Origin of the sequence: Pseudomonas sp. NBRC 111119, from assembly GCF_001320125.1 — a bacterium.
Taxonomy (GTDB): Bacteria; Pseudomonadota; Gammaproteobacteria; order Pseudomonadales; family Pseudomonadaceae; genus Aquipseudomonas; species Aquipseudomonas parafulva.
In genome coordinates, this window is record NZ_BCAV01000005.1 from 57,672 (window position 1) to 113,905 (window position 56,234).

56 protein-coding genes (2 of these 56 cut by a window edge) are annotated in these 56,234 nt (G+C 64.3%); 33 read left to right on the forward strand and 23 right to left on the reverse strand.

Annotated features, from left to right (window positions below; all coding sequences use genetic code 11):
• The 16 genes in view from APH25_RS01110 to APH25_RS01185 are tightly spaced (at most 22 nt apart) and all read left to right on the forward strand, a layout consistent with a single transcriptional unit that may run on beyond the window.
• Window positions 1-537 carry the 3' portion of a glycosyltransferase family 2 protein gene (locus tag APH25_RS01110; RefSeq protein WP_060480788.1) on the forward strand. It extends 198 nt beyond the left edge of the window, so only the last 537 of its 735 coding nucleotides appear in the window; its start codon lies beyond the left edge, outside the window; the stop codon is at window positions 535-537.
• Window positions 534-1,472, forward strand: coding sequence for a glycosyl transferase (locus APH25_RS01115; RefSeq protein WP_060480789.1), 939 nt, complete (start codon window positions 534-536; stop codon window positions 1,470-1,472). Before APH25_RS01110 ends, APH25_RS01115 begins: the two co-directional genes overlap by 4 nt.
• A complete protein-coding gene (gene hutH, locus APH25_RS01120; protein ID WP_060480790.1) occupies window positions 1,453-2,997 on the forward strand; it encodes a histidine ammonia-lyase in 1,545 nt (514 codons plus the stop codon). The genes APH25_RS01115 and hutH overlap by 20 nt, the downstream gene beginning before the upstream one ends.
• Window positions 2,990-3,415 carry a thioesterase family protein gene (locus tag APH25_RS01125; protein WP_060480791.1) on the forward strand — a complete coding sequence of 142 codons (426 nt, stop codon included), beginning with the start codon at window positions 2,990-2,992 and terminating at the stop codon, window positions 3,413-3,415. The genes hutH and APH25_RS01125 overlap by 8 nt, the downstream gene beginning before the upstream one ends.
• Window positions 3,412-4,074 (forward strand): outer membrane lipoprotein carrier protein LolA, encoded by a 663-nt coding sequence (locus APH25_RS01130; protein WP_082428189.1) that lies wholly within the window; start codon window positions 3,412-3,414, stop codon window positions 4,072-4,074. The genes APH25_RS01125 and APH25_RS01130 overlap by 4 nt, the downstream gene beginning before the upstream one ends.
• The gene (locus APH25_RS01135; protein ID WP_060480792.1) at window positions 4,064-6,385 is read left to right on the forward strand and encodes an MMPL family transporter; all 2,322 of its coding nucleotides are present in this window, start codon (window positions 4,064-4,066) and stop codon (window positions 6,383-6,385) included. Before APH25_RS01130 ends, APH25_RS01135 begins: the two co-directional genes overlap by 11 nt.
• Window positions 6,382-7,539, forward strand: coding sequence for a hypothetical protein (locus tag APH25_RS01140; RefSeq protein WP_060480793.1), 1,158 nt, complete (start codon window positions 6,382-6,384; stop codon window positions 7,537-7,539). The genes APH25_RS01135 and APH25_RS01140 overlap by 4 nt, the downstream gene beginning before the upstream one ends.
• Window positions 7,526-8,773 carry an NAD(P)/FAD-dependent oxidoreductase gene (locus APH25_RS01145; protein ID WP_060480794.1) on the forward strand — a complete coding sequence of 416 codons (1,248 nt, stop codon included), beginning with the start codon at window positions 7,526-7,528 and terminating at the stop codon, window positions 8,771-8,773. Before APH25_RS01140 ends, APH25_RS01145 begins: the two co-directional genes overlap by 14 nt.
• Window positions 8,770-9,501, forward strand: coding sequence for a class I SAM-dependent methyltransferase (locus tag APH25_RS01150; protein ID WP_028632013.1), 732 nt, complete (start codon window positions 8,770-8,772; stop codon window positions 9,499-9,501). The genes APH25_RS01145 and APH25_RS01150 overlap by 4 nt, the downstream gene beginning before the upstream one ends.
• Window positions 9,498-9,983: a hypothetical protein gene (locus tag APH25_RS01155; protein ID WP_060480795.1), complete on the forward strand. Its 486-nt coding sequence runs from the start codon at window positions 9,498-9,500 to the stop codon at window positions 9,981-9,983. Before APH25_RS01150 ends, APH25_RS01155 begins: the two co-directional genes overlap by 4 nt.
• Window positions 9,980-11,173, forward strand: coding sequence for a beta-ketoacyl-[acyl-carrier-protein] synthase family protein (locus APH25_RS01160; RefSeq protein ID WP_060480796.1), 1,194 nt, complete (start codon window positions 9,980-9,982; stop codon window positions 11,171-11,173). Before APH25_RS01155 ends, APH25_RS01160 begins: the two co-directional genes overlap by 4 nt.
• The gene (locus APH25_RS01165) at window positions 11,170-11,640 is read left to right on the forward strand and encodes a hotdog family protein (RefSeq protein WP_028632016.1); all 471 of its coding nucleotides are present in this window, start codon (window positions 11,170-11,172) and stop codon (window positions 11,638-11,640) included. Before APH25_RS01160 ends, APH25_RS01165 begins: the two co-directional genes overlap by 4 nt.
• Window positions 11,633-12,361: a 3-oxoacyl-ACP reductase FabG gene (gene fabG, locus APH25_RS01170; RefSeq protein ID WP_028632017.1), complete on the forward strand. Its 729-nt coding sequence runs from the start codon at window positions 11,633-11,635 to the stop codon at window positions 12,359-12,361. Before APH25_RS01165 ends, fabG begins: the two co-directional genes overlap by 8 nt.
• Window positions 12,361-13,587, forward strand: a complete 1,227-nt coding sequence (locus APH25_RS01175) for a beta-ketoacyl-ACP synthase (protein WP_060480797.1) — start codon at window positions 12,361-12,363, stop codon at window positions 13,585-13,587. The genes fabG and APH25_RS01175 overlap by 1 nt, the downstream gene beginning before the upstream one ends.
• A gap of 22 nt (window positions 13,588-13,609) precedes the next feature.
• Window positions 13,610-14,035, forward strand: a complete 426-nt coding sequence (locus tag APH25_RS01180; protein ID WP_060480798.1) for a hypothetical protein — start codon at window positions 13,610-13,612, stop codon at window positions 14,033-14,035.
• 21 nt (window positions 14,036-14,056) lie between these two features.
• Window positions 14,057-14,503: a hypothetical protein gene (locus tag APH25_RS01185; RefSeq protein ID WP_028632020.1), complete on the forward strand. Its 447-nt coding sequence runs from the start codon at window positions 14,057-14,059 to the stop codon at window positions 14,501-14,503.
• A gap of 29 nt (window positions 14,504-14,532) precedes the next feature.
• Here APH25_RS01185 and APH25_RS01190 read toward each other — a convergent pair whose 3' ends face one another.
• Window positions 14,533-15,426 carry a LysR family transcriptional regulator gene (locus APH25_RS01190; RefSeq protein WP_028632021.1) on the reverse strand — a complete coding sequence of 298 codons (894 nt, stop codon included), beginning with the start codon at window positions 15,424-15,426 and terminating at the stop codon, window positions 14,533-14,535.
• A 109-nt stretch (window positions 15,427-15,535) separates the two neighbouring features.
• Here APH25_RS01190 and APH25_RS01195 point away from each other — a divergent pair, with 109 nt between their 5' ends.
• Window positions 15,536-16,780, forward strand: a complete 1,245-nt coding sequence (locus tag APH25_RS01195) for an MFS transporter (protein WP_060480799.1) — start codon at window positions 15,536-15,538, stop codon at window positions 16,778-16,780.
• 30 nt (window positions 16,781-16,810) lie between these two features.
• Here APH25_RS01195 and hemE read toward each other — a convergent pair whose 3' ends face one another.
• From hemE to pilM, 10 genes are all read right to left on the reverse strand, one after another.
• On the reverse strand, window positions 16,811-17,875 hold the full coding sequence (gene hemE / locus APH25_RS01200; RefSeq protein WP_060480800.1) for a uroporphyrinogen decarboxylase: 1,065 nt from the start codon (window positions 17,873-17,875) through the stop codon (window positions 16,811-16,813).
• Window positions 17,876-18,038: 163 nt separating this feature from the next.
• Window positions 18,039-19,457 carry an FAD-dependent oxidoreductase gene (locus tag APH25_RS01205; protein ID WP_028632024.1) on the reverse strand — a complete coding sequence of 473 codons (1,419 nt, stop codon included), beginning with the start codon at window positions 19,455-19,457 and terminating at the stop codon, window positions 18,039-18,041.
• Window positions 19,458-19,580: 123 nt separating this feature from the next.
• Window positions 19,581-24,026, reverse strand: a complete 4,446-nt coding sequence (gene gltB / locus APH25_RS01210; protein WP_060480801.1) for a glutamate synthase large subunit — start codon at window positions 24,024-24,026, stop codon at window positions 19,581-19,583.
• Window positions 24,027-24,397: 371 nt separating this feature from the next.
• Window positions 24,398-25,981: an SPOR domain-containing protein gene (locus APH25_RS01215; RefSeq protein ID WP_060480802.1), complete on the reverse strand. Its 1,584-nt coding sequence runs from the start codon at window positions 25,979-25,981 to the stop codon at window positions 24,398-24,400.
• Window positions 25,982-25,996: 15 nt separating this feature from the next.
• Window positions 25,997-27,094, reverse strand: coding sequence for a 3-dehydroquinate synthase (aroB, locus tag APH25_RS01220; RefSeq protein WP_060480803.1), 1,098 nt, complete (start codon window positions 27,092-27,094; stop codon window positions 25,997-25,999).
• A gap of 96 nt (window positions 27,095-27,190) precedes the next feature.
• Window positions 27,191-27,709: a shikimate kinase AroK gene (gene aroK, locus APH25_RS01225; protein WP_028632028.1), complete on the reverse strand. Its 519-nt coding sequence runs from the start codon at window positions 27,707-27,709 to the stop codon at window positions 27,191-27,193.
• Window positions 27,710-27,713: 4 nt separating this feature from the next.
• Entirely contained in the window at window positions 27,714-28,982 is a 1,269-nt protein-coding gene (locus tag APH25_RS01230) for a type IV pilus secretin PilQ (RefSeq protein ID WP_060480804.1), read from the reverse strand.
• On the reverse strand, window positions 28,906-29,922 hold the full coding sequence (locus APH25_RS01235) for a pilus assembly protein PilP (protein ID WP_060480805.1): 1,017 nt from the start codon (window positions 29,920-29,922) through the stop codon (window positions 28,906-28,908). Before APH25_RS01235 ends, APH25_RS01230 begins: the two co-directional genes overlap by 77 nt.
• On the reverse strand, window positions 29,919-30,455 hold the full coding sequence (locus APH25_RS01240; protein WP_060480956.1) for a PilN domain-containing protein: 537 nt from the start codon (window positions 30,453-30,455) through the stop codon (window positions 29,919-29,921). The genes APH25_RS01235 and APH25_RS01240 overlap by 4 nt, the downstream gene beginning before the upstream one ends.
• Window positions 30,452-31,315, reverse strand: a complete 864-nt coding sequence (gene pilM, locus APH25_RS01245) for a type IV pilus biogenesis protein PilM (RefSeq protein WP_060480806.1) — start codon at window positions 31,313-31,315, stop codon at window positions 30,452-30,454. Before pilM ends, APH25_RS01240 begins: the two co-directional genes overlap by 4 nt.
• A gap of 175 nt (window positions 31,316-31,490) precedes the next feature.
• On the opposite strand from pilM, the gene APH25_RS01250 reads away from it, so the two are divergent.
• Complete coding sequence (locus APH25_RS01250) at window positions 31,491-33,932, forward strand: penicillin-binding protein 1A (protein WP_060480807.1); 2,442 nt, start codon at window positions 31,491-31,493, stop codon at window positions 33,930-33,932.
• A gap of 128 nt (window positions 33,933-34,060) precedes the next feature.
• On the opposite strand, the gene APH25_RS01255 is transcribed toward APH25_RS01250, so the two are convergent.
• The 3 genes from APH25_RS01255 to rpmE form a co-directional block, all read right to left on the reverse strand.
• Entirely contained in the window at window positions 34,061-35,329 is a 1,269-nt protein-coding gene (locus tag APH25_RS01255; protein ID WP_028632034.1) for a malic enzyme-like NAD(P)-binding protein, read from the reverse strand.
• Window positions 35,330-35,497: 168 nt separating this feature from the next.
• Entirely contained in the window at window positions 35,498-36,328 is an 831-nt protein-coding gene (locus APH25_RS01260) for a thermonuclease family protein (protein ID WP_060480808.1), read from the reverse strand.
• Window positions 36,329-36,330: 2 nt separating this feature from the next.
• On the reverse strand, window positions 36,331-36,546 hold the full coding sequence (gene rpmE / locus APH25_RS01265) for a 50S ribosomal protein L31 (protein ID WP_028632036.1): 216 nt from the start codon (window positions 36,544-36,546) through the stop codon (window positions 36,331-36,333).
• A 167-nt stretch (window positions 36,547-36,713) separates the two neighbouring features.
• Between rpmE and APH25_RS01270 the strand changes: the two genes are divergently transcribed.
• From APH25_RS01270 to APH25_RS01280, 4 genes are read left to right on the forward strand one after another with little or no spacing between them, the layout of a single operon-like run.
• Entirely contained in the window at window positions 36,714-38,933 is a 2,220-nt protein-coding gene (locus tag APH25_RS01270) for a primosomal protein N' (protein ID WP_028632037.1), read from the forward strand.
• Window positions 38,934-38,978: 45 nt separating this feature from the next.
• Window positions 38,979-39,299 (forward strand): hypothetical protein, encoded by a 321-nt coding sequence (locus tag APH25_RS25410; RefSeq protein ID WP_156333124.1) that lies wholly within the window; start codon window positions 38,979-38,981, stop codon window positions 39,297-39,299.
• Window positions 39,296-41,032, forward strand: a complete 1,737-nt coding sequence (gene argS / locus APH25_RS01275; protein WP_060480809.1) for an arginine--tRNA ligase — start codon at window positions 39,296-39,298, stop codon at window positions 41,030-41,032. Before APH25_RS25410 ends, argS begins: the two co-directional genes overlap by 4 nt.
• A 1-nt stretch (window position 41,033) precedes the next feature.
• Window positions 41,034-41,735 carry an SPOR domain-containing protein gene (locus APH25_RS01280; protein WP_028632039.1) on the forward strand — a complete coding sequence of 234 codons (702 nt, stop codon included), beginning with the start codon at window positions 41,034-41,036 and terminating at the stop codon, window positions 41,733-41,735.
• Window positions 41,736-41,795: 60 nt separating this feature from the next.
• Here the strand turns inward: APH25_RS01280 and APH25_RS01285 are convergent, their stop codons facing one another.
• Window positions 41,796-42,215, reverse strand: a complete 420-nt coding sequence (locus APH25_RS01285) for a TM2 domain-containing protein (protein WP_028632040.1) — start codon at window positions 42,213-42,215, stop codon at window positions 41,796-41,798.
• Between the two features lie 168 nt (window positions 42,216-42,383).
• Here APH25_RS01285 and APH25_RS01290 point away from each other — a divergent pair, with 168 nt between their 5' ends.
• Window positions 42,384-43,013, forward strand: a complete 630-nt coding sequence (locus APH25_RS01290; RefSeq protein WP_060480810.1) for a C40 family peptidase — start codon at window positions 42,384-42,386, stop codon at window positions 43,011-43,013.
• 78 nt (window positions 43,014-43,091) lie between these two features.
• Here APH25_RS01290 and APH25_RS01295 read toward each other — a convergent pair whose 3' ends face one another.
• On the reverse strand, window positions 43,092-44,090 hold the full coding sequence (locus tag APH25_RS01295; RefSeq protein ID WP_060480811.1) for a type IV pilus twitching motility protein PilT: 999 nt from the start codon (window positions 44,088-44,090) through the stop codon (window positions 43,092-43,094).
• A gap of 64 nt (window positions 44,091-44,154) precedes the next feature.
• On the opposite strand from APH25_RS01295, the gene APH25_RS01300 reads away from it, so the two are divergent.
• The 9 genes from APH25_RS01300 (at window position 44,155) to APH25_RS01340 (ending at window position 50,711) form a co-directional block, all read left to right on the forward strand.
• Window positions 44,155-44,841, forward strand: coding sequence for a YggS family pyridoxal phosphate-dependent enzyme (locus APH25_RS01300; RefSeq protein ID WP_060480812.1), 687 nt, complete (start codon window positions 44,155-44,157; stop codon window positions 44,839-44,841).
• Between the two features lie 38 nt (window positions 44,842-44,879).
• Window positions 44,880-45,698, forward strand: a complete 819-nt coding sequence (proC, locus tag APH25_RS01305; protein WP_060480813.1) for a pyrroline-5-carboxylate reductase — start codon at window positions 44,880-44,882, stop codon at window positions 45,696-45,698.
• Window positions 45,699-45,708: 10 nt separating this feature from the next.
• Window positions 45,709-46,299, forward strand: coding sequence for a YggT family protein (locus APH25_RS01310; RefSeq protein WP_060480814.1), 591 nt, complete (start codon window positions 45,709-45,711; stop codon window positions 46,297-46,299).
• Between the two features lie 88 nt (window positions 46,300-46,387).
• Window positions 46,388-47,527, forward strand: a complete 1,140-nt coding sequence (locus tag APH25_RS01315) for a homoserine O-acetyltransferase (RefSeq protein WP_060480815.1) — start codon at window positions 46,388-46,390, stop codon at window positions 47,525-47,527.
• A 7-nt stretch (window positions 47,528-47,534) separates the two neighbouring features.
• Window positions 47,535-48,155, forward strand: coding sequence for a methionine biosynthesis protein MetW (gene metW, locus APH25_RS01320; protein WP_028632047.1), 621 nt, complete (start codon window positions 47,535-47,537; stop codon window positions 48,153-48,155).
• 20 nt (window positions 48,156-48,175) lie between these two features.
• Window positions 48,176-48,610 (forward strand): DUF4426 domain-containing protein, encoded by a 435-nt coding sequence (locus APH25_RS01325; RefSeq protein WP_028632048.1) that lies wholly within the window; start codon window positions 48,176-48,178, stop codon window positions 48,608-48,610.
• Complete coding sequence (gene rdgB / locus APH25_RS01330) at window positions 48,607-49,203, forward strand: RdgB/HAM1 family non-canonical purine NTP pyrophosphatase (RefSeq protein ID WP_028632049.1); 597 nt, start codon at window positions 48,607-48,609, stop codon at window positions 49,201-49,203. Before APH25_RS01325 ends, rdgB begins: the two co-directional genes overlap by 4 nt.
• Window positions 49,200-50,375: a radical SAM family heme chaperone HemW gene (hemW, locus tag APH25_RS01335; RefSeq protein ID WP_060480816.1), complete on the forward strand. Its 1,176-nt coding sequence runs from the start codon at window positions 49,200-49,202 to the stop codon at window positions 50,373-50,375. Before rdgB ends, hemW begins: the two co-directional genes overlap by 4 nt.
• A 9-nt stretch (window positions 50,376-50,384) precedes the next feature.
• Window positions 50,385-50,711: a DUF3392 family protein gene (locus APH25_RS01340; RefSeq protein ID WP_060480817.1), complete on the forward strand. Its 327-nt coding sequence runs from the start codon at window positions 50,385-50,387 to the stop codon at window positions 50,709-50,711.
• A 28-nt stretch (window positions 50,712-50,739) separates the two neighbouring features.
• Here the strand turns inward: APH25_RS01340 and trmB are convergent, their stop codons facing one another.
• The 4 genes from trmB to APH25_RS01360 all read right to left on the reverse strand — a co-directional run bounded on the left by trmB (window position 50,740) and on the right by APH25_RS01360 (window position 52,994).
• Window positions 50,740-51,462: a tRNA (guanosine(46)-N7)-methyltransferase TrmB gene (gene trmB, locus APH25_RS01345; protein ID WP_060480818.1), complete on the reverse strand. Its 723-nt coding sequence runs from the start codon at window positions 51,460-51,462 to the stop codon at window positions 50,740-50,742.
• 9 nt (window positions 51,463-51,471) lie between these two features.
• On the reverse strand, window positions 51,472-52,266 hold the full coding sequence (locus tag APH25_RS01350; RefSeq protein WP_028632053.1) for a thiazole synthase: 795 nt from the start codon (window positions 52,264-52,266) through the stop codon (window positions 51,472-51,474).
• Between the two features lie 53 nt (window positions 52,267-52,319).
• A complete protein-coding gene (gene thiS, locus APH25_RS01355) occupies window positions 52,320-52,520 on the reverse strand; it encodes a sulfur carrier protein ThiS (protein ID WP_028632054.1) in 201 nt (66 codons plus the stop codon).
• Window positions 52,521-52,622: 102 nt separating this feature from the next.
• Window positions 52,623-52,994, reverse strand: a complete 372-nt coding sequence (locus APH25_RS01360) for a DUF423 domain-containing protein (protein WP_060480819.1) — start codon at window positions 52,992-52,994, stop codon at window positions 52,623-52,625.
• Window positions 52,995-53,058: 64 nt separating this feature from the next.
• Between APH25_RS01360 and mtgA the strand changes: the two genes are divergently transcribed.
• The gene (gene mtgA / locus APH25_RS01365; protein WP_060480820.1) at window positions 53,059-53,769 is read left to right on the forward strand and encodes a monofunctional biosynthetic peptidoglycan transglycosylase; all 711 of its coding nucleotides are present in this window, start codon (window positions 53,059-53,061) and stop codon (window positions 53,767-53,769) included.
• Between the two features lie 66 nt (window positions 53,770-53,835).
• On the opposite strand, the gene rpoH is transcribed toward mtgA, so the two are convergent.
• From rpoH to ftsE, 3 genes are all read right to left on the reverse strand, one after another.
• Entirely contained in the window at window positions 53,836-54,690 is an 855-nt protein-coding gene (rpoH, locus tag APH25_RS01370) for an RNA polymerase sigma factor RpoH (RefSeq protein ID WP_028632057.1), read from the reverse strand.
• Window positions 54,691-54,799: 109 nt separating this feature from the next.
• The gene (gene ftsX, locus APH25_RS01375) at window positions 54,800-55,822 is read right to left on the reverse strand and encodes a permease-like cell division protein FtsX (protein WP_028632058.1); all 1,023 of its coding nucleotides are present in this window, start codon (window positions 55,820-55,822) and stop codon (window positions 54,800-54,802) included.
• Window positions 55,819-56,234: the 3' portion of a cell division ATP-binding protein FtsE gene (gene ftsE / locus APH25_RS01380; protein ID WP_028632059.1), read on the reverse strand. Its footprint extends 256 nt past the window's final position; only the last 416 of its 672 coding nucleotides appear in the window; its start codon lies off the right edge, out of view; its stop codon occupies window positions 55,819-55,821. Before ftsE ends, ftsX begins: the two co-directional genes overlap by 4 nt.

The window sequence follows — 56,234 nt, forward strand, 5'->3', positions numbered from 1 at the left end:
GGTGGCGCGGTAATGGCTGGCCTGCGAGAGGCTGCACGCCTTGGCTTCAGCCATGCGCTGCAGGTAGACGCCGATGGCCAGCACAACCTGCTCGATGTGGGGCTGTTCCTCGACCAGTCGCGCAACCACCCACAGGCACTGGTGTGCGGTTACCCCCAGTACGATGCCAGTGTGCCCAAGGGCAGGCTGTATGCCCGCTACCTCACCCACGTGTGGGTGTGGATCAACAGCTTGTCGCTGCAGATCCCCGACTCCATGTGCGGTTTTCGCGTGTATCCCCTGCCTGCCACCCTGGCAATGATCGACAGCGTCAAACTGGGCAAGCGCATGGACTTCGACCCTGAAATCCTGGTGCGCCTGGCCTGGCGCAACCAGCCGATGCGCTGGCTGCCCACCCGGGTGCACTACCCCCAGGACGGCCTGTCCCATTTCCGGCTGTTCCATGACAACGCGCTGATCTCGAAAATGCACGCCAAGCTGTTCTTCGGCATGCTGCTGCGGGCACCGGCAATACTCTGGCGCAGGTGGCGGGCATGAGCGAACCGTCGCAGCACTGGGCCGAACATCAGGAACGCGGCAGCTTCTGGCTGATGAAACTCACAGCCACCCTGGTGCGCCTGCTGGGCCGGCGCATGCTCAGCCCGTTGATCCACCTCATCGTCGCCTACTTCTTCCTGTTTGGCCGCCGCGCCCGGCGCAGCGCCTGGCAGTACCAGCAGCGGCTGCGCCAATGGAGCGGCGGGCAGACCACCGCCCCCAGCCAATGGCAGGTGTTCCGCCAGTTCATGGCCTTCGCCGAGGCCCTGCTGGACAAGCTGGACGTGTGGAACGGCAAGCTGCGTATCGAAGACATCGAGATCCACGACCCGGCCCAACTGCGCCGGCAACTGCGCGGCAGCCGTGGGCAAATGCTGGTAGGGGCGCACCTGGGCAACCTTGAAGTGTGCCGCGCCCTGGCCGAAATCGGCGAGCAGGTCACCATGAACGTGCTGGTGCACACCCGCCATGCCGAGCGCTTCAACCGCCTGTTGGGTGAAGCGGGGGCTACCAACCTGAGGCTGATCCAGGTCAGCGAACTGGACCCAGCTGTCATGCTGCAATTGTCCGAACGGCTGGAGCGTGGCGAATGGCTGGCGATTGCCGGTGACCGTGTGCCCCTGCACGGCGGGCGCACGGTAGAAGTGGATTTCCTCGGCCACCGGGCAGCCTTTCCGCAAGGCCCGTGGCTGCTGGCGGGCATGCTCGAATGCCCGCTCAACCTGCTGTTCTGCCTCAAGCACCAGGGGCGCTACCACGTCACCCTCGAACCCTTTGCCGAGCGCCTGCAATGGCGACGCGGCCAGCGCGATCAGGTAATCGCCGAGTGGGCCACACGCTACGCCGACCGCCTGGGCCACTACTGCACCCAGGCGCCCCTGCAGTGGTTCAATTTCTACCCTTTCTGGAAGACCGATGACGATGCATCCGCATGAAGCTGTCACGTTCGGCGAAGCGCCGCTGGCAATCGAACAGGTGGTGGCCCTGGCAGAACGCCGTGCCCAGGTGCACCTGCAGGACGACGCCACCTACCGAGCGCGTATCGCCCGGGGTGCAAGGTTTCTCGACACCCTGCTCGACAAGGAAGGGGTGATCTACGGCGTCACCACCGGCTACGGTGATTCCTGCGTGGTGGCTGTACCGCTGGAACATGTGGAGGCGCTGCCACAGCACCTGTACACCTTCCACGGCTGCGGCCTCGGCAAGCTGCTGGATGCCCCTGCCACCCGCGCGGTGCTGGCCGCCCGCCTGCGCTCGCTCAGCCATGGTGTTTCCGGCGTGCGCCTTGAGCTGCTGGAGCGCCTGCGCGACTTCATCGCCCACGACATCCTGCCGCTGATCCCCGAAGAAGGCTCGGTGGGCGCCAGCGGTGACCTCACGCCGCTGTCTTATGTGGCCGCGACGCTGTCGGGCGAGCGCGATGTGATGTACCAGGGCATGCGCCGCAGCAGCGCCGACGTGCACCGGGAGCTGGGCTGGCAACCGCTGGTGCTCCGGCCCAAGGAAGCCCTGGCGCTGATGAACGGCACTGCAGTGATGACCGGGTTGGCGTGCCTGGCCTACAGCCGCGCCGACTACCTGCTGCAGTTGGCCACCCGCATCACCGCCCTGAACGTGATCGCCCTGCAGGGCAACCCGGAACACTTCGATGAACGGCTGTTCGCCGCCAAGCCGCACCCCGGCCAGGCGCAAGTCGCCGCCTGGCTGCGCCAGGACCTTGCCATCGACGCCCCGCTGCCGACCCTGCACCGCCTGCAGGACCGCTACTCGCTGCGCTGCGCGCCGCATGTGCTGGGGGTGCTGGCCGACAGCCTGGGCTGGCTGCGCGGTTTCATCGAAACCGAACTGAACAGTGCCAACGACAACCCGATCATCGACGGTGACGCTGAACGTGTGCTGCACGGCGGGCATTTCTACGGCGGGCATATCGCCTTTGCCATGGACAGCCTGAAAACCTTGGTGGCCAACGTCGCCGACCTGCTCGACCGGCAGCTCGCACTGCTGGTGGACGTGCGCTACAACCATGGCCTGCCGAGCAACCTGTCCGGCGCGCCGGCCGACCGGGCGATGATCAACCACGGCTTCAAGGCCGTGCAGATTGGCACCAGCGCCTGGACCGCCGAAGCCCTCAAGCAGACCATGCCCGCCAGCGTGTTCTCGCGCTCCACCGAGTGCCACAACCAGGACAAGGTGAGCATGGGCACAATCGCTGCCCGCGATGCCCTGCGCGTGCTGGAACTGACCGAACAGGTGGCTGCCGCCGCGCTGCTGGCCGCCAACCAGGGTGTGTGGCTGCGCAGCCGCCATGCCGATGCACGCCCATTGCCGCCTGCGCTGGCGCACATGCACGAAGCGCTGCTGGGTGAGTTTGCCCCGGTGATCGAAGATAGGGCCCTGGAGCAAGACCTGCGCCACTGCCTGCAGCGGATCGGCCAGCGCCACTGGAGGCTGCATGCGTAGCGCCGGGGTATTCCACGTCGACAGCGAGGTGGTCGTGCCATTCTTCGACGTCGACAGCATGCACGTGGTGTGGCATGGCCATTACGTGAAGTACCTGGAGGTGGCCCGCTGCGCCCTGCTCGACCGCCTCTCGCACAACTACGTGCAGATGCAGGCCAGCGGCTACGCATGGCCGGTGATCGACCTGCAGTTGCGCTACATGCGCGGCGCCACCTTCGGCCAGCGCCTGAATGTGCGGGCCAGCCTGGTGGAGTGGGAAAACCGCCTGAAAATCCATTACCTGATCAGCGATGCCGAAACCGGTGAGCGCATGACCCGGGCCAGCACCGTGCAGGTCGCCGTGCACATTGCCAGTGGCGAAATGCAGCTGGCCTCGCCCCAGGTAATGCTCGATGCCGTCCAGCAGGTGCTTGCATGAACCCCCTCGATAACCGCGCCCTCCGGTGTACTGCAGGCGTCGGCTTGCCGGCGATAGCCTGCAAAGCAGGCCCGCTCGTCCTGGCCTTGCTGTTGTGGCTTATCAGCCCGCTCACCTTCGCCTTCACCCTCGACGACCTGCAAAAGCAGCTCAGCGCCCCCGCCGTGGTCAAAGGCCCGTTCGTGCAGGAAAAGCACCTGCGTGCCCTGCCCCAGCCGCTGCTGAGCCAGGGGCAGTTCGTGCTGGCCCGCGACCACGGGCTGCTGTGGCTGCTGCAAACCCCACTGCGCCAGGACTACCGCATCGATGCCCATGGCATCGCCCGGCGCGACCCGAGTGGCTGGCAGGCCCTGCCCAACCGTAGCGCCGGTGCCGAGCAGAACCGCCTGTTCTTCGCCGTGCTGCAAGGCGACAGCACCGGCCTGCAACGTGACTTCGAGCTGGCCCTCACCGGGGACGCCGCCCACTGGCAGTTGCAGCTCACCCCCCGTTCGCTGCTGCTCAAGCAGGTGTTCAAGCGCATCGACATCACCGGTGGGCGCTATGTACAACGCATCGAATTGAGCGAAACCCAGGGTGACAGCACGGTGCTGCGCATGCCCGAAAGCAGCGGCGCTGCTGACCTGAGCGACGCGGAGCGCAGCGACTTTGCCAACTGAACGCCTACTGCCGCGCCTGTTCGTCTGCCTGCTGCTGGCCATGCTTGCCGTAGCCGGCTGGCAGTGGCACCGGGGCGCGCCGCTGTCGGCCGACCTGATGTCGCTGGTGCCTGGCGCCACCCAGGACCCACTGGTGCAGCGTGCCGAGCAGCGCATGCAGGAGCCGCTGAACCGCGAACTGCTGGTACTGGTAGGGCACCCGCAACGCCAGAAGGCGCTGGCCCTGGCCGAGAAGCTGGCCGGGCAGTGGCAGGCCAGCGGCTTGTTCGAAAAGGTCCAGTGGAGCCTGCAGACCGACCTGCAGGCTGTGCGCACGCAGTTGTTGCAGGGCCGGCTGGCCATGCTGGCGCCCGCAGACCGGCAACAGCTGGAAGCGCAACCCGATGCGTTCGTGGCGCAACGGGTGCAAAGCCTGTTCGACCCGTTTGCCGGGTTCAGCCTGGTGCCCAACCAGGACGACTGGCTGGGGCTCACGGGGCGTGTCCAGAACAGCCAGCCCAAGCCCGCCAATGTTGAACTGGATACGGCCAGCGGCGCGCTGATTGCCCAAGCGGATGACCACTATTGGGTGCTGCTGCGTGCCCGTACCCTGGGCAACGCATTCGACATGCAGCTGCCATTGCAGGTGGCCGACCTTCTGGCCAACGCCCGCCAGCAGGCCGAACCGCTCGGTGCCCAACTGCTGGCGGCCAGCGGCCTGCTGCACGCTGCTGCCGGCCAGCAGCAGGCCAGCCGCGAAATCAGCTGGGTAGGCGGTGGCGCCACGCTGGGTATTCTGCTGCTGCTGTGGCTGGCCTTCCGTAACTGGCGGGCACTGCTGGCGTTCGTTCCGGTGCTGGTGGGCATGCTGTTCGGCTCGGTGGTGTGCGTGGCCCTGTTCGGCCAGATGCACGTCATGACCTTGGTGCTCGGTTCCAGCCTGATCGGTGTGGCAGTGGACTACCCGCTGCACTACCTGTCCAAGAGCTGGAGCCTGAAACCCTGGCAAAGCTGGCCGGCGGTGCGCCTCACCCTGCCAGGCATGAGCCTGAGCCTGGCTACCAGCTGCATTGGCTACCTGGCCCTGGCCTTCACACCCTTCCCGGCCCTGACCCAGATCGCCGCGTTTTCCGCCGCCGGCCTGCTGGGCGCCTACCTGAGCGCGGTGTGCCTGCTACCCGCGTTGCTGGCGTCGGCGCAGCTCAGACCGGCGCTATGGCCGCTGCGCATTGCCCAGGCCCTGACACAGTGGCGTGAAGCGCTGCTGCGCAGGGTGCCCAGTGGCGCCTTGCTGGCCTTGGTGCTGATGTTCTGCGCCGGCGGCCTCTGGCACTTGCAGACGCGCAACGACATTCGCCAGTGGGTCGGTACGCCGCCGCAACTGTTGCAGCAAGCCCAGGCCGTGGCGCGCATCACTGGCTACCAACCTACCAGCCAGTTCTACCTGGTGCGCGCTGCCGACCAGCAACAACTGCTGGCGCGCACCCAGGCGCTGGGGGCCAAACTCACGGAACTGGTGGAACTGGGCAAGCTCAAGGGCTTCATGAGCCTCAGCCAGCTGGTTGCCAGCCCCGCCGAGCAACAGCAGGCGCGCAAGGCGCTGGAGGTGCTGCCCGAGCACTGGCAGCCGCTGGTGGCGCTTGGCGTACCCGAAGCGGCCTTGCAGGCCGAGATCCAGCAGTTGCAGGCATTACCTGTGCAGGCCATCGAACACGTGTTGGCAGGCCCCCTGGGCGAAGCATGGCGGCCCTTGTGGCTAGGCGCCGATGCACAGGGCGTAGCTGCCATCGTCAGCCTTCAGGGGTTGTCGGATACAGCGTTGCTGCAGTTGCAGACCCAGGACCTGGACGGCGTGCAACTGGTAGACCGCTTGGGGGAACTCAACCAGCTGTTTGCGGCGACCCAGGTGAGCGCAGCGGAACTCAAGCTGCTGTCCTGCGTGCTGATCCTGGTGCTGCTGGTGATGCCCTTCGGCCTGCGTGGTTCGCTGCGCATCGTTGCACTGCCGCTGCTGGCCGCGCTGTGCAGCCTGGCGAGCCTGGGCTGGCTGGGCCAACCCCTGACGCTGTTCAGCCTGTTCGGGCTGTTGCTGGTGACTGCCATCAGCGTCGACTACGCCATCCTCATGCATGAGCGCATAGGCGGGGCGGCCGTGAGCCTGCTGGGTACCCTGCTGGCCGCGCTCACCACCTGGCTGTCGTTCGGGCTGCTGGCCCTGTCCAGCACCCCGGCGGTGAGCAACTTCGGCGCAGCGGTAAGCCTGGGCCTGGTCTTCAGCTTCCTGCTGGCGCCCTGGGCCGCCCCTCGCGACGGAGCGCCAACGCCACCATGACGATCATTCTGTTCTGGGGCCTGGCGTTGGCAGCATTTGCCCTGGCCAGCCTGCTGGGCAAACGACTGGGCCTGATCCCCATCGTCAGCCAGCTGCTGCTGGCCACCCTGGCGCTGCCTGCGGTGATGGGGCTGTGGATAACCCCGCACTGGCAGCTGGACGGCCCCGCACTGATCGCACCGGCCTGGGTCAAGACCCTGTACGGCGCCAGCTTTGCCCTGCTGCTCGGGCACATCCTCACCGATGTGCTGGCCCTGCGGCCAGACCGCCAGGCTGTGAAACTGGCGGTACCCAGCTTTCTGCTGCCGTTTGCCTGCGGTCTGGCCTGCGCAACAGGGCTGATGGGTTTGAGCGGCGTTGCTGCCCTGGCCCTGGGCCTGGTCTTCGCCATTACCGCAATCCCTGTGTTGTACCTGTACCTGCGGGCTATCGATTACCCCGCTGCCGCCAGCCGGCGGTTGCTGCAAGCGGCCATCCTGATCGACGTGGCCTGCTGGCTGCTGCTGGGCCTGGGCCAAGGGAGCCTGCACCCGGGCACACTGGCGTTGCCGTTGCTGGCAGCCTTGCTGCCGCTGCCGCTTCACGCACTGGGCCTGCGCGCACCCAAGGTTTATGGGGCGCTGTTTCTGGTGCTGCTGTTCGTTGCCGAGCACTACAAGCTCAATGCCCTGGTCTTCGGCATGGGCTACCTGGCCTGCCTTGCCTGGCGCAGGATACCGGCCACGCTGCCATTGCCCGATACCTGCAACCGGCGAGTGCAACACAGCCTCGCCGTGCCGTTGATACTGACCTACGGCGTGATACAGATCGATGCACACCACGCCCTCGACAGCCTGGACGGCTGGCAACTGTGCGCGCTGGTCGCGCTGCCGATCGCCAGCAAGCTGCTGGGTAACTGGCTTGGCCTGTGCTGGGCCGCCCCGTCATTCCCCGGGGCCAGCAGATGGCGCGAGAGCCTGCTGCTGAACATTCGTGGCCTCAGCGAAATCGTTTTCCTCAACCTGTTGCTGTCCCAGCAGCTGATCAGCCCTGCCGTGTATTTCGCGCTGATGCTGATGAGCCTGGTTGCCACCCTGATGCCGGCGCTGGCCGGCCTGCACCGTCTTCCACTTAACGCCCCATCCATGGCAAGGAGCCCGCATGCCAAACGCTGACCTACAACAACGCCAAGTCCTGGTGATCGGTGCCGGGCCTTCCGGCGCCATCGCATCGGCCCTGCTCAAGCGCCAGGGGCACGATGTGCTGGTCATCGAACGCCAGCGTTTTCCGCGTTTTTCAATCGGCGAAAGTCTGCTGTCCCACTGCCTGGATTTCGTCGAGGAGGCCGGCATGCTCGAGGCCCTGCAAGCCGCAGGCTTCCAGCACAAGAATGGCGCCGCCTTCGCCTGGGGCGACGAGTACACGGCGTTCGACTTCGGCCAGACCTTCACCCAGGGTAAACCCAGCACCTTCCAGGTGCAGCGGGCCCGCTTCGACCAGTTGCTGGCCGACCAGGCCGAAGCCCAGGGCGTGGAGATACGCTACGAACACGAGATCGTCAGCGCCGACATGAATGGCGAGCAGCCCCAGGTGCGCGTGCGCCGCCCGGACGGCAGCGAGTACACCGTGCAGGCCGGCTTCGTGCTGGACGCCAGCGGCTACGGCCGGGTACTGCCAAGAATGCTGGACCTCGAAGCACCGTCGGCCTTCCCGGTGCGCCGGGCCGTGTTCACGCACATCGAAGACCGTATCGACCACCCAGGCTTCGACCGCGACAAGATCCTCATCACCACCCACCCCGAGCACCGTGACATCTGGTTCTGGACCATCCCATTCAGCGACGGCCGCACCTCACTGGGCGTGGTGGCGGCCGCAGAACACTATGCCAACGCCCCCGAGGACCTCGACGCCTGCCTCAAGCACTTCGTGGCACAAGCGCCGAGCCTGTCCAAGGTGCTGGCCAATGCAGTGTGGGACACCCCGGCGCGCACCATCGGGGGCTATTCGGCCAACGTCAAGGCGCTGCACGGCAAGGGCTATGCCCTGCTCGGCAACGCCGCCGAATTCCTCGACCCGGTGTTCTCCTCCGGCGTCACCATCGCCATGCGCTCGGCGAGCATGGCCGCCGGCCTGCTGCACCGCCAACTGCAAGGTGAAACGGTGAACTGGCAGACCGAGTTTGCCGAACCCCTTCAGCAGGGCGTCGACACCTTCCGTGTCTATGTCGAAGGCTGGTACGACGGCAGTTTCCAGGACGTGATCTACCACCCAGGCAGCTCGCCGGAAATCCGCGCCATGATCAGCTCCATCCTGGCTGGCTATGCCTGGGACACGCGCAACCCGTTCGTGGCCGAACCCCGGCGCCGCCTGCGCACCCTGGCCGAACTGTGCGCGAGGGCGCCGGCATGAGTGAGCGCCCGTTCCTGAGCGACACCTATGTCGAGGAAACGCGCATAGGCTTTCGTTTTCTCGCCAGTCACACCTGGCAGCACCACGTGCTGCGGGTGGCCATCGAAGACCTGCGCCGGCTGTTCGACGGTGCACCGCCCCAGGGCGCAGTGCTGCTGGATGCTGGCTGCGGGCAGGGCAGGTCGTTCAAGCACCTGCAGCGGGTATTTGCGCCCGCTCGCCTGCTGGGCACCGATGCCGACCCGCACAGCCTCGACCTGAGCGCAGCCGAAGCCCAGCGCCTGGGCATCGATGTGGAGCTGTGCGGCAGCGACTGTGCCAAGCTGCCCTACCCTGACGCCAGCATCGACCTGCTGTTCTGTCACCAGACCTTTCACCACCTGGTGGAACAGGAAAAAGCCCTGGCCGAGTTTTACCGAGTACTCAAGCCGGGTGGCTACCTGCTGTTCGCCGAATCTACCGAGGCGTACATCGATACCTGGGTGATCCGCTGGTTCTTCCGCCACCCCATGCACGTGCAGAAGAGTGCCGAGGGCTACCTGCAGATGCTGCGCAGCCAGGGCTTCGAGTTTGGCCCTGCCAATGTCTCCTACCCCTACCTGTGGTGGAGCCGGGCCAAGGACTTCGGCCTGCTCGAGCGCCTGGGCCTGCGCAAGCCGCCACCGGTGGGCGAGCGCGAGGAAACGCTGGTCAACGTGGTTGCGCGCAAGCCGCTGGAGCCCGCATGAAAGCCTTCCTGGCATGCGCGCTGTGCCTGCTGCTGAGCGCCTGCGCGGCGCGCCCGCCCCTGCCTGAGCGGCTGCCGGGGCTGACCCTGCCGCAGCAGTTGCATGTGCAGCGCGAACAGGCCGGCCAGCGCCAGGACTGGTTGCTGGTGATCCAGGACGAGCACCAGCGCTTGCGCTGGTCGCTGCTCGACCTGCTGGGCATCCCCCAGGCCCGGCAGCTGCTGGACGGCCAGCAATGGCAGGCCGATGGGCTGCTACCGCCCAACCCGGCAGCCCGGGAGCTGTTCGCTGCCGTATTGTTCGCCCTCACCCCGCCCGCGCAACTGGCCCAGCTGTATCCACAGGCCCGCGAGCAAGCGGGGCAGCGTTGGCTGGGTGACCGCTGGCACGTCACCTATCGGGGCGAGGATGCCTTCGACTTGAACCTCGGTGAAGGCCTGCGTTATGTAATCGACCCCCTGCCTCGCGAGAACCGACCATGACCGCCTACCTCAATGCCCTAGGCCTGATCTGCGCCCTTGGCCAGGGCCAGGCCGAAGTGGCGGCCGGCCTGTTCGCCGGCGATTGTTCCGGCATGCAGCCCGCGTCAGGCTGGATCCCAGACCGCTGCCCGCCCGTGGGTGCGGTCGCCTCGGCATTGCCCGCAGTACCGCTGCCCGAGCAGCACAGCCGCAACAACCAGCTGCTGTACGCGGCCGCCCTGCAGATCGAGCCGGCCATCCGCCAGGCGATCGCCCAGTATGGTGGGCATCGTGTTGCCGTCATTCTCGGGACCAGTACGTCCGGCATTGCCGAAGGCAGTGCCGCCATCGGCCAGTTCATCAACAGCGGGCAGTTCCCTGCCGACTATCACTACGCACAGCAGGCACTGAGCGCGCCGGCCGACTTCCTCGCCGACTGGCTGCAACTCAGCGGCCCGGCCTACGTCATCTCCACGGCCTGCACCTCCAGTGCCCGCGCCTTGCTCAGCGCCCGGCGCCTGCTGCAGCTGGGCGTGTGCGACGCCGTGCTGTGCGGCGGCGTCGACAGCCTGTGCAGCCTCACCCTCAATGGCTTCAGCGCCCTGGAAGCGATCAGTGAGCAGCGCTGCAACCCGTTCTCGGCCAACCGCGATGGCATCAACATTGGCGAGGCGGCGGCCCTGTTCCTGATGACGCGCCAGCGCAACGCGCAAGGCCGCACCCTGGCACTGCTGGGTGCCGGTGCCAGCTCGGACGCCCACCACATATCCGCGCCCGACCCGACCGGTGCCGGCGCCTTGCGGTGCATGGGCAAAGCACTGGACAATGCCGGCCTCGCGCCCGCGCAAATCAACTACCTGAACCTGCATGGCACCGCCACTGCGCACAATGACGCCATGGAAAGCCTGGCCGTGCATGCCCTGTTCGGTGCCACGGTGCCGTGTTCGTCGAGCAAGCCCATGACCGGCCACACGTTGGGTGCGGCCGGCGCGCTGGAAGCAGCGTTCTGCTGGCTGAGCCTGAGCGAGCACAACCCGTTGGGCCTGCTGCCACCGCATGTGTGGGACCAGCAGCGCGACCCTGCGCTGCCGGGCCTGGCCCTGGTGGATGGCCGCCAGCGCCTGGGTACTGATGGCCCACGCCGTTTAATGAGCAACTCGTTCGCCTTCGGCGGCAATAATGTCAGCCTGATTCTCGGAGACACCGCATGAACCCCTGGCCACTGGCCGAGCTGCTGCCCCACGCCGGCGACATGATCCTGATCGACCAGATCGAGCGCTGCGATGAGGAGCAGATCTTCACCCGCACCACCGTGCAGCCTGGCGGCCTGTTCAACCGCGCCGACGGCAGCCTGCCGGCGTGGCTGGGCATCGAGCTGATGGCCCAGAGCGTCGCGGCCTATGCCGGCTGCCGCGCCCGGCGCAATGGCCAGGCAGTCGAACTGGGTTTCCTGCTGGGTGCGCGCAAATACGAATGCGATGTCGAGCACTTCCCCGCCGGCGCCGAACTGCACATCCACGCCCAGCGTTCGCTCGAAGACGACAACGGCATGGGCGTGTTCGAATGCCACCTGCGCGGCCCCGGCATCCATGCCAGTGCCCGCCTGAACGTGTACCGCCCGCCGCAAGCGGCCAGCTACCTGGCCGAAGCGGGCCCTGAGGAGTCCCCCCATGACTGACACCATTCTGGTCACCGGTTCGAGCCGCGGCATTGGCCGCGCCATCGCCCTGCGCCTGGCCCGGTCCGGTTACGACCTGGTCCTGCATTGCCGCAGCGGCCGCGCCGAGGCCGACGCCGTGGCCGAAAACGTGCGGGCCCTGGGCCAACAGGCACGGGTGCTGCAGTTCGACATTGCCGACCGTGCCGCCTGCCGCGCCGCCCTGGAGAGCGATGTGGAGCAGCATGGGGCGTATTACGGCGTGGTGTGCAACGCCGGGCTGACCCGCGATGGCGCCTTCCCGGCGCTTACCGACGAAGACTGGGACCAGGTGCTGCGTACCAACCTGGACGGTTTCTACAACGTTCTGCAGCCACTGACCATGCCAATGATCCGCCGTCGGGCACCCGGGCGCATCGTCTGCATCACCTCGGTGTCGGGGTTGATCGGTAACCGTGGCCAGGTCAACTACAGCGCCTCCAAGGCGGGGCTGATCGGCGCGGCAAAGGCGCTGGCGATCGAGCTGGGCAAACGCCGCATCACCGTCAATTGCGTGGCCCCTGGGCTGATCGACACGGCCATGCTCGACGAGCACGTGCCTGTGGACGAGCTGATGAAGATGATCCCTGCCGGGCGCATGGGCACCGCTGAAGAAGTGGCCGGTGCAGTCAACTTCCTGATGTCGGCGGAGGCTGCCTACATCACCCGCCAGGTGCTGGCCGTGAACGGGGGGTTGTGCTGATGCGCCGGGTTGTCGTCACCGGCATGGCCGGCATCACCTCGCTGGGCAGCGACTGGGCGACCATCGCCGGGCATTTCGCCAGCCAGCGCAGTGGCATCCGGCGCATGGACGAATGGGACCGCTTCGAAGAAATGAACACGCGGCTGGCCGGCCCCGTCGATGATTTCAAGGTGCCCGCCCACTGGACCCGCAAGCAACTGCGCAGCATGGGCCGGGTATCACGCCTGGCGGTGGCCGCGGCCGAGCGGGCACTGGCCGATGCAGGCCTGCTGGATGACCCGAGCATCCGCGATGGGCGCATGGGGGTGGCCTGCGGCTCGTCCACCGGCAGCACGGACGAGATCAAGGCGTTCGGCAACATGCTGCTCAACTCGGTGGCCGACGGCCTCAATGCCAATTCCTACGTGCGCATGATGCCGCACACCACCGCCGCCAATATCAGCATCTTCTTCGGCCTCACCGGGCGCCTGATCCCCACCTCCAGTGCCTGCACCAGCGGCAGCCAGGGCATCGGCTACGCCTATGAGGCGATCAAGTACGGGCGCCTGCCGATGATGCTGGCGGGGGGCGCCGAAGAGCTGTGCCCCACCGAGGCGATGGTGTTCGATGCGCTGTACGCCACCAGCCTGATGAACGACACCCCGCACCTTAGCCCACGCCCCTACGACTGCCGCCGTGATGGCCTGGTGATTGGCGAGGGCGGCGGCATGCTGGTGCTTGAAGAACTTGAACACGCCCGCGCCCGCGGGGCCAGGATACACGCCGAAATCGTCGGCTTTGGCAGCAACGCCGATGGCCAGCACACCACCCGCCCCGAGCAGACGACCATGCGCCGCGCCATGGAGCTGGCGCTGGAGGATGCCGGCCTGGCACCCGCAGCAATCGGCTATGTGAATGGCCACGGTACCGCCACCGAGCAGGGCGACATCGCCGAGACCCTGGCGACCAGCAGCCTGTTCGGCACCCACATGCCCATCAGTTCGCAGAAGAGCTTTCTTGGCCACACGCTCGGGGCGTGCGGGGCACTGGAGTCGTGGTTCAGCATCGAAATGATGAACAGTGACCGCTACGTGCACACCCTGAACCTGGACGAAGTAGACCCGCGCTGTGGCGAACTGGACTACCTGCGTGGCGAGTTCCGCACCATGAACCACCAGTTCGTGATGAACAACAACTTTGCTTTCGGTGGGGTCAACACGTCGTTGATCTTCCGCCGCTGGCCGTAATCCCCAACCTGGAGAGCATGGAATGTCCCCTCTGATCCGCGCAGCGGCCCTGGGCCTTGTACTCACCGGCCTGGCCGGCTGTACGTCGAAGCCGGTGCTGAACCCGGCTGAACAGCTGGCCTCCGCGACACCCTACACCCAACAGCAGGTGCAACAGGCCATTCTGAAGGCCATTGCCGACCGCGGCTGGACGGCACGCTCGGTAAACCCGAGCGTGATCCAGGCCGACATCACCGTGCGCAACACCTTCTTCGCTGCCGTGGATATCCACTACAGCGCCAGCCAGTTCCGCATCGCCTACCGCGACAGCCGCGAACTGGGGTACAAGGACGGCAAGATCCACCGCAACTACAACCGCTGGGTCTACAACCTGGACCGCAGCATCGTGCGTCAGCTCAACACAGTGAGCAGCCAGAGCCTGTTGCAACAAAGCAGCGTTACCCCCTAACCACCGACCAAGGAAGAACCGATGCGCTTGAAGACCCTTACCGCCGCCACTGCCCTGCTGCTGGCTGCACTGCCAGGCCTGAGCCAGGCCCGTGATACCGCGCTGTTCCTGCCCTTCGACAAGGTAGTGCAGCAAATGCTTGCCGAGAAAAAGCTCGATGGCTCGGTCAAGTTCTACTTGGCGGGCGTACAGCCACGCGGCAAGGTCAAGGTGGTCAGCCCCAACGCCGTGACCAACAAGAAGACCAACGCCTTCAACAAGAGTGACGAAGTGGCCTGCGAATGGGCCCTGCAGTCGGCCCTGCTGACCATGCAGGACGCTGCGCGCAAGGCCAACGCCAATGCCGTGACCAACATCGTCAGCTACTACAAGCGCAACGAGCGCAAAGACCCGGCCACCTACGAGTGCCATGCCGGCGCGGTCATCGCCGGTGTTGCCATCAAGGGCGACCTGGCCCGCGTAGACTGATACCCAGGCGCAACCGGGGCAGGCTGGTGTCAGGCCTGAACCTGCCCGGTCAGCAGTTCGGCGAAGGCTGTGGCCATCGCCGACTGCTGGCACTGGCGCTGTACCAGCCACACGGCAGACGTGGCTTCGGTATCCAGTAACGTGCGGTACACCACGCCCTCGATGCGCATACGCTGGTAAGAAGCCGGCAGCACCGACACCCCAAGCCCCGCCGACACCAGCCCGATGATCGTCATCGCCTCCCCTGCCTCCTGGGCAAAGTGCGGGCTGAAGCCTGCCTGACGCGCCAGGCTGAGCAGCTGGGCATACAAACCACTGCCATAGCTGCGCGGGAAGAACACAAAAGGTTCCTGGGCCAGCGCTGCCAGATGCACGCCTTGCTCCGTGGCCTGAGCCAGCGCATGCGAGGCATTGATCACCGCCACCAGTGGCTCGCGGAACAGCTCCGTGGCAACCAACCCTTGGGGCAGCGGCATCGGCCGCATCAGGCCCACTTCGATGGACTCATCGAACACCCCTTCGGCGACTTCGCGGCTGCTCATTTCCTTGAGGTTCAGGTGCACTGCCGGAAAGCGCTGGCGGAAGGCATGGATCGCCTGGGGGATCTTCGACGTGAACGGCGCAGAGGACGTAAAGCCGATCTTCATCTCGCCCAGCTCCCCCAACTGGGCACGCCTGGCCACATCGGCCGCCTTCTCGACCTGGGCCAGTACCAGCCGGGCCTCCTCCAGAAACAGCCGCCCGGCCTCGCTGAGTTCCACCCGACGGTTGGTACGCTCGAATAACCTGGCGCCCAGCTCGTGCTCCAGCGCCTGGATCTGCTGGCTCAGGGGCGGCTGTGAAATGCCGAGCTGCTGGGCGGCGCGGCCAAAGTGCAATTCTTCGGCAACGGCAACGAAATAGCGCAGGTGACGCAGCTCCATGGGTAGCCTCCAACAGGTCGTGAAACGTCTTAAATAGGTCGAACAATATATTGGATCTAATCATTAGGCAGCTATATGCTTTTTTCCATTGCGCCTGAGGTACCCGCCAGTGAAAAACGCCGCTGTTCCCTTGCCTGCCGAACCCGAGACTGCCTCGCTCAACGACCTGTGGATCGAGAAAGGCACGCCAGCCTTCATGAAAACCGTGCTGGCGCTGTTCAGTGGCGGCTTTGCCACCTTTGCCCTGCTGTACTGCGTGCAGCCGATGATGCCGCTGCTGTCGAAGGAATTTGCCATCAATGCCGCGCAGAGCAGCCTGGTGCTGTCGGTCGCAACCGGCATGCTGGCGTTCGGGTTGTTGATAACCGGCCCGGTCTCCGACCGCATTGGACGCAAGCCGGTGATGGTGTTCGCCTTGGTGTGCGCGGCGCTGTGCACCATCGCCAGCGCCGTGATGCCGAGCTGGGAGCTGGTGCTGGCCACCCGCGCACTGGTCGGGCTGTCCCTGAGCGGCCTGGCAGCGGTGGCAATGACCTACCTGAGCGAGGAGATTCACCCACAGCACATCGGCCTGGCCATGGGCCTGTACATCGGCGGCAATGCCATTGGTGGCATGAGCGGCCGGCTGATTACCGGCGTGCTGATCGACTTCGTCAGCTGGCACACGGCGATGCTCACGGTGGGGGGCCTGGCATTGCTGGCGGCGGTGGTGTTCTGGAAAGTGCTGCCCGAGTCGCGCAACTTCCGCCCCCAGGCCATGAACCCGCGCAGCCTGCTGGACGGCTTCGTGGTGCACTTCAAGGATGCCGGGCTGCCTTGGCTGTTCCTCGAAGCGTTCCTGCTGATGGGCGCCTTCGTCACCCTGTTCAACTACATTGGCTATCGCCTGCTGGCGGAGCCTTACCACATGAACCAGGCGCTGGTGGGGCTGCTGTCGGTGGTGTACCTGTCGGGTATCTACAGCTCGGCGCAGGTGGGCGCACTGGCCGACAAGCTGGGCCGGCGCAAGGTGTTCTGGGCGAGTATCGTGGTCATGGCGGGGGGCATGCTGATAACCCTGGCCAGCCCATTGTTCATGGTGATCATGGGCATGCTGGTGTTCACCTTCGGCTTCTTCGGGGCACACTCGGTGGCCAGCAGCTGGATCGGCCGCCGCGCCTTGCGGGCCAAGGGGCAGGCGTCATCGCTGTATCTGTTCTGCTACTACGCGGGGTCGAGCGTGGCCGGGACGGCAGGCGGGGTGTTCTGGCACCAGTGGGGGTGGAACGGCATCGGGTTGTTCATCGGCAGCCTGCTGGCGGTAGCGCTGCTGGTGGCGTTGCACCTGAGCAAGCTACCGCCAAAGGCGGCGTAGGGGCTCGCGGGCATGCCCGCGAGCTGGTCTTTACTGGTGGTACAGCGCTGACAGTTCGTGCACGGCGTTGATGAACACACCGGCATGCTCCGGGTCGACTTCCGGGGTGATGCCATGGCCCAGGTTGAACACGTGGCCACTGCCCTGGCCGTAGCTGGCCAGAATACGCGCGACTTCCTTGCGGATGGCTTCGGGCCGGGCGTACAGCACGGTCGGGTCCATGTTGCCTTGCAGGGCCACCTGGTTACCCACACGGCGGCGGGCATCGCCGATATCGCAGGTCCAGTCCAGGCCCAGTGCATCGGCACCCGCCTCGGCAATGCTTTCGAGCCACAGGCCGCCGTTCTTGGTGAACAGGATGACCGGCACCTTGCGCCCTTCGTGCTCGCGAATCAGGCCACTGACGATCTTGCGCATGTAGGCCAGGGAAAACTCCTGGTACGCCGCAGCCGACAGGTTGCCACCCCAGGTGTCAAAGATCTGCACCGCCTGTGCGCCGGCCAGGATCTGGCCATTGAGGTACGTTGTGACCGACTGGGCCAGCTTGTCCAGCAACAGGTGCAGCGCCTGGGGGTTGTCGTAGGCCATGGCCTTGGTCTTGCGGAAGTCCTTGGACGAGCCGCCTTCGACCATGTACGTGGCCAGCGTCCACGGGCTGCCTGAGAAGCCGATCAGCGGTACCCGGCCATTGAGCTCGCGGCGGATGGTGCTGACGGCGTCCATCACGTAGCCCAAGTCTTTCTGGGCATCGGGCACGGGCAGTGCTTCGATGTCGGCCGGGGTGCTGACCACCTTTCTGAAACGCGGGCCTTCGCCGGTTTCGAAGTACAGGCCAAGGCCCATGGCATCAGGGATGGTGAGGATGTCCGAGAACAGGATCGCGGCGTCCAGCGGGTAGCGGTCGAGTGGCTGCAGGGTGACCTCGCAGGCGAACTGCGGGTTTTTGCACAGGCTCATGAAGTCACCGGCCTTGGCACGGCTGGCGCGATATTCCGGGAGGTAGCGGCCGGCCTGGCGCATCATCCACACCGGGGTGACGTCTACGGGTTGCTTGAGCAGTGCACGCAGGAAACGATCGTTCTTCAGGGCAGTCATGTCGGCATCCGGAAAAAAAGTGGGGGCATTTTCTCAGACACCAGCACAAAAGGCACGGCTGAGACCATGCGTTTTGTCTATTGGGTGCGTTGGGTCAAGCTGTGTCGCGTACAAAGCCGGCCCCTGCAGATAACGCGTACCTTGCAGGAGCCGGCAGCCGACCTCACACTTCCAGGAAGTCCAGGATGCCTTCGGCAGCGGTGCGCCCTTCGAAAATGGCGGTCACTACCAGGTCGGACCCGCGCACCATGTCGCCGCCGGCAAACACCTTCGGGTTGCTGGTCTGGTGCTTGAACTTGCCCTGCTCCGGCGCTACCACACGGCCCTGGCTGTCCAGTTGGATGCCGTGCTGCTCGAACCAGGGGGCCGGGCTTGGGCGGAAGCCGAAGGCGATGACCACCGCATCGGCCGGCAGGATCTCTTCAGACCCCGGGATTGGCTCCGGGCTGCGGCGGCCACGGGCGTCGGGCTCACCCAGGCGGGTTTCCACCACTTTCACGCCTTCGACCTTGTCCTCACCCACGATCGCAATGGGCTGGCGGTTGTACAGGAACTTCACGCCCTCTTCCTTGGCGTTCTTAACTTCCTTGCGCGAACCGGGCATGTTGGCTTCGTCACGGCGATAGGCACAGGTCACGGCCTTGGCGCCCTGGCGAATGGAAGTGCGGTTGCAGTCCATGGCGGTGTCACCACCACCGAGCACCACCACCCGCTTGCCCTGCATGTCGACGAAATCTTCCGGCGACTTCTCGAAGCCCAGGTTGCGGTTGACGTTGGCGATCAGGAAGTCCAGGGCATCGTGCACCCCTGGCAGGTCCTCGCCGGGGAAGCCCCCCTTCATGTAGGTGTAGGTGCCCATGCCCATGAACACTGCATCGTACTCGGCCAGCAGTTGCTCAAGGGTCACATCCTTGCCCACCTCGGTGTTCAGGCGGAACTCGATGCCCATGCCGGTGAACACTTCACGGCGGTTGCTGAGCACGGTTTTTTCCAGCTTGAATTCGGGGATACCGAAGGTCAGCAGGCCGCCGATTTCCGGGTTGCGGTCGAACACCACCGGGGTTACCCCGGCGCGCACCAGCACGTCGGCACAGCCAAGGCCTGCCGGGCCGGCGCCGATGATGGCAACGCGCTTGCCGGTGGGCTTGACCTTGGACATGTCCGGGCGCCAGCCCATGGCGAAGGCGGTATCGGTGATGTACTTCTCCACCGAACCGATGGTCACCGCGCCAAAGCCGTCGTTCAGCGTGCAGGCACCTTCACACAGGCGGTCCTGTGGGCACACCCGCCCGCACACTTCCGGCAGGGTGTTGGTCTGGTGCGACAATTCCGCCGCCGCCAGGATGTTGCCTTCGGACACCAGCTTCAACCAGTTGGGGATGAAGTTGTGCACCGGGCACTTCCATTCGCAGTACGGGTTACCACAGCCCAGGCAACGGTGCGCCTGTTCCACAGACTGCTGCGGCTTGAACGGTTCGTAGATTTCCACGAACTCCTTCTTGCGCTGGCGCAGCAGCTTTTTCTTCGGGTCCTTGCGGCCCACCTCGATGAACTGGAAGTCGTTATTCAGACGTTCAGCCATTTTTCAAAACCTCTTAACAGCAGCTGCAAGCGTTTAGCTGCAAGCCACAAGACGATCACGTAAGCCTGGCAAACCCCGTACTGCTTCTATCTGCAGCGTGGGGCTTGCCTACTTGCAGCTGTATTACTGCGGGTTGGCACGGGTGCTGGACAGCAACTGCTTCAGGTTGGCGGCCTTGGGCTTGACCAGCCAGAAGCGCCGCACGTAGTCGTCCAGGTTCTCGGAGAGCTCGCGCCCCCACTCACTGTCGGTTTCATCCACATACTCGGCAAGGACCCGCGCCAGGTGGGTGCGGTAAGCCTCCATCGCTTCACCACTGATGCGCTGGATTTCCACCAGCTCGTGGTTGAGCTTGTCGACGAAGCTGTTGTCCATGTCGAGCACGTAGGCGAAGCCGCCCGTCATGCCAGAACCGAAGTTGTAACCGGTCTTGCCCAGCACGCAGACAAAGCCACCGGTCATGTATTCACAGCAGTGATCGCCGGTGCCCTCGACAACGGCATGGGCGCCGGAGTTACGTACAGCGAAGCGCTCGCCTGCAGTACCGGCAGCGAACAACTTGCCGCCAGTGGCACCGTACAGGCAGGTGTTGCCGACGATGGCGCTGTGCTGGGTTTTGAACGGGCTGCCGGCTGGCGGCACGATGGTCAACTTGCCACCCGTCATGCCCTTGCCCACATAGTCGTTGGCGTCGCCCTGCAGGTACAGGTTCAGGCCACCGGCGTTCCATACGCCGAAGCTCTGGCCGGCGGTACCGCTGAAGCGGAACGTGATCGGCGCGCTGGCCATGCCCTGGTTGCCATGCAGCCGGGCAATCTCGCCCGATACCCGCGCACCGATGGAGCGGTCGCAGTTGCAGATGTCCAGGCTGAATTCGCCGCCGGCCTGGTCGCGGATGGCCGGCATGGCCATCTCGACCATCTTCTCGGCCAGCTCGCCCTGGTCGAAGGGTGGGTTGCGGTCGACTTCGCAGAACTGCGGCTTGTCTGCCGGGATGTGCGAGCTGCCCAGCAGCGGCGTCAGGTCGAGGTACTGCTGGCGCTCGGTGTCGCCCGGCAGCACATCGAGCAGGTCGGTGCGGCCGATCAGCTCACCCAGGCTGCGTACGCCCAGCTTGGCCAGCCACTCACGGGTTTCTTCAGCGACGAAGGTGAAGAAGTTGACCACCATGTCGACGGTGCCGATGTAATGGTCCTTGCGCAGCTTGTCGTTCTGGGTGGCCACGCCGGTGGCGCAGTTGTTCAGGTGGCAGATGCGCAGGTACTTGCACCCCAGGGCAATCATCGGGGCGGTGCCGAAGCCGAAGCTCTCGGCCCCCAGGATCGCCGCCTTGATCACGTCCAGGCCGGTCTTGAGGCCGCCGTCGGTCTGCACCCGCACCTTGCCGCGCAGGTCGTTGCCGCGCAGGGTCTGGTGGGTTTCGGCAAGGCCCAGTTCCCACGGGGCGCCAGCGTACTTGATCGACGTCAGCGGCGAGGCGCCGGTGCCACCGTCATAACCGGAAATGGTAATGAGGTCGGCATAGGCCTTGGCCACGCCGGCAGCAATGGTGCCTACGCCTGCTTCAGCCACCAGCTTCACCGACACCAGCGCCTGCGGGTTGACCTGCTTGAGGTCGTAGATCAGCTGGGCCAGGTCTTCGATGGAGTAGATATCGTGGTGCGGCGGTGGCGAAATCAGCGTCACCCCCGGCACCGCGTAACGCAGGCGGGCGATCAGGCCATTGACCTTGCCACCGGGCAACTGGCCACCCTCGCCGGGCTTGGCGCCCTGGGCAACCTTGATTTGCAGCACTTCGGCGTTGACCAGGTATTCGGGCGTAACGCCGAAACGGCCGGTAGCCACCTGCTTGATCTTGGAACTGCGGATGGTGCCGTAGCGCGACGGGTCTTCGCCGCCCTCACCGGAGTTGGAACGCGCACCCAGGCGGTTCATGGCTTCAGCCAGTGCTTCGTGGGCCTCAGGCGACAGTGCACCCAGCGAGATCCCCGCCGAGTCGAAGCGCTTGAGGATGGCGTCCAGCGGTTCGATCTGGTCCAGCGCCAGTGGCTGGTCGGCCACCTTCACGTTCAACAGGTCGCGGATCATCGACACCGGGCGCTGGTCGACCAGCGAGGTGTATTCCTTGAACTTGGCGTAATCGCCCTGCTGCACGGCGGCTTGCAGGGTATTGACCACGTCCGGGTTGTAGGCGTGGTACTCGCCGCCGTGGACGAACTTCAGCAAGCCGCCTTGCTGGATCGGCTTGCGCGCACTCCAGGCTTCGGCGGCCAGCAGTTTCTGGTCGCTTTCCAGGTCCTGGAAGCGCGCACCCTTGATGCGGCTGGAAACGCCCTTGAAGCTCAGGCCGACCACTTCTTCGGACAGGCCGATGGCTTCGAACAGCTGCGCACCCCGGTAGGAGGCGATGGTTGAGATCCCCATCTTTGACAGGATCTTCAGCAGGCCCTTGGAGATGCCCTTGCGGTAGTACTTGAACACTTCGTCCAGGTCGCCCAGCACTTCGCCAGTGCGGATCAGGTCGGCCAGCACTTCGTAAGCCAGGTACGGATACACCGCCGAGGCGCCGAAGCCCAGCAGCACTGCGAAGTGGTGGGGGTCCCGGGCGGTGGCGGTTTCCACCAGGATGTTGCTGTCGCAACGCAGGCCCTTGTCGGTCAGGCGGTGGTGCACAGCGCCCACGGCCAGCGACGCATGCACCGGCAGCTTGCCGGGTGCGATGTGGCGGTCGCTCAGTACCAGCTGGGTCTTGCCAGCCCGCACGGCCTCTTCAGCCTGGTCGGCGATGTTGCGAATGGCCGCTTCCAGGCCGACGCTTTCTTCATAGTTCAGGTCGATCAGCTGGCGCTCGAAGCCTTCACGCTCCAGGCTCATCAGCGAGCGCCATTTGGCAGGCGAGACCACCGGCGAGCTGAGAATCACCCGCGAGGCATGCTCGGGGGATTCCTGGAAGATGTTGCGCTCGGCACCCAGGCAGATTTCCAGCGACATCACGATCGCTTCGCGCAGCGGGTCGATCGGCGGGTTGGTGACCTGGGCAAACTGCTGGCGGAAGAAGTCGTACGGCGAACGTACCCGCTGCGACAGCACCGCCATGGGGGTGTCATCCCCCATCGAACCGACCGCTTCCTGGCCCTGTTCACCCAGCGGGCGCAGTACCTGGTCGCGCTCCTCGAAGGTCACCTGGAACATCTTCATGAACTGCTTGAGCTGGTCAGCGTCGTAGCTGGCCACGCCCTGGTCGTCGGTCAGCGTCGCCTGGATGCGCGTGGCATGCTGGCGCAGCCAGCGCTTGTAGGGGTGACGGGACTTGAGGCGGTCATCGATGGCGTCGGTGTCGAGAATCTGACCGGTTTCGGTGTCCACGGCCAGGATCTGGCCCGGGCCCACACGGCCTTTTGCCAGCACTTCATCCGGCTGATAGCCCCATACGCCGATTTCAGAGGCGATGGTGATGTAGCCGTTGGTGGTGGTGACCCAACGCGCTGGGCGCAGGCCGTTGCGGTCGAGCAGGCACACCGCGTGGCGGCCTTCGGTCATGACGATACCGGCCGGGCCATCCCACGGCTCCATGTGCATGGAGTTGTATTCGTAGAAGGCGCGCAGGTCGGCGTCCATGGTCTCGACGTTCTGCCAGGCTGGCGGTACCAGCATGCGCACGCCACGGAACAGGTCGATACCGCCGGTCACCATCAGTTCGAGCATGTTGTCCATGCTGGACGAGTCGGAGCCCACGCGGTTGACCAGCGGGCCGAGCTCATCGAGGTCGGGGATCTGGTCATTGGCGAACTTGGTACGGCGTGCCATCGCCCAGTTGCGGTTACCGGTGATGGTGTTGATTTCACCGTTGTGGGCAAGGAAGCGGAACGGCTGCGCCAGCGGCCACTTGGGCAAGGTGTTGGTGGAGAAGCGCTGGTGGAACACGCAAATGGCGGTCTGCAGGCGCTCATCACCGAGGTCCGGGTAGAAGGCCGCCAGATCGCGCGGCATCATCAGCCCCTTGTAGATGATGGTCTTGTGCGAAAAGCTGCAGATGTAGTGGTCGGCGTCGTGGGCGTTGGCCACCGACGAACGGCGACGTGCGCTGAACAGCTTGATGGCGAATTCCTGGTCACTCAGGCCTTCGCCGCCGATGAACACCTGCTCGATCTGCGGCAGACGCTCCAGGGCCAGGCGGCCGAGCACGCTGGTATCGATCGGCACCTTGCGCCAGCCGACCAGGTTGAGGCCAGCCGTGATGATTTCGCGGTCCATGTTGGCGCGGGCGGCTTCGGCTTTGACCGGGTCCTGGTTGAAGAACACCATGCCCACGGCGTACTGCCTTGGCAGCTCGGCGGCAAAATGCTCCTGGGCCACGGCGCGCAGGAACTGGTCGGGCTTCTGCATCAGCAGACCACAACCGTCACCGGTCTTGCCGTCGGCATTGATACCGCCACGGTGGGTCATGCACGTGAGCGCCTGCATGGCGGTTTGCAGAAGGTGGTGGCTGGGTTCGCCCGTCATATGGGCGATCAGGCCAAAACCACAGTTGTCCTTGAATTCTTCGGGATGGTACAGACCTGTTTTCATAGACACTTTCTCACCAGGTTCACCCCTCAACGGAGGCAAATCTCTTTTTTAACAACCACTTACCATCCACGCCGATCAAATGCCAGCTTTTTGCGGTGGCCATGGAAAACCATTGTTGCACAGCGACAGTCGCGCCCACAAATTTTCATGTCTCACCATTGAAAATTTATGTCGCAATTTTGAATGTTTTTGCGCCAACTGCCGTGGTAGCGACGTGACTTGAGTCTGAAGCGTTTCAGCCATGACTGCAACGTAGGCTTGTGGCCGGCAGTCCGGGACAGAAAAGCCTGCCGCGCTTGGGCGCAGCAGGCTAGTCGAACGCTAGAATTCGCTTGGCTACTGGGCGGCGGGGTGATGCCGCCCGGAAGGTATCAGCGGGCCGAGGCCAGCTCTTGTTGGACGCTGGCGACGGTACGTGGCCAAGGTTTACCAGCCTGGACCTTCGCTGGCAAGTTCTTGATGGCCGCAACGGCCGCATCACGGTTGGCAAAGCTGCCATAAGTGACCACGTAGAGCGGCTTGCCCTGCAAGGTTTTCTTGAAGTAGCGGTACTCGCCACCCTGCGCCTTGACGAAGGCCTGGGCAGACGCCTCGGAGCTGGTGCCCAGGATTTGCACCACGTAGTTACCCGGCTTCTGCCCGGTGTACCAGCCACCATTGCCACTGCCACCGGCAGCCGGTTTCTCGACCGCTTTGGGTGCTGGTTTGGCAACGGCAACCTGGGTAGGTGCAGGCTCGGCCTTGGCCTGTGCAGCAGGCTTGGCCTGCTGGGTGGCGGCAGGCTTGGGCGCCGCCGCCTGCTGCACGGGCTGGGCGGGCGTTGGCGCTGGGCCCGCTGCCACGCCCTGGGGCGGCGCGATGGTGGTCACGGTAGGCGGTGGGTTGCCTGGCTGCAGTGCGGTGTCACCGGCAGGGCTGCCCTCTTCACCCTCACCCATGCCAGCGGCCTGGGCCAGGGGTTCGCGCATCACCGGTTGCGACTGCCCTACCAGCGGCAATGGCGTGGGCTGCGAGGAGCCCGAGAATTCGATAGCCGCACCCTTGCCATCGCCCAGCGGCAGCTGCGCCTGGGCCGCTGGCGCTTCGGCTGGGGCCTTGTCGCCCTTTCTGGGCATCAACACGGCAGCCGCGACGGCGACAACGACCACAGCAGACAGCGCGAGCACATGTTTCTTCGGCATTTTGAACCCCATGGATGGTCGCTTGACCGTCGAGCGGCTGGCGATCATGGCTTCGATCAACGTGTCACGGGCGACCTGGTTGATGTTGCCAGGCCAACCGTCGGAATTTTCATGGATGTCGGCAATCTGTTCGCGGCTGAACACCTCGATGCCCCGGCCAGCACCGTCCAGGCGCTGCTCCAGGTATTCGCGGGTTTCCTCTTCGCTGTAGGGTGCAAGCTCGATGATGTGGAAACGCTCTTCCTCGATCTCGAGTTCGTCCAGCCCTGCAATCAGCGACGGCTCACCGAACAGGAACACATGCGGGCGGCCTTCCGGCACGCCTGCTGCCAACTCCAGCAACGCTTGGAGTGCCGACTCGCCAAGTTGTTCCGCATCGTCCACCAGCAGGTACACCTCCTGGCCGGTCAGTGCCAGCTGCACGACCTTGGACAGGATGGCCTGCACTTCGGGCTGGGCAACGCCCAGGTCCTGGGCGATGTGCGCCAGCACGCTGGCGGCATCGCCGGCACTGCGGGCAGACACCACGACGCTTTGCACCGACTGCTTGTTGGTGCTGGCCACCAAGGCCTGGCGCAGCAGTGTCTTGCCGCTGCCCAACGGCCCGCTGACCACCAGCATCAGCTGGCTGTAACGGGCCAGATGGTGCAGTTGGCCCAACACCGGCTTGCGCTGGGCAGGGAAGAATTTGAAACCGGGCACACGAGGTGCGAACGGGTCGTGGCTCAACTGGTAATGGTCGAGAAAGGCCTCATCGGCATGCAAACTGGTCATTGCGCTGTCACAACCTCAAAGCTGGGCCACGATCGCGCGGTAATCCGCGGACAAGGTGGCCTGAAGAATCTCTTTAGGATAGTCGTCGGTGACGACGGCCTCGCCCATCTGGCGCAGCAGCACCAGACGCAGACGGCCGTCCAGCACCTTCTTGTCGACCGCCATGTGCTCCATGAAATGCGCCGGGGTCATTTCCTGTGGTGGCACCACCGGCAAACCTGCATCGCGCAGCAGGCGGATGCCGCGATCACGTTCGGCCTGGGTGATCCAGCCAAGGCGCATGGACATTTCCAGGGCCATTACCGTACCCGCCGAAACCGCTTCACCATGCAGCCACACACCGTAGCCCATGTGGGTCTCGATGGCATGCCCGAAGGTGTGGCCCAGGTTCAGGGTGGCGCGCACGCCTGACTCGCGCTCATCCGCCCCCACCACCGCGGCCTTGGCTGCACAGGAGCGGCTGATGGCCTGGGTGAGCGCTGCAGCGTCAAGGCCGCGCAGCGCCTGCATATTGTCTTCGAGCCAGGCTAGGAAGGGCTTGTCGCAGATCAGGCCGTACTTGATCACTTCGGCCAGGCCGGCGGACAGCTCGCGTGCCGGCAGGGTACTCAGGCTGGTGGTATCGATCAGCACCGCATTGGGCTGGTAGAACGCGCCGACCATGTTTTTGCCCAGCGGGTGGTTGATGCCAGTCTTGCCGCCAACCGAGGAGTCCACCTGGGACAGCAGGGTGGTGGGTACCTGGATGAAATCGACGCCGCGCTGGTAGCACGCAGCGGCAAAGCCGGCCATGTCGCCGATCACGCCGCCGCCCAGGGCGATCACGGTGGTGCGGCGGTCGTGCCGTGCCGTCAGCAGGCCGTCGAAGATCAGTTGCAGGGTTTGCCAGTTCTTGTGCGCCTCGCCATCGGGCAGCACCACTGGCAGCACAGCGTAGGCACCCAGGGTACGGGTGAGGCGTTCGAGGTACAGAGGGGCAACGGTCTCGTTGGAGACAATGGCCACCTGCCGCCCGGCGATGTGCGGCGCCAGCAGCTCGGGCTGGTCCAGCAGGCCTTCGCCAATGTAGATCGGGTAGCTACGCTCGCCCAGGTCGACCTTCAGTGTCTGCATGTATCCCCACAATGATCTTGGGCGCGGCGCCGTTCGGGCAAGCCACGCGGTAACGTTTGACCTCGCTCGACGCAGGAGGCCGAGAATAGTCCCGGGTTAACGGGGGGGCAACTGCTGCAGGCGTTCGAGAATGTCGATTACCACCATGCGCGGCGGCCGTTCGTCGGTTTCCACCACAAGGTCCGCGATCTCCCGGTAGAGCGGGTCACGGGTTTCAAGCAAGGTGCGCAGGGTGGCTTCGGGGTTCGCGGTGCGCAGCAGGGGGCGGTTGCGGTCGCGGGCGGTGCGCCCGACCTGCTGCTCGACCGAGGCGTGCAGGTAGATGACCCGCCCGCCCTGGTGCAGGGCAAGGCGGTTGGCTTCACGCATCACCGCGCCGCCGCCGGTGGCAACCACCACGCCGTCGAGTTCGCACAGCTCGGCGAGCATGGCCTGCTCGCGGTCACGGAAGCCCGGCTCCCCTTCCTTGTCGAAGATCCACGGGATGTTGGCGCCGCATCGCAGTTCGATTTCCTTGTCGGAATCCTTGAACAGCAGGCGCAGCTCTTTGGCCAATAGGCGCCCGATGGTGCTTTTGCCAGCACCCATGGGCCCCACAAGTATCAAATTTCGCACAGAATCAACGACTCACAGCAATCGCCTGGTCACTCATGATACGCGGAGTCAGGAAGACCAGCAGCTCGGATTTTTTCTCTTGTAATACATCGCGTCGAAACAGCCGCCCAACATACGGCAGATCGCCCAAAAATGGCACCTTGTCGACCATATTGTTTTGCGAGGTGGAGTACACACCGCCGATCACGATGGTGTCCCCATCTGCCACGCGCACCTTGGCATTGACCTCGTTTTTACGAATGGGCGGAATGTCGTTCAAGGCATTGACGTAATCCGGCTCGTCCTTGGTCACCTTCACCGTCATGATGACCTGGTTGTCCGGGGTGATCTGCGGGGTCACTTCCAGCGACAGGGACGCCTCGCGAAACGCAACCGAGGTGGCGCCGCTTTTGCTGGATTGCTGGTAGGGCACCTCGGTGCCCTTGAGGATGCGGGCAGTTTCCTTGTCGGCGGTCACCACCTTGGGTTGCGAAATGATCTCGCCCTTGCCGCTCTTCTCCATGGCGCTGAGTTCGAGGTCAAGCAGCACCCCACCGCGCAGCAGGCCCAGCCCCAGGCTGCTGCCGGCCCGCTCCACACCAAGGTCGACGAACAGCTCCTTGCCCAGCCGCGGTGCCTCGCTGTACAGGCGCCCGCCCCACCGCACCCCCAGGCCTTTCTCATAACCGACATTGGCCTCGACGATGCGTGCTTCGATGGCCACCTGACGCACCGGCACATCCAGTTGGGCCACCAACGCTCGCACCTCGGCCAGGCGATCAGCGGGTTGATGCACCACCAGCGTGTTGGTGCGGGCATCGACACTCAGGCTGCCTCGACCACTGAGAATGCCGTCGTCGGCCAGGCTGGCCAGCAGCAAATCCGCCAGGTCGGCGGCCTTGGCATGATGCACAGGCAACAGTTCGCGCTGCATGGGTTGCCATTGCGCCTCCAGCCCGAGGCCGCCGGGCGCCCCCTGCGGTGCCGAGCTGATTTCCGACAAGGGCGCGACCAGCAGCACATTGCCATCTTTGCGTCGCCCCAGCCCCTTGCTGCGCAGCACCAGGTCCAGCGCCTGATCCCAGGGCACATCCTGCAGCCGCAAGGTGACATTGCCCTGCACGGCATCGCTGGCCACCAGATTGATACCGGCGTAATCAGCCAGCACCTGCAAAACGGCCCGCACTTCCACATCCTGAAAGTTCAGCGACAAGGCCTCACCCTGGTAGGTCGACGCTGCCGCCGCCTGGAGCGGCAGCAGTAACGTCAGCAGCCATTTGCTCAATGTTTTCATCCTGAACCGGGGCCTCCTTGCCCGTACGTCGCTGCAGAGAAAGGAAGGCAGTGCGCGGGTGCCACACCCCCGTCATGAAAAGCCGTTCGTGCACTTCGACCTGGCCTGGGGTGACCTGCACCACCACGCCATTGTCGCGCCCCACCCGGTCACCTGTGCGCAGGCGATACAGGGTGCCGGCAACCACGACCAACGCCTCGTGCGCATCGCCGCGTGACAGGTGGCCAACCATCTGCACCTGTTTCAGCGGCACGCCGGTCAGCCTGTTCCCTCGCCAGGGCGCGAGCCTGGGTGCAAAGGGATCAGCGCTAGGCCCTGCGGCCAGTTGCCTGACAGGCAAGCGCGCCAGAAACTCTGCCGAGGGCGGCGGCGCTTTTGTCTGGTAGGTGTCTACGTGCAATCGCAGGCGCACGAGCGCTGGCTGGCCATCGACACCTGCAATCGCCAGGTCACCGCTGCGAAATACCGCCGGCTGCGCAAACCACTCGTTCAGCCACACACGCACAGCCATGTAGGGCCCTGTGACCTGCAACTCCAGCGGTACCCGTTGCAACCCCGCCTGCTGCTCGGCATCACGCACCTGCAACTGCTCGATCAACACGCCGTGGCTACCCGCCGAGGCTGACAGCCGCTCCAGCAGGTCACTCATCCCCTGCCCTGCATCGAGGTACCACAGCGCCTCCTGGATATGCCGTTCTGCAGTTGCCACCTTCGCCTTCAAAGCCTTCAGCTTCGCCAGTTGCTGCACCGCCGCAGTGTGTTGCGCCTCTAATTCAGCAGACCGGGCATGCTCACCCCTTTGCTGCTGCATCGCCGTGGGCAGGCGAACCAGGCAGCCAAGGGTGAACAAGCCAGATGCCAGCAACCATGGCGCCAGCCGCCTGAACCATGGCGTGCGCCCGATGATGGCCAGGCCGCCCAATAACGCCGTGGTGTTCATGACCAGAATGCCGCCACTCGAGCCGTCAGCACGAACTCGTCTGCGCCGGGCAGGCTCTTGATGGACTTGAGCTCAAGGTTGGCCAGCACGCCGGAACGCTGCAGGTCACGCATGAACTGGGCAACCACCGCACCGGAGGGTGCCACGCCAGTCAAGCGCAGGTGCCCAGCCTGCATGTGCAGGCCCAGCAGTTGCATCTCGCCGGGCAGCGCACCCTCCAGGTCGGCAAACAGGCCTGCCAGCACATCAGGGTGACCGCGCAGGCCTTCCAGTTCGGCCAGCCGGCCCGCCAGCACAGCATGCTGTTGACGCAGCTCAGCCAAGGCCTGCGCCTGCTGGTGCTGTAACGAGATTGCAACCTCGCGCTGCAGGTTGCTTAGCCGTTGCTGCTCCCCGCGCTGGCGGGCCAGTTGGTCCACGACCATGACCGCGCACAGGGCCAGCACGGCACTTGCCAGAAGCTGGCCATAAAAACGCCGCGACGCTGCTTGGCGCTGCCGCTCGCGCCAAGGCAGCAGGTTGAGCCGGATCACCTGCACAACCCCCCGACAGCCAGTGCGCCAGCCAGGAGCATGGCGTCATTGAACGGAGCGAGGCCAGCCAGCCCGGGCACCGGGCTGCAATGCACGTTGAGGCTGCTTTGCAGCTCGGCCAGCCAGGCTTGGTGGTAAGGCTCGGCGCTGACGATCCACAAGTGACCGGACAGGCACTCGTCGTTCAACTGCCGCTGGATGCTCTCGGGCGTAGGGCCTGCATCCAGCAACAGCTCACGCCGCAGGCAGCCGCCACCAGGCTTGAGGCGGTGCAAAGTGGCAGCGTGCGGGCTCAGTCGCAGCAGGGCCACGTCCCGATCACTGGCCGCAGGCACGAGCCGCCGCAGGGCGAGCGTGTCTACTTCAACAGCCTCCAGCTGCAGCCCCGCTTCCGCCACCAGCGCCTCGAGCGAGGCCAGGGTGCTCTGCCTGCAGGCGGCCACCATCACTTGCGCGAAACCCGGTTGCGCCGCACAGGCGCCGAGCACCTGGAAGTCCAGTGCCAGGTCATCGAGCGGAAAAGGGAACAACCGCTCGGCATCGGCCAGCAACTGCGCCTCCATCTGCCCCTCACCCAACCCTAGGGGGAGTTGGCAAAACTTGCAGATGACCTGATCGGCTGGCAGCGCCATGGCCACCTTGCGCAACCCGCTGCGCCTGCGCATACGCTGCAGGGCAGCCACCACCGAGGCAGGCTGCGCCATCCAGTGGGTGCCGGCTGGCGGGTCGAACAGCTCCTCTGCCCAACTCACCACGTGGTAATGCCGCTTGCGCCACCGTAACTGCAGGGCTCGAACGCTCCCCGCGGTAATTTCCAACCCTGAAAATGAACCGGCATCCTTGCCAAAGCGTCCTATCATCGCGGCGTTCCCGTTGCCTGCCGCCCCTTCGGTTTGCGACCGGATGCGCGCTGGCCAGAACGACGACCAGCCACCTGGGCGGTAACCCGGAGAGGGGAAAAATGCTTATAATGCCCGGCGTTTTGGTCCGCCGGACCCGCGTGCAATTCACTCACAAACTGGACACCGAAAAGCCTTGATACGTCTGCTTAAGTTCTTCTGGTGGTCTTCCGTCGCAGTCATCTGCGCGCTCGTACTCGGTGTGAGCGGTGCGTTTCTGTATCTTAGTCCCAACCTGCCTTCGGTCGATTCGCTCAGAAGCATCCAGTTGCAGATCCCCCTCAAGGTGTACAGCAGCGACGGCAAGCTGATCGCCGAGTTCGGTGAAATGCGCCGCTCGCCCATCCGTTTCGCGGAAATTCCGCCACAGTTCATTCAGGCGCTTCTGTCAGCCGAGGACGACAACTTCCTCAATCACTACGGCGTAGACCCCAGCAGCCTGATGCGCGCCGCCACCCAGCTGGTCAAGACCGGCCATATCCAGACCGGCGGCAGCACCATCACCATGCAGGTGGCGAAGAACTTCTTCCTCACCAGCGAGCGCAGCTTCTCGCGCAAGACCAACGAGATCCTGCTGGCCCTGCAGATCGAGCGCGAGCTGACCAAAGACGAGATCCTCGAGCTGTACGTCAACAAGATCTACCTGGGTAACCGTGCCTACGGCATCGATGCCGCCGCACAGGTGTACTACGGCAAGTCGATCCGCGACGTAAGCCTTGCGCAGATGGCGATGATCGCCGGCCTGCCGAAGGCACCCTCGCGCTTCAACCCGCTGGCCAACCCGGTGCGCGCCAAAGAGCGTCGCGACTGGATTCTCGGCCGCATGTACAAGCTGGGCAAAATCGACGAAGCGAGCTACCAGGCCGCCCTGGCCGAGCCGCTCAACGCCAGCTACCACGTGCCCACGCCTGAAGTGAATGCCCCTTACATCGCCGAAATGGCCCGTGCCGAAATGGTCGGCCGCTACGGCAGCGACGCCTACACCGAAGGGTTCCGCGTTACCACCACGGTGCCCAGCGACACCCAGGACATGGCCAACCAGGCCATCCTCAAGGGCCTGACCGACTACGACGAACGCCACGGCTACCGTGGCCCGGAGGCACGCTTCCCGGGCCGCACCCAGGCTGCCTGGCTGCAAGAGCTGGCCAAGCAGCGCACGCTGGGTGGCCTGGAGCCTGCCATCGTCACCCAGGTAGATAAAACCGGCCTGAAGGTGCTCACCCGCAGTGGCAAGGAGCAGTCCGTCGCCTGGGACACCATGAAGTGGGCTCGCCCGTTCATCAATACCAATGCCCAAGGCCGCGCGCCTCAGTCGCCGGCAGATGTGGCCCAAGTGGGCGACCTGGTGCGGCTGCAGCGCCTGAACGATGGCGCACTCAAGTTCAGCCAGGTGCCAGGGGCGCAGAGCGCGCTGGTTACGCTGGACCCGACCAGCGGTGCGATCCGCGCGCTGGTGGGGGGGTTCTCGTTCGAGCAAAGCAACTACAACCGTGCCATGCAGGCCAAGCGCCAGCCAGGTTCCAGCTTCAAGCCCTTCATCTACAGCGCCGCGCTGGACAGCGGCTACACCGCTTCAAGCCTGGTGAACGATGCGCCGATCGTGTTCGTCGACGAGTCGGTGGACAAAGTGTGGCGGCCGAAGAACGACACCAACACCTTCCTCGGCCCCATCCGCATGCGCGAAGCCTTGTACAAGTCGCGTAACCTGGTATCGATCCGCCTGCTGCAGGCCATGGGTGTCGACCGCACCATCGATTACATCGCCAAGTTCGGCTTCAACAAGCAGGACCTGCCGCGCAACCTGTCGCTGGCGCTGGGCACTGCAACGCTCACGCCCATGGAGATCGCCACCGGCTGGAGCACGTTCGCCAACGGCGGCTACAAGATCACCCCGTACCTGATCGACCGCATCGAGAGCCGCAGCGGCGAAACGCTGTTCACCGCCAACCCGGCCCGCGTACCCCAAGGTACCCAGGACCAGGCTGGCCTGGCGGCACCCGAGCAGCCGATCACCACGCAGATGCCGGGTGAAGGCGCTACGGCGCCGGAGCAGGCTGCGCAGGCGCCAGCCGTGGCAGAAAAGATCATTGATGGCCGCACCACCTACATCCTCACCAGCATGCTGCAGGATGTGATCAAGCGCGGCACCGGGCGCCGTGCGCTGGCCCTCGGCCGCACCGACCTGGCCGGCAAGACCGGTACCACCAACGAATCCAAGGACGCCTGGTTCTCCGGCTATAACGCCGATTACGTGACCACGGTCTGGGTAGGCTTCGACCAGCCCGAAACCCTGGGCCGCCGGGAATACGGCGGCACTGCTGCCCTGCCGATCTGGATGGGCTTCATGGGCGCGGCCCTCAAGGGCATGCCGGAACACCCCCCCGCAGAGCCCGAAGGCATCCTCAGCCTGCGTGTGGACCCGGTCAGTGGCCGCGCTGCCACGCCAAGCACGCCAAATGCCTACTTCGAGCTGTTCAAGGCCGAAGACTCGCCGCCGTCCAACGACGAGCTGGGCAATGGTGTAGCCCCTGGCAGCCCTCTGCCAGCAGACGAAGCCGCGCCGATGGATCTGTTCTGAGGCCAGGGGCTGATCAAGGTTCTGCCTGGGCGCGTAGATCGAGCGCCGCCCAGGCGCCAAAAGATACCGCCCAACAAAAAGCCCCGACTCACACGAGCCGGGGCTTTTTAATGTCGCGACGGCGGCAATCAGCCGTTGAACACGTCATCCACGCTGGTCAGCGGGTAGTGCTTCGGATACGGCAGGGTGGCTACGCCGGACTCGATGGCTGCCTTGGCCACGGCGTCGGACACCACGGTGATCAGGCGAGCGTCCAGTGGCTTCGGAATGATGTACTCACGGCCGAATTCCAGGCCTTCCACGCCGTAGGCTTCACAGACTTCCTTGGGCACCGGCTGCTTGGCCAGGTCTTTCAGGGCGATGGCCGCGGCGATCTTCATTTCTTCGTTGATGCGCTTGGCACGTACGTCCAGGGCGCCGCGGAAGATGAACGGGAAGCCCAGTACGTTGTTCACCTGGTTCGGGTAGTCGGAGCGACCGGTGGCCATGATCACGTCGTTGCGGGTGGCGTGAGCCAGTTCCGGGGCAATTTCCGGGTCCGGGTTGGAGCAGGCGAACACGATCGGGTTGGCAGCCATCGACTTCAGGCCTTCTGCACTGAGCAGGTTCGGGCCGGACAGGCCAACGAACACGTCGGCGCCGTCGAGGGCATCGGCCAGGGTGCGCTTGTCGGTGGCGTGGGCGAACTGCGCCTTGTACTGGTTCAGGTCGTCACGGCCAGCGTGGATCACGCCATTACGGTCGATCATGTAGATGTTCTCGACCTTGCCACCCATGCTAACCAGCAGCTTCATGCAGGAGATGGCGGCAGCACCGGCCCCCAGGCACACGATCTTGGCGTCTTCGAGCTTCTTGCCGGCGATTTCCAGGGCGTTGATCATGCCAGCAGCCGTCACGATGGCGGTGCCGTGCTGGTCGTCGTGGAAGACCGGGATATCGCACTGCTCGATCAGGGTGCGCTCGATTTCAAAGCATTCGGGGGCCTTGATGTCTTCGAGGTTGATGCCACCGAAGGTGATCGAGATGCGGCGTACGGTGTCGATGAACGCTTGCGGGCTTTCCGACTCGACTTCAATGTCGAACACGTCGATGCCGGCGAAACGCTTGAACAGAACACCCTTGCCTTCCATGACCGGCTTGGAGGCCAGCGGGCCGAGGTCACCCAGACCGAGGATGGCAGTACCGTCGGAAATCACCGCAACCAGGTTGCCTTTACCGGTGTACTTGTAGGCCAGCTCTGCATCACGGCCGATTTCACGCACAGGCTCTGCTACACCTGGGCTGTAGGCCAGGGCGAGGTCACGGGCGGTGGCGGTGGGCTTGGAGAGTTCCACGCTCAGTTTCCCCGGACGAGGCTTGGCGTGGTATTCGAGAGCGGCGGTTTTCAGGTCTGACATGGTGGGCATTCCGCTATTGGCTGTTCTGACGGACCGCCGAGGATACGCAAAGAGCCGGGGAGTCACAAGACTGGTCGGTCACTAGTGTCAAGGCCTTTAGCCTAAGACTTTACGCTATAACCCACGGGGCATACGCCTTACAGTGTGTACAATCCAATAGCGAAATGTCTACATCTTTTGACCCCCAACCCGCTCCAACATGCTCGGATCGGTCAACTGCATGAACCAGCGACGGTGCCCGGGCCTGCCCGAGCTTTTACGGGCGCGGTCCCTCACCCAGCCGCGCGCCTCGACTCGCTGCCCTTTCAGGTTATCGAAGAAGCTGGCAGGCACAGTACGTTGCAGACGAGCGGGCACCTGCAGCGTGACTGCGTCGTCCAGGTTCAGCCAGATACCGCCTCGGTGGCGTTGTACAGCCTTGATACGCCCACTCACAACCGCGAACCCGGGCTGCCTGAGCACACGTGCAGACACCACCGGTGACGTTTTCCAAAGGCCGGCACCCGCCTTGCGTGCAACCTGTTCAGCGCGCTGCTGGCAGGCGTTGAGGCGCACATTGGGGGCGAACGCAATGCGATAGCCCAGGCCCTCGCTGAGCAATTGTGCTTCCAGATTGTTGCCGGTACGGCTGTACAGATGCGCCAAAGTGCGGCCGTATCTGTCTTTCTTTTCCACGCCTGGTACCAGGCCGAGCCGCCCGTCACTGGCCTTGACCAAGGCCTGCAGGCGACGCCGGGCGGCCTCGGCATAAGGCTCGCTGGCCTGGCCCTTGCGGCCGATTTCCGGGGCATTGATGCCGATCATGCGTACACTGCGGCCGTCGACCAGGCGCACGGTATCGCCATCTACCACGTACCGCACCGCGACCTGCTGCGGGCGCTGGGGCAGCGGGCAAAATGCCTGTGCCGGGAGGTGCCAAGACAGGGCCATAAAAAAAGCGCCCACAAGGGGCGCCTTTTTCAGCAGCACTGCGAAACCCGAAGGGTTCGCCTTGCGCATGATTACTTCTTGGTACCGAACATGCCGAAGCGGTCGGCGAACTTCTGTACGCGGCCACCGGTGTCCAGGACTTTCTGCTTGCCAGTGTAGAACGGGTGGCACAGCGAGCACACGTCGATCGCCAGCGGCTTGGCCAGGGTCGAACGGGTCTCGAATTTGGCGCCGCAGCTGCAGGTGACTGCAACTACTTCGTAGTTTGGATGAATATCTGCTTTCATGGTCACTTCCTCGAGCTGCGTGCCGCCACCCAACACCAATTGTTGAATACCGCACGTAATTAGGCGGCGAATAATACCAGAGCGCTGCGCCAGTGCAAGTTGTCGCGTGTACCGACCGTCGTCTGCTAGGCTCGCCAGTTCTTGAAACGCCCTCCGAGACTTTCCGCGTGCCCGACGTCATCCTGCGCCTTGCCCTGCCCTCCCCGCTGCGTCGGCTGTTCGACTACAAGGCACCGGCCAGCATCGCACGCCAGGCCTTGAGCCCAGGCATGCGCATACGCGTGCCGTTCGGTCGCAGGGAAATGATCGGCGTGCTGGTAGACGTCTGCGCCGAGAGCGAGGTGCCCGCCGACAAGCTCAAGCCTGCCAGCGCCCTGCTCGACCCGGTATCGCCGATACCGCCATCGCTGTTCAAGCTGTGCCTGTGGACGGCGCACTATTACCAGCACAGCCTGGGCGACACCCTGAGCTGGGCGCTCCCTACCCTGTTGCGCCAGGGCGAGCCGGCAGAGATGCGCCAGGAGCGCTTCTGGCATGTAGCCCCTGGCGCACGCCTGGAAGACCCACGCATTGCCCGCGCGCCGCGCCAGCGTGACGCGCTCAAGACCCTGGCCCAGCACCCCCACGGCGTGCCCCACAGCCTGCTGAGCAAGCTCAACCTGAACAAGGACAGCCTTGACCTGCTGCTGGCCAAGGACCTGGTGCAGCTGGAGGTTCGCCGCCACCTCCCCCAGGAACGCCGGGAGCATTGGCTGGCCCAGTCGGAACTGCCGCTCAACGACGAACAACGCGATGCCTTCGATGCCGTACTGGAAGGCTTTGGCCACTTTGGCGCGTTTCTGCTGGCAGGCGTGACCGGCAGCGGCAAGACCGAGGTGTACCTGCAACTGATCCGCGAAACCCTTGAGGCCGGCAAGCAGGCCTTGGTGCTGATCCCCGAAATCAACCTCGGCCCGCAGACCCTGGCGCGTTTCGAACAACGCTTCAATGCCCGCATTGCGTTGCTGCACTCGGCGGTGAGCGACCGTGAGCGCCTCGACGCCTGGCTGGCTGCACGCGACGGCGAGGCAGATATCATCATCGGCACCCGTTCGGCGCTGTTCACACCCATGAAAAACCCTGGGCTGATCATCATCGACGAGGAGCACGACGGCTCCTATAAACAGCAGGAAGGCTTGCGCTACCACGCCCGCGACCTTGCTCTGGTTCGCGCCCACCAGGACAACGTGCCCATTGTGCTCGGTTCGGCCACGCCTTCACTGGAAACCCTGCACAATGCCTTGACCGGGCGCTATCGTCTGCTGCGCATGAACCAGCGTGCCGGTGGTGCCCGCCCGCCGCGCATGCTGCGCCTGGATGTGAAGAGCCTGCCGCTGGACAGCGGTATCAGCGGCCCGTTGCAGCAGGCCATCCGCCAGACACTGGAAGCCGGCCAGCAGGTATTGGTGTTTCTCAACCGCCGCGGGTTCGCGCCAACCTTGCTGTGCCACGACTGCGGGTGGTTGTCCGAGTGCCCGCGTTGCGATGCGCGCATGACGGTGCACCAGCGCTCCGGGGTGCTGCGCTGCCACCACTGCGGCTATGACGAGCGCCTGCCGCACCACTGCCCACAGTGCAACCACGTGGACCTGCGCCCGGTGGGGGCTGGTACGGAGCGTGCCGAAGAGCGCCTGAAAGTATTGTTCCCGGACTACCCGGTGCTGCGGGTAGACCGCGACAGTACCTCGCGCAAGGACGCGATGCAGCAGCTGTTCAACACCATCCAGCGCGGCCAGCCGAGCATCCTGGTCGGCACCCAGATGCTGGCCAAGGGGCACCACTTTCCCCGGGTGACCCTGGTGGCCATCCTCGATGCCGACGGCGGGTTGTTCTCTGGCGATTTCCGCGCCAGCGAGCGCATGGCCCAGTTGATCGTGCAGGTGGCCGGGCGCGCAGGGCGTGCGGAGGACCCTGGCAAGGTGATCATCCAGACGCACTTGGCAGACCACCCGCTGCTGGTACAACTGACCGAACAGGGCTACTTCGCCTTCGCCGAGCAGGCGCTGGACGAGCGCCGCGCCGCCGGGCTGCCCCCCTTTTCCCACCTGGCGTTGCTGCGGGCCGAGGCGCACAAGCCCGGCCAGGCCGAAGCGTTTCTCGATGAGGCGTGCGCAGCCGCCGAGCGCCTGGTGGCAGAGCAAGGCCTGCCGGGCATCGAACTGCTCGGCCCAGTGCCCGCCCCCATGGAACGCCGCGCCGGGCGCTTCCGTGCCCAGCTGCTGCTACAGGCCGCCACCCGCGCCCCCCTGCACCGGCTGATCAGCGCCTGGCTGCTGGTGCTGGAGCAGATGCCGAGCGGCCGCCAGGTACGCTGGTCCCTGGACGTCGACCCCCTCGATCTGTACTGAGCCTCAAGCGGCAAGCTGTAAGCTGCAAGAAAGAGCAGTGCGCGTGTGGCATGGCTTCTTCTTACAGCTTGTGGCTTGTGGCTCAAAGCAAACCACGAGCTACAAGCTGAAAGAAAAAGCAGCGCCGGTGCAATATCGCTTTTTCTTGCAGCTTGCAGCTTGCAGCTTGCAGCCCAAAGCAAACCACAAATTCGAAGCTGCAGAAAAAAGCAGCGCCAGCGCGGTATCGCTTCTTCTTGCAGCTTGCAGCTTGCCGCTTGCAGCTCAAAGGTTGGCAACCTGCTCCCAGCCACGGATAATGCCCAGTTTTTCCACCTGCGCATCCAGGCGCTCACCGCGCTTGCGGTCGAAAAGAGATTTCCATGAAAGACACCATTCGCCAGCTGATCCAGCAAGCCCTCACCCAACTCGTCAACGACGGTGTGCTGCCTGACGGCCTGTCGCCGGCGATTCAGGTGGAAAACGCCCGGGACAAGACCCACGGTGACTTCGCCAGCAACATCGCCATGATGCTGGCCAAGCCTGCCGGCATGAAGCCGCGCGACCTGGCCGAAAAGCTGATCGATGCCCTGCCGGCCAGTGCCGACATCACCAAGGTCGAAATCGCCGGCCCGGGCTTTCTGAATTTCTTCCAGAACACCGCAGCCCTGGCCAGCCGCCTGGATGCCGCCCTGGGCGATGCCCGCCTGGGCGCACGCAAGGCCGGCCCTGCGCAGAAAGTGGTCGTCGACCTGTCGGCGCCGAACCTCGCCAAGGAAATGCACGTCGGCCACCTGCGTTCCACCATCATTGGTGACAGCGTGGCGCGTGTGCTGGAGTTTCTCGGCGACCAGGTGATCCGCCAGAACCACGTGGGCGACTGGGGCACCCAGTTCGGCATGCTGCTGGCGTACCTTGAAGAAAACCCGATCACCAGCGACGAGCTGTCGGACCTGGAAAACTTCTACCGCGCTGCCAAAAAGCGCTTCGACGAATCCGAGGCCTTCGCTACCCGCGCCCGGGGCCTGGTGGTGAAGCTGCAGGCGGGTGATCCGGAGTGCATGGCTCTGTGGACGCGCTTCAAGGACATCTCCCTGTCGCACTGCCAGAAAACCTACGAGCTGCTGAACGTCAAGCTGACCATGGCCGACGTCATGGGCGAGAGTGCCTACAACGACGACCTGGCCAATGTCGTCCGCGAGCTGAAGGCCAAAGGCCTGCTGGTCGAGGACCAGGGCGCCCAGTGCGTTTTCCTCGAAGCATTCAAGAACAGCGAAGGCGAACCACTGCCAGTGATCGTGCAGAAGGCCGATGGCGGTTACCTGTACGCCACCACCGACCTGGCTGCCGTGCGCTACCGCAGCAACGTGCTGAAGGCTGACCGCGCCTTGTACTTTGTCGACCAGCGCCAGGCCCTGCACTTCAACCAGGTGTTCGAAGTGGCGCGTCGTGCCGGCTTCGTCGGCCACCCGATGCAAATGGAGCACATGGGCTTCGGCACCATGAACGGCGCCGACGGCCGCCCGTTCAAGACCCGCGACGGTGGCACCGTCAAGCTGATCGACCTGCTGACCGAAGCCAAGGACCGCGCCTACGCGCTGGTGAAGGAAAAGAACCCGACCCTGGCCGACGACGACCTGCGCCACATCGGTGAAGTGGTGGGCATTGGTGCGGTGAAGTACGCGGACCTGTCCAAGCACCGCACCAGCGACTACAGCTTCAACTTCGAACAGATGCTCAACTTCGAAGGCAACACTGCGCCGTACCTGCTGTACGCCTACACCCGCGTGGCCGGCGTGTTCCGCAAGCTGGGCAAGGGCTTCGAGGAAGTCGAAGGCAGCATCGTGCTGGAAGCCGCCCATGAGCAGGACCTGGCCGCACGCCTGGCGCAGTTCGGGGAAATCCTCAACAACGTGGCCGAGAAAGGCACGCCGCACGTGCTGTGCAGTTACCTGTACGACCTGGCCGGGCTGTTCTCCGGCTTCTACGAGAACTGCCCGATTCTGGCCGCCGAAACCCCGCAGCAGCAGCAAAGCCGCCTGCGCCTGGCAGCCCTGACCGGCCGCACCCTCAAACAAGGTCTGGAACTGCTCGGCCTGGAAACCCTGGAGCGCATGTAAGTTGGCTGCCAAGAAGAAACCTGCCCCCAAGCGCGGCGCCAGCCGCCAGACAGCGCCGGCCAAAAAACCTATCCCCGGTTGGGTATGGCTGGCTGTCGGCCTTACCGTGGGCGCGTTCATCGTGTTTCTGATGAAGCTCGAACCCGGCGGTGCGGATATCAAGCGCACCAAGCCCGAGCAGCAGAAAACCGAGAAAGCGGCCGAAGCCGGCAAGTCGACCCAGGCCCCCACCGTGCAGCAGCCGGTGAAGCCAAAGTATGACTTCTATACCCTGCTGCCCGAATCGGAAGTGATCGTGCCACCCGAAGCGGTGCCGGAGAAAACGCCACCAGTACCGGCCCAGCCGGTCACCCCGGTGACACCGGCCGAAGCCGCGAAGATCGACACCGCCCGGGCCCAGGCGGCGCTGCTTGGGCAAACGCCGCCACCGGCACCGCCTGTAATCAAGCCGGCAGCGACCACGCAGTTCTTCCTGCAGGCGGGTTCATTCCGCAAGCAGGCGGACGCCGACAAGGTGCGCGCGCAGATCATTCTGCTGGGTCAGGCGGTGAAGGTTGAGTCGGGCACGGTCAAGGAAGAAACCTGGTACCGGGTACTGGTCGGCCCCTTCAGCAACCGCGAGCAACTGACCGTCGCGCAGAAGCAACTGGCCGGCGCGGGCTTCAGCAACCTGCTGCTGCAACAGCGCCAAACCCGCCAGTAAGCGGCCTTTCAGGCCCGGGTGAGAGCAACCTTGCACAGGTGCTCCCACCCGGGCCGCGCCTCAACCCCGCCCCGCATTGCGCTCGGACACCTGGGTGTTCAGGGTCCAGAAGTCGTACAGCACACCCAACAGGAACAGGCCACCGGTCAGGAAGTAGATGATCGCGGTGACCCATTTGCCCTGGTAAAGGCGGTGCAGGCCAAACACGCCGAGGAAGGTCAGCAGGATCCAGGCGATGTTGTAATCGATACGCCCGGACTCGAAACGCAGGTCCGCCTCACGGTCCATGGACGGAATCAGGAACAGGTCGATCAGCCAACCGATGCCGAACAAGCCGAAGGTGAAGAACCAGAGGGTGCCGGTGATGGGTTTGCCGTAGTAGAAGCGATGGGACCCGGTAAAGCCCAGGATCCACAGCAGGTAGCCGATCACCTTGCTGTGGGTGTCGTGCAGGGGTGCGCCCTGTTGATAACTGTTCATGCATAAACCTCGTGCGCTGCGGATGAAATTTTTCTAAAAAAAGTTGTGACTTTTTTCGCCCGGGCCGACATACGGTACGTGAAGAATCGACCAACGGATCAAAGATTGATCAAAAAGCTGTTATAAAGTTGCGCGCCCAACACACAACTATTCATAAGAGCTTCATCTATGCCGCCTTTGATCAAGACATGGCTGACCCTCTGCCTATTATTGCCCCTGGCCGCCCACGCCACCAACCGTGAGCAACATCTTCCCAACGGTTTCACCGGCTATACCACCAATGCCGCGGTGAAACGTGCCCCTGTCAAACAGGCCACCCTGCATGCTCGCCCTGGCAATGCCGCCAGCAGCAAACATGGCAGGCCCGCTGTCGCCATGTCTGCCAAGCAGAGCAGCGACGTGCTCAGCCGGGCCGTCAACGTGCTGGGTACCCCTTATGTTTGGGGCGGCAGCAACCCTAAAAAAGGTTTCGATTGCAGCGGGCTGGTGCAATACGCCTTCAACGACGTTGCCGACGTCAACCTGCCGCGCACCTCCAGCGCCATGGCCCAGGGCCACGGCACCAAGGTGGCCAAGGGTGACCTGAAGCCGGGCGACCTAATTTTCTTCAACATCAAGAGCCGCCGGGTGAACCACGTTGCGATCTACCTGGGCAACGACCGCTTTATCCATGCGCCTCGCCGGGGCAAGCGGGTTAGCATCGACAACCTGAGCAAGCCTTACTGGCAAAAGCATTACGTTGTCGCCAAGCGCGTACTGCCCAAGGAGCAGCAACAGCTGAACCTGGCCAAGCGCTAAAACCACGGCTGCACTTACGTGCTGCCTGCCTGGCGTCATCCCTACGCAACGGGCAGCACGGGCGTCACCCCGCCTCGACTAATCCGCCTCAACCAACCCCCTGTCCCGCAGCCTGCGCATTGCCCCCGCCATCGTCTGCATCCCATCCACCGCACCGGCCTGCATCACCGAATGCAACTGCGCCATGCGCCCTTCGCGGATCAGGTTGCGCACAGCCGCGGTGGCCACCAGCACTTCCCGCGCAGCCACCCTGCCCCCACCTGCCCGCCTGACCAGCCGCTGCACCACCACTACCTGCAACGATTGCGCGAGCATGGCGCGTACAAGGGGTTTTTCTTCGGCAGCAAAGACCTCCACCAACCTGTCGATACTGTTCACTGCCGAGCGCGTGTGCACCGTGGCCAGTACCAGGTGACCGGTCTCGGCCGCACGCAACGCCAGGCGGATGGTGGCCAGGTCGCGCAACTCGCCGATCATGATCACGTCCGGGTCCTGGCGCAGGGCACTGCGCAAACCTTGGGCGAAGCCCGTGCAGTGCCGACCAACTTCACGCTGGTTCACCAGGCTGCGCTGGCTGCTGTGGATAACTTCCACCGGGTCTTCGAGGGTGATGATGTGCAAGGCCCGTTCGCGGTTCAACTGATCCACCAGCGTGGCCAGGGTGCTGGATTTGCCGCAGCCGGTAGGGCCGCCGACCAGTACCAGGCCATCGTCGCAGCCTGCGATGGTGTTGAAAATGCCTGCCAGGTCGAGCTCGTCCACCCCGGCAATACGCCCGGGTATCAGGCGGAACGTGAGTGCAAGACCGTTCAACTGCCTGAACAGGTTCAACCGGAAACGCCCCAGCGACGGGAGTGCCAATGCCATGTCCAGTTCATCGCCGTGTTGCCACTGGTGCAGCTGGGCCTCGCTCAGCATGCAGGCCATACCCTCAGCCAGCTCGGGCCCCTGCAAGGCGGGGCCCGGCAGGCGCTGCAATTGGCCGTCCTTGCGCAGCATGGGTACCTGGCCCGCAGCCAGGTGCAGGTCGCACGCCCCCGCTGCCACGGCCCTGCCCAGCAGGTCAGTCACGTCCATGAGACTCCCCTTCGGCGTTCAACCAGGTAAAATGCGGCAACCTCTCAGCTGCCGGCATCGATCAATGTCCACCCTAGCAGACAACCTTTCCACGATTCGCGCCCGCATCACCGAGGGTGCCCAGGCTGCCGGGCGCGACCCCGCCAGCGTGCACCTGCTGGCCGTGAGCAAAACCAAGCCGGCCAGCGCGATCCGCGAGGTTCACGCTGCAGGTGTGCGCAACTTTGGGGAAAACTACCTACAAGAGGCGCTGACAAAGCAGCAGCAACTGGGCGACCTGCCCTTGATCTGGCACTTCATCGGCCCCATTCAGTCGAACAAGACCAAAGCCATCGCCGAGCACTTCGACTGGGTACATTCCGTGGACCGCCTGAAAATCGCTCAACGCCTGTCGGAGCAACGCCCCGCCGGGCTGGCGCCACTCAATATCTGCCTGCAGGTGAACGTGAGTGGCGAAGACAGCAAGGCCGGCTGTGCCCCCACCGACCTGCCAGCGTTGGCCGAAGCGATTGCGGCACTGCCCAACTTGCAGCTACGCGGACTGATGGCAATCCCCGAGCCCACCGAAGACCGCACCGCCCAAGAGGCCGCCTTTGCAAGGTTGCGCCAGTTGCAGGAAGGCCTGGGGCTTGATCTGGACACCTTGTCCATGGGCATGAGCCACGACCTGGAAGCCGCCATTGCACAGGGAGCGACCTGGGTGCGCATTGGCACCGCCCTGTTCGGTGCACGCGATTACGGCAACGCCTGATTCCATGCTTTACTCACTCTTCCCCACAAGGACCTGACATGAGCCAGACACGTATTGCCTTTATTGGCGCCGGCAACATGGCCGCCAGCCTGATCGGTGGTCTGCGTGCCCAGGGCCTGGAGGCTTCGCAGATCCGCGCCAGCGACCCTGGCGCCGACACCCGCACCCGCATCCAGGCCGATCACGGCATCGAAACCTTCGAAGACAACGCCCAGGCCATCGCTGACGCCGACGTGATCGTGCTGGCGGTCAAGCCACAAGTGATGAAAGCCGTGTGCCAGGCCCTGCAACCCAACCTGCAGGGCGGCCAGTTGATTGTGTCCATTGCTGCGGGCATTACCTGCGCAAGCCTGCAAAGCTGGCTCGGTGCCCGGCCGGTGGTGCGCTGCATGCCCAACACCCCGGCCCTGCTGCGCCAGGGCGTCAGCGGCCTGTATGCCACCCACGAGGTCTCTGCCGAGCAGCGTCAGCAGGCCGAGCAGCTGCTGTCGGCAGTGGGTACCGCGCTGTGGCTTGAGCAGGAGCAGCAACTGAACGCGGTAACGGCTGTTTCCGGCAGTGGCCCGGCGTACTTCTTCCTGCTGATTGAGGCCATGACGGCTGCAGGCGAGAAACTCGGCCTGCCCCGTGAAACCGCCTCTCAGCTGACTCTGCACACCGCACTGGGTGCCGCCCGCATGGCGGTGGCCAGCGAAGTAGATGCAGCCGAACTGCGCCGTCGCGTCACCTCGCCCGCGGGCACCACCGAGGCCGCCATCACGTCGTTCCAGGCCAGCGGTTTCGAAGCCATCGTCGAGCAGGCACTGCAGGCCGCCGCCAAGCGTTCCGCAGAGCTGGCCGAACAACTGGGCCAATAAGGAGTTTTAGATGAATGCACTGTCCGGCGCCGCGATCTTCGTGGTGCAAACCCTGGTCAGCCTGTATCTGGTGATCGTGCTGCTGCGTTTCGTGCTGCAACTGGTAAAGGCCAATTTCTACAACCCGTTGTCCCAGTTCACCGTGCGCGCCACCCAGCCACTGCTCAAACCGATTCGCCGGGTCATCCCCAGCATTGCCGGGCTGGATACCTCGTCGCTGCTGCTGGCGGTGGTCATCCAGGCGCTGCTGATGGGCTTTGTGCTGATGGTCACCTACGGCACCTTCGGTGACGTGCTGCACCTGTTGATGTGGGCCATCATCGGCATCACCTCGCTGTTCCTGAAGATCTTCTGGGTAGCGATGATCGTGATGGTGATCGTGTCGTGGGTGGCCCCCAACTCGAACAACCCGGCGGCAGAGCTTGCCTACCAGATCAGCGAGCCGGTACTGGCGCCCTTCCGCCGCATCGTGCCCAACCTGGGCGGCATGGATATTTCGCCGATCTTCGCCTTCCTGGCGATCCAGGTGATCCAGTCGTTCGTCATGCCACCGCTGGCCGCCTATGCCGGCATGCCGCAAGAGCTGTGGCGCATGATCTGACCCGGCCCACCCCCGGCAGCAAGCCTTTGCTTGCCGCTGGGGGTAGCGCTCTTTAGACTTACGCCTCCGTCAAGCGTGAGCAGGGTCGATGTCCACTGTCTTTCCCGAAGATTCCGTCGGTCTGGTAGTACCGCAAACCGCCAGGTTCGATGAACCGCTGGCCCTGGCCTGCGGCCGCTCCCTGATCAGCTATGAGCTGGTCTACGAAACCTACGGCACCCTGAACGCCAGCGCGAGCAACGCTGTGCTTATCTGCCATGCCTTGTCCGGCCACCATCACGCTGCCGGCTACCATGACGCCAGCGACCGCAAGCCGGGTTGGTGGGACAGCTGCATCGGCCCAGGCAAGCCAATCGACACCAACCGCTTCTTCGTGGTCAGCCTGAACAACCTGGGCGGCTGCAACGGCAGCACCGGGCCCAGCAGCCTCAACCCCGCCACCGGCAAGCCCTACGGTGCCGATTTCCCGGTGCTCACGGTGGAAGATTGGGTGCACAGCCAGGTGCGCCTGGCCCAGCGCCTGGGCATCGAGCAGTGGGCGGCAGTGGTCGGTGGCAGCCTGGGCGGCATGCAGGCCCTGCAGTGGACCATCACCTACCCCGAGCGCGTGCGCCACTGCGTCGACATCGCATCGGCGCCCAAGCTGTCGGCGCAGAACATTGCCTTCAACGAAGTGGCGCGCCAGGCGATTCTGACCGACCCCGAGTTCCATGGCGGTTCGTTCCAGGACCAGGGGGTGATCCCCAAACGCGGCCTGATGCTGGCGCGCATGGTCGGCCATATCACCTACCTGTCCGACGACTCGATGGGTGAGAAATTCGGCCGTGAGCTAAAAAGCGACAAACTCAACTACGACTTCCACAGTGTCGAGTTCCAGGTAGAAAGCTACCTGCGCTATCAGGGCGAAGAGTTTTCCGGTCGCTTCGATGCCAATACCTACCTGTTGATGACCAAGGCGCTGGATTATTTCGACCCTGCAGCCACCCACGGCGGCGACCTGGCGGCAACCCTGGCCGACGTCAAGGCCAACTATTGCATCATGTCGTTCACCACCGACTGGCGTTTTTCCCCTGCCCGCTCGCGGGAAATCGTCGACGCGCTGATGGCCGCCCGCAAGAACGTCTGCTACCTGGAAATCGACTCGCCCTATGGGCACGATGCTTTCCTGATCCCCACACCTCGCTACATGCAGGGTTTCTCGAACTACATGAACCGCATTGCCATCTGAGGACAGCATGAGAGCCGATCTGGAAATCATCCACGACTGGATCCCCGCCGGTAGCCGGGTCCTCGACCTGGGCTGCGGTAGCGGCGAACTGCTGGCTTCGCTGCGCGATCGCAAGCAGGTCACCGGTTACGGCCTGGAAATCGACGCCGATAATATCGCTGCGTGCGTCGCCAAGGGCGTGAATGTCATCGAGCAAGACCTGGACAAAGGCCTGGGCAACTTCGCCAGCAACAGTTTCGACGTGGTGATCATGACCCAGGCCTTGCAGGCCGTGGAATACCCCGACCGTATCCTGGACGAGATGCTGCGCGTGGGCCGCCAGTGCATCATCACCTTCCCCAACTTCGGCCATTGGCGCTGCCGCTGGTACCTGGCGACCAAAGGCCGCATGCCGGTGTCGGACTTCATGCCGTATACCTGGTACAACACGCCGAACATCCACTTCTGCACCTTCGCCGACTTCGAAGAGCTGGTGCACGAGCGCAAGGCCAAGGTGCTGGACCGCCTGGCTGTCGATAACCTGCACCGCAATGGGTGGGGTGGCCGGCTTTGGCCTAATCTTCTGGGTGAAATCGGCATCTACCGGGTCAGCAGCCCCGGCCTGCAGGAACACCAGCTCGCAGTCTGATTTTTCGGAGGGATCGCACCATGCGTCGCCTTGCACTGTTTCTCGTCAGTTTGTGTCTGGCCTTGCCGGCGGTGGCCGCCGATACTGCCCGCGCCGATCGCAAAGAGGTATTCGGCAACGTGACGGTGCACTACAGCGCCTTCACCTCGAGCATGCTCACACCCCAGGTAGCTGCGGCCACGGGCCTGGTACGCAGCAAGAACCTGGGGGTACTCACCCTGACTGCGCTCAAGGCCGGCAAACCGGCAACGGCAGTGGTCAGCGGTACGGTCAAGGACCTCACCGGGCGCAGCAGCCCCCTGTCGTTCAGGCAGGTTACCGACCAGGGCACGGTGTCGTACGTGGCCCAGTTCAAGATCGAACAGCCCGAAACCGTCACGTTCGACCTGAATGTCGAAACCGGCGGCATCGGCAACTCCTTCAGTTTCAACCAGGAAGTGTTCCCAGGCGAATGATGAATTTCCAGCAACTGGTATTGGCCAGCCATAACGCCGGCAAACTCAAGGAACTGCAAGCCATGCTCGGCCAGAGCGTGCAATTGCGGTCCATTGGCGAGTTCAGCCAGGTCGAACCGGAAGAAACCGGCCTGTCGTTCGTTGAAAACGCCATCCTCAAGGCCCGCAATGCAGCGCGCATCTCCGGCCTGCCGGCGCTGGCCGATGACTCGGGCCTGGCCGTGGACTTCCTGGGCGGGGCTCCGGGGATTTATTCGGCGCGTTATGCCAATGGCCAGGGTGACGCGGCGAACAACGCCAAGCTGCTCGAAGCGCTGAAAGACGTGCCTGAGGCCGAGCGCGGCGCCCAGTTCGTCTGCGTGCTGGCGCTGGTGCGCCACGCAGACGACCCACTGCCGATCCTGTGCGAAGGGTTGTGGCATGGCCGTATTCTGTTCCAGGCCAGCGGTGACCATGGTTTTGGCTACGATCCGCTGTTCTGGGTGCCCGAACGTGACTGCTCCAGCGCCGACCTTGCGCCCGCGGACAAGAACCAGCTTAGCCACCGCGCCCGTGCCATGGCCCTGTTGCGTCAACGTCTGGGCCTGGCATGATCCCACCGCAGTCCACCCCCTCGGCGGCAGGCTTCCAGCAACTGCCGCCGCTGTCGCTGTACATCCACATCCCCTGGTGCGTACGCAAATGCCCGTACTGCGACTTCAATTCGCATGCGGCCGGGCCTGAACTGCCGGAGGATGCCTATGTTGCGGCGCTGCTCACCGACCTTGACCAGGAGCTGGCCGCCGTACAGGGCCGCCGCATCAGCTCGATCTTCTTCGGGGGCGGCACGCCCAGCCTGTTCAGCGCCGCCGCCTTGGGCCGGCTGCTGCGCGGCGTGGAACAACGCATTGCGTTTGCACCGGACATCGAGATAACCCTGGAGGCCAACCCGGGTACGTTCGAACAGGACAAGTTCAAGGCCTACCGGCAAACGGGCATCAACCGCCTGTCCATCGGCGTGCAGAGCTTCCAGCCCGGCAAACTGGAGGCGCTGGGGCGTATCCACAACGGCGACGAAGCGGTACGCGCAGCAGGTATGGCACGCGCCGCCGGCTTCGACAACTTCAATATGGACCTGATGCACGGGCTGCCCGACCAGTCGCTGGATGATGCGCTCGGCGACCTGCGCCAGGCCATCGACCTGGGCCCGACGCACCTGTCGTGGTACCAGCTGACGGTGGAACCGAACACCGTGTTCTGGAACCAGCCGCCAGCGCTGCCCGAGGACGATATCCTCTGGGATATCCAAGAAGCCGGCCAGCACCTCATGGCCGCCAACGGCTTTGCCCAGTACGAAGTGTCCGCCTATGCCCGACCTGGCCGCGCTGCCCGGCATAACCTCAACTACTGGCGTTTTGGCGACTTCATCGGCATCGGCGCCGGCGCCCATGGCAAGCTCACCTTTGCCGATGGCCGCATTCTGCGCACCTGGAAGACGCGCCTGCCCAAGGACTACCTGAACCTGGCCAAACCGTTCAAGGCGGGGGAAAAGCTGCTGCCGGCCGCAGAACTGCCGTTCGAGTTCCTGATGAACGCCCTGCGGCTCACTGATGGCGTTGAAGCCCGGCTGTTCACCGAACGCACCGGCCTGCCCCTTGCGCAACTGGCCGAGGCCCGCCGCAGTGCCGAACAAAAGGGCCTTTTGCAGGTCGAACCGGATCGGCTGGCCGCAACGCCCCGGGGGCAGTTGTTCCTCAATGACCTGCTGCAGTATTTCTTGACCTAAGGATGACCCATGGATCTGGTACTTGATCTGCTCGCGACGGTTTCCCGCTGGAGCCGCAGCAACCTGTCAGAAATTTCGCTCGCCTTGGTGGGCTGCCTGCTGGTGCTGTTCGGCACCGACATCAAGACCTGGGTGGAGCAACGCCTGGGCAGCCTGGCAGGCGCCCTGCGGGTACCCCTGATGGCCTTGCTGGTGATGATCGGCAGCGGCGCGGCACTGATCTATGCCACGCCGTGGGTGGTGAAAGGGTTGGGCCAGTTCAACAACTATGCGCTGGCGCCCGTGTTGCTGGTGGTGCTGGTGCTGATTGGGGTGGTGGCTGATCGGCGCGGGTGAACCCGCGCCCACAGCTTGCGAAAGCCGATCAGTCGACCTTCTCGAACTTCAAGTCCCACACCCCATGCCCCAGCCGCTCGCCGCGGCGTTCGAACTTGGTGATCGGACGTTCTTCGGGGCGGGGCACATAGGTGCCATCCGCCGCGCGGTTGCGATAGCCCGGCGCGGCGTTCATCACTTCCAGCATGTACTCGGCGTAGGGCTCCCAGTCCGTCGCCATGTGGAACACCCCACCGGGCTTGAGCTTGCGGCGCACCAGCTCGGCAAACTCAAGCTGCACGATACGACGCTTGTGATGACGCGCCTTGTGCCAGGGGTCGGGGAAGAACAGCATCAGGCGGTCGAGGCTGTTGTCGGCCACGCAGCGGTTCAGCACTTCGATGGCATCGCAGTCATACACCCGCAGGTTCTGTAGCCCCTGGGTGAGCACACCGTTGAGCAGCGCACCCACACCCGGGCGGTGAACCTCTACGCCGATAAAATCCTGATCTGGCGCGGCCGCCGCCATTTCCAACAAGGAATGGCCCATGCCAAAACCGATTTCCAGCGTGCGCGGCGCCGACCGGCCAAACACCTGGTCGTAGTCCACAGGGCTGTCGGCCAGCGGCAGGATGAACTGCGGGCCGCCTTGGTCCAGGCCACGCTGCTGGCCTTCGGTCATGCGCCCGGCGCGCATCACGAAGCTCTTGATGCGACGGTGTGGGCGGGCGTCGCCGTCAGGGGTGGTCGGCGTATCGTGCGATTCAGTCATCAGGGGCTCTTACTTGATCAGACCTTCCAGCGGTGAAGACGCGCTGGCATAGAGTTTCTTGGGCATACGGCCGGCCAGGTAGGCCATGCGGCCAGCGACAATGGCATGCTTCATGGCCTCCGCCATCAGCACCGGCTGCTGGGCGTGGGCAATGGCCGAGTTCATCAGCACCGCCTCGCAGCCCATTTCCATAGCGATGGTGGCATCCGATGCGGTGCCTACACCGGCGTCGACCAGCACGGGCACCTTCGATTCCTCAAGGATGATCTGCAGGTTGTACGGGTTGCAGATGCCCAGGCCGGTGCCGATCAAGCCTGCCAGGGGCATGACCGCAATGCAGCCGGCTTCGGCGAGCTGACGGGCGATGATCGGGTCGTCGCTGGTGTAGACCATCACGTCGAAACCATCCTTGACCAGCACTTCGGCGGCCTTGAGGGTTTCGATCACGTTGGGGAACAGGGTTTTCTGGTCGGCCAGCACTTCCAGCTTGACCAGGTTGTGACCATCGAGCAGCTCACGCGCCAGGCGGCAGGTGCGCACGGCCTCGATAGCGTCATAGCAGCCTGCGGTGTTCGGCAGGATGGTATAGCGATCTGGCGGCAGCACATCGAGCAGGTTCGGCTCACCCGGGTTCTGGCCGATGTTGGTGCGGCGCACGGCAACGGTGACAATTTCGGCACCCGAGGCTTCGATGGCCAGGCGGGTTTCTTCCATGTCACGGTACTTGCCGGTGCCGACCAGCAGCCGCGACTGGAACGTACGGCCGGCCAGGGTGAAGGGCTTGTCGCTGCGAACGTTGCTCATGGTTGTTCCTCGGGAAAAGGTTGCTGGGCTTGCAGGGGGTTCGCCGGCAGCGATCAGCCGCCGCCGATGGCGTGCACCACTTCGACCTGGTCACCCTCGTGCAGCGCAGTGCTGTCGTGCTGGCTGCGCGGCACGATGTCCTGGTTGAGCTCTACCGCCACGCGGCGGCCGGCCAGGTCCAGGCGGGCCAGCAGGGCCGCGACGCTCTCGCCCGACGGCAATTCGTACGGCTCACCATTGAGTTGAATGCGCATGCTCACGGCCACCATTGTTCTTTGGGGCCCGCATTCTAGCCCCGAAAGGGCCTGCAACCCAAGGCCGCCACACGCCATTAGTCGCGATTGCGGGCCGCCCAGTCAGCCCAGCCGCCACGCGGCAAGCCCCAGGCACAGCCAGCCGGCAAGGAAGCACACACCGCCGATGGGGGTGATGATGCCGAGCTTGCCGATGCCACTGAGGGTGAGCAGGTAAAGGCTGCCGGAAAACAGCACGATACCCAGCACGAACAGGCCGCCTGCCCAACCGACAAGCCGCCCGGGCAAGTGCGCTGCCAGCAGTGCAACCCCGAACAGCGCCAGGGCATGCACCAGCTGGTAGGTCACACCGGTGTGGAAAATCGCCAGGTAATCGGCACTGAGCCTGTTCTTGAGGCCGTGCGCGGCGAAGGCGCCCAGCGCGACACCGGTAAAACCGAAAAAGGCGGCAAGCATCAGGAAGCTGCGAAGCATGGGACGACTCCTCGTATCGGGTCTGTATAATGGCCCCTTCCATCCGTACGGCCAAGCCATGCCCATGCTGCCAAACCTCTTACGTCGCCTGTACCGCGCCCTGCTCTGGTTCGCCGCCGGCAGTATCGTGCTGGTGCTGGTGTTCCGCTGGGTACCGCCACCGGGTACGGCATTGATGGTGGAGCGCAAGGTGGAGTCCTGGGTAGACGGCGAGCCCATCGACCTGCAGCGTGACTGGGTGCCGTGGGAGCGCATTTCCGATGACCTGAAAGTGGCGGTAATCGCCGGCGAGGACCAGAAATTCGCCACCCACTGGGGCTTCGACATACCCGCCATCCAAGCTGCGCTGGCCTACAACGAACGCGGGGGCGGCATCCGTGGCGCCAGCACCCTCACCCAGCAGGTGGCCAAGAACCTGTTCCTGTGGTCGGGGCGCAGTTGGTTGCGCAAGGGGCTGGAAGCGTGGTTCACGGCCCTGATGGAGCTGTTGTGGTCCAAGGAGCGCATCCTTGAGGTGTACCTGAACAGCGCCGAGTGGGGCCCAGGTGTATTCGGCGCGCAGGCTGCGGCACGCTATCACTTCGGTGTGGATGCCAGCCGCCTGAGCCGCCAGCAGGCCGCTCAGCTGGCGGCGGTGCTGCCAAGCCCGATCAAATGGAACGCGGGCCGACCCAGTGCCTATGTGGCCAGCCGCGCCGGCTGGATCAGCCGGCAGATGAGCCAGCTGGGCGGCCCCAGCTACCTGATGCAACTGAACACTTCCCGCAAGCTCTGAATACCTGCCATGAAAAAGCCGCTGTCCCTTACGGGGCAGCGGCTTTTTTTGCGACGTGAACCAGGGTTAGGCAGCGATCAACGCCTTGACCTTGTTCATCGCATTCTTCTCCAGCTGGCGAATACGCTCGGCCGATACGCTGTACTTGTCTGCCAGCTCGTGCAGGGTGGCCTTCTCTTCGGCCAGCCAGCGCTGGTACAGGATATCGCGGCTACGGTCGTCCAGGCCTTGCAGGGCCTGATGCAGGTTGCTGGTGGAGTTGTCGCTCCAGTCAGCATCCTCCAGTTGCACGGCCGGGTCGTAACGGTGGTCTTCCAGGTAGTGCGCAGGCGACTGGAAGGCACTGTCGTCATCCGCCTCGGAAGCCGGGTCGAACGCCATGTCGTGGCCGCTCAGGCGGCTTTCCATCTCGCGCACCTCCCGCGGCTCTACGCCGAGGCTTTCGGCCACCCGATGCACCTCGTCGTTGTTCAGCCACGCCAGACGCTTCTTCTGGCTGCGCAGGTTGAAGAACAGCTTGCGCTGCGCCTTGGTGGTAGCCACCTTGACGATGCGCCAGTTACGCAAGATGAACTCGTGGATCTCAGCCTTGATCCAGTGCACGGCGAACGACACCAGGCGCACGCCCATTTCGGGGTTAAAGCGCTTCACGGCCTTCATCAGGCCGACGTTACCTTCCTGCACCAGGTCAGCCTGGGCCAACCCGTAGCCTGCGTAGCTACGGGCAATGTGTACGACGAAACGCAGGTGGGCCATCACCATCTGCCGAGCGGCCTCGAGATCCTGCTCATAGTAGAGACGCTCGGCCAGATCACGCTCCTGCTCGACCGTCAGCAGCGGGATGCTGTTGACCGTGTGCACGTAGGCTTCCAGGTTTGCACCGGGTACCAGGGCATAGGCAGGTTGCAACGATGTGGTCATTCAAGAACCTCCGACTTACTAAACTCGCGCTTTTTGGGCGCTGCCTACATTGACCTGGAACCACGGTACAAGTTCCTGCGTGAACAGCACGTCAATGAGGCACAGAAAACTATCGCGGTGCCAGCTCGTTCAGGTGGCGGGCCACTGCGATCCATGCACCGATATACCCCAACAGCACCGCTCCGATCAAGAGCGACAGACCATCGGACGGCGGTACCCCGCCCAGGGCGAAGTCACTGCCGTACAGGCCGGACAAGCCAACCACGGCCTCGTTCAGCCAGCTCAAGCCAAACGCCAGGATGGCCCACGCCAGCAGGCCCGCGCCCAGCCCGTATAGGGCGCCCATGTACAGGAAGGGCCGGCGCACGTAGGCATCGGTACCGCCGACCAGCTTGATGACTTCGATCTCGATACGGCGGTTTTCGATATGTAGACGAATTGTGTTACCGATTACTAACAACAATGCAGAAATCAGCATCACCGCCAGCCCGAACACGAACCGGTCGCCCAGCTTGAGGATGGCCGCCAGGCGCTCCACCCACACCAGGTCAAGCTGGGCCACGTCAACGCGCGGCAGCTCCGACAGGCGCTGGCGCAGCGCTTCGAGGGCTGGCTTGTCGACCTCGGTAGGGGTGACCACCACCACACCGGGCAGTGGGTTATCGGGCAATTCGCGCAGGGCTTCACCCAGCCCGGACTGCTGCTGGAATTCCTGCAGTGCCTGCTCGCGGCTGACGTATTGGGCTTCGGCTACGCCGGGCATGCCCTTGATCTCATCGCGCAACGCCTCGCCATCACGGCTGTTGGCATCAAGCTTGAGGTACAGGGAAATCTGCGCCGCGCGCTGCCAGGAGCCGCCCAATTGCTCCACGTTCTTGAGCAGCAACGACAGGCCCATGGGCATGCTCAGGGCTACCGCCATCACCATGCAGGTGAAAAAGCTGCCAATCGGCTGCTTGCCCAGGCGGCGCAAGCTGTCCGCCAGGCTGGCACGGTGGCTTTCAAGCCAGGCATGCATCAGCGTGCGCAGGTCTGGCCCGTCATCGTCGGCGGTGCGTTTTTTAGGCGCTTGCGGGTCGGCCGGTTTAGGCGCCACCCGCTCGGACACCTTCGGCGTACGTGTAGTGCTCATTGCCCGGCCTCCCCATCGCCGATCAAGCGGCCGCGCTGCAGGGTCAGCATGCGGTGGCGCATTCGCGCAATCAGTGCCAGGTCGTGGCTGGCGATCAAAACGGTGGTGCCCAGCCGGTTGATGTCTTCGAACACGCCCATGATTTCTGCCGCCAGGCGCGGGTCGAGGTTACCGGTGGGTTCGTCGGCCAGCAGCAGGGCTGGCTGGTGAACGATGGCGCGGGCGATGCCCACCCGCTGCTGCTGGCCCGTGGACAAGTCCGCCGGGTACAGCTCGCCCTTGTCGGACAGCGAAACACGCTCCAGCGCGGAATCCACACGCTTGGCGATCTCGGGCTTGGACAAGCCAAGAATCTGCAGCGGCAGGGCGATGTTGTTGAAGACCGTGCGGTCGAACAGCAACTGGTGGTTCT

Coding starts and splice junctions, on each gene's coding strand:
- APH25_RS01115 (WP_060480789.1), top strand. CDS start 534: ATGAGCGAACCGTCGCAGCACTGGGCCGAACATCAGGAACGCGGCAGC.
- hutH (WP_060480790.1), top strand. CDS start 1,453: ATGACGATGCATCCGCATGAAGCTGTCACGTTCGGCGAAGCGCCGCTG.
- APH25_RS01125 (WP_060480791.1), top strand. CDS start 2,990: ATGCGTAGCGCCGGGGTATTCCACGTCGACAGCGAGGTGGTCGTGCCA.
- APH25_RS01130 (WP_082428189.1), top strand. CDS start 3,412: ATGAACCCCCTCGATAACCGCGCCCTCCGGTGTACTGCAGGCGTCGGC.
- APH25_RS01140 (WP_060480793.1), top strand. CDS start 6,382: ATGACGATCATTCTGTTCTGGGGCCTGGCGTTGGCAGCATTTGCCCTG.
- APH25_RS01145 (WP_060480794.1), top strand. CDS start 7,526: ATGCCAAACGCTGACCTACAACAACGCCAAGTCCTGGTGATCGGTGCC.
- APH25_RS01150 (WP_028632013.1), top strand. CDS start 8,770: ATGAGTGAGCGCCCGTTCCTGAGCGACACCTATGTCGAGGAAACGCGC.
- APH25_RS01155 (WP_060480795.1), top strand. CDS start 9,498: ATGAAAGCCTTCCTGGCATGCGCGCTGTGCCTGCTGCTGAGCGCCTGC.
- APH25_RS01160 (WP_060480796.1), top strand. CDS start 9,980: ATGACCGCCTACCTCAATGCCCTAGGCCTGATCTGCGCCCTTGGCCAG.
- APH25_RS01165 (WP_028632016.1), top strand. CDS start 11,170: ATGAACCCCTGGCCACTGGCCGAGCTGCTGCCCCACGCCGGCGACATG.
- fabG (WP_028632017.1), top strand. CDS start 11,633: ATGACTGACACCATTCTGGTCACCGGTTCGAGCCGCGGCATTGGCCGC.
- APH25_RS01175 (WP_060480797.1), top strand. CDS start 12,361: ATGCGCCGGGTTGTCGTCACCGGCATGGCCGGCATCACCTCGCTGGGC.
- APH25_RS01180 (WP_060480798.1), top strand. CDS start 13,610: ATGTCCCCTCTGATCCGCGCAGCGGCCCTGGGCCTTGTACTCACCGGC.
- APH25_RS01185 (WP_028632020.1), top strand. CDS start 14,057: ATGCGCTTGAAGACCCTTACCGCCGCCACTGCCCTGCTGCTGGCTGCA.
- APH25_RS01190 (WP_028632021.1), bottom strand. CDS start 15,426: ATGGAGCTGCGTCACCTGCGCTATTTCGTTGCCGTTGCCGAAGAATTG.
- hemE (WP_060480800.1), bottom strand. CDS start 17,875: ATGACTGCCCTGAAGAACGATCGTTTCCTGCGTGCACTGCTCAAGCAA.
- APH25_RS01205 (WP_028632024.1), bottom strand. CDS start 19,457: ATGGCTGAACGTCTGAATAACGACTTCCAGTTCATCGAGGTGGGCCGC.
- gltB (WP_060480801.1), bottom strand. CDS start 24,026: ATGAAAACAGGTCTGTACCATCCCGAAGAATTCAAGGACAACTGTGGT.
- APH25_RS01215 (WP_060480802.1), bottom strand. CDS start 25,981: ATGACCAGTTTGCATGCCGATGAGGCCTTTCTCGACCATTACCAGTTG.
- aroB (WP_060480803.1), bottom strand. CDS start 27,094: ATGCAGACACTGAAGGTCGACCTGGGCGAGCGTAGCTACCCGATCTAC.
- APH25_RS01230 (WP_060480804.1), bottom strand. CDS start 28,982: ATGAAAACATTGAGCAAATGGCTGCTGACGTTACTGCTGCCGCTCCAG.
- APH25_RS01235 (WP_060480805.1), bottom strand. CDS start 29,922: ATGAACACCACGGCGTTATTGGGCGGCCTGGCCATCATCGGGCGCACG.
- pilM (WP_060480806.1), bottom strand. CDS start 31,315: ATGATAGGACGCTTTGGCAAGGATGCCGGTTCATTTTCAGGGTTGGAA.
- APH25_RS01255 (WP_028632034.1), bottom strand. CDS start 35,329: ATGTCAGACCTGAAAACCGCCGCTCTCGAATACCACGCCAAGCCTCGT.
- APH25_RS01260 (WP_060480808.1), bottom strand. CDS start 36,328: ATGCGCAAGGCGAACCCTTCGGGTTTCGCAGTGCTGCTGAAAAAGGCG.
- rpmE (WP_028632036.1), bottom strand. CDS start 36,546: ATGAAAGCAGATATTCATCCAAACTACGAAGTAGTTGCAGTCACCTGC.
- argS (WP_060480809.1), top strand. CDS start 39,296: ATGAAAGACACCATTCGCCAGCTGATCCAGCAAGCCCTCACCCAACTC.
- APH25_RS01285 (WP_028632040.1), bottom strand. CDS start 42,215: ATGAACAGTTATCAACAGGGCGCACCCCTGCACGACACCCACAGCAAG.
- APH25_RS01290 (WP_060480810.1), top strand. CDS start 42,384: ATGCCGCCTTTGATCAAGACATGGCTGACCCTCTGCCTATTATTGCCC.
- APH25_RS01295 (WP_060480811.1), bottom strand. CDS start 44,090: ATGGACGTGACTGACCTGCTGGGCAGGGCCGTGGCAGCGGGGGCGTGC.
- APH25_RS01300 (WP_060480812.1), top strand. CDS start 44,155: ATGTCCACCCTAGCAGACAACCTTTCCACGATTCGCGCCCGCATCACC.
- proC (WP_060480813.1), top strand. CDS start 44,880: ATGAGCCAGACACGTATTGCCTTTATTGGCGCCGGCAACATGGCCGCC.
- APH25_RS01310 (WP_060480814.1), top strand. CDS start 45,709: ATGAATGCACTGTCCGGCGCCGCGATCTTCGTGGTGCAAACCCTGGTC.
- APH25_RS01315 (WP_060480815.1), top strand. CDS start 46,388: ATGTCCACTGTCTTTCCCGAAGATTCCGTCGGTCTGGTAGTACCGCAA.
- metW (WP_028632047.1), top strand. CDS start 47,535: ATGAGAGCCGATCTGGAAATCATCCACGACTGGATCCCCGCCGGTAGC.
- APH25_RS01325 (WP_028632048.1), top strand. CDS start 48,176: ATGCGTCGCCTTGCACTGTTTCTCGTCAGTTTGTGTCTGGCCTTGCCG.
- rdgB (WP_028632049.1), top strand. CDS start 48,607: ATGATGAATTTCCAGCAACTGGTATTGGCCAGCCATAACGCCGGCAAA.
- hemW (WP_060480816.1), top strand. CDS start 49,200: ATGATCCCACCGCAGTCCACCCCCTCGGCGGCAGGCTTCCAGCAACTG.
- APH25_RS01340 (WP_060480817.1), top strand. CDS start 50,385: ATGGATCTGGTACTTGATCTGCTCGCGACGGTTTCCCGCTGGAGCCGC.
- trmB (WP_060480818.1), bottom strand. CDS start 51,462: ATGACTGAATCGCACGATACGCCGACCACCCCTGACGGCGACGCCCGC.
- APH25_RS01350 (WP_028632053.1), bottom strand. CDS start 52,266: ATGAGCAACGTTCGCAGCGACAAGCCCTTCACCCTGGCCGGCCGTACG.
- thiS (WP_028632054.1), bottom strand. CDS start 52,520: ATGCGCATTCAACTCAATGGTGAGCCGTACGAATTGCCGTCGGGCGAG.
- APH25_RS01360 (WP_060480819.1), bottom strand. CDS start 52,994: ATGCTTCGCAGCTTCCTGATGCTTGCCGCCTTTTTCGGTTTTACCGGT.
- mtgA (WP_060480820.1), top strand. CDS start 53,059: ATGCTGCCAAACCTCTTACGTCGCCTGTACCGCGCCCTGCTCTGGTTC.
- rpoH (WP_028632057.1), bottom strand. CDS start 54,690: ATGACCACATCGTTGCAACCTGCCTATGCCCTGGTACCCGGTGCAAAC.
- ftsX (WP_028632058.1), bottom strand. CDS start 55,822: ATGAGCACTACACGTACGCCGAAGGTGTCCGAGCGGGTGGCGCCTAAA.